General features: G+C 73.4%; 49 protein-coding genes and 2 riboswitches. Of the genes, 22 read left to right on the plus strand and 27 right to left on the minus strand.

Going from position 1 to position 56818, the window contains the following annotated elements:
• Together H288_RS32835 and H288_RS36305 are read left to right on the plus strand one after the other, a co-directional pair.
• Positions 1–1605 (plus strand): glycosyltransferase (locus H288_RS32835; RefSeq protein ID WP_020095493.1); only part of this gene is annotated, 1605 nt, incomplete at its 5' end.
• On the plus strand, positions 1602–2321 hold the full coding sequence (locus tag H288_RS36305; RefSeq protein WP_020095494.1) for a CatB-related O-acetyltransferase: 720 nt from the start codon (positions 1602–1604) through the stop codon (positions 2319–2321). The genes H288_RS32835 and H288_RS36305, both read left to right, overlap by 4 nt.
• A gap of 45 nt (positions 2322–2366) precedes the next feature.
• Here H288_RS36305 and H288_RS0125945 read toward each other — a convergent pair whose 3' ends face one another.
• The 7 genes from H288_RS0125945 to uvrA all read right to left on the minus strand — a co-directional run bounded on the left by H288_RS0125945 (position 2367) and on the right by uvrA (position 12084).
• Complete coding sequence (locus tag H288_RS0125945) at positions 2367–3569, minus strand: Zn-dependent hydrolase (RefSeq protein WP_020095495.1); 1203 nt, start codon at positions 3567–3569, stop codon at positions 2367–2369.
• Positions 3570–3670: 101 nt separating this feature from the next.
• The gene (gene trmFO / locus H288_RS0125950; protein WP_020095496.1) at positions 3671–5134 is read right to left on the minus strand and encodes a methylenetetrahydrofolate--tRNA-(uracil(54)-C(5))-methyltransferase (FADH(2)-oxidizing) TrmFO; all 1464 of its coding nucleotides are present in this window, start codon (positions 5132–5134) and stop codon (positions 3671–3673) included.
• 90 nt (positions 5135–5224) lie between these two features.
• Complete coding sequence (locus H288_RS34265; RefSeq protein WP_020095497.1) at positions 5225–5371, minus strand: DUF1127 domain-containing protein; 147 nt, start codon at positions 5369–5371, stop codon at positions 5225–5227.
• Positions 5372–5654: 283 nt separating this feature from the next.
• On the minus strand, positions 5655–5924 hold the full coding sequence (locus tag H288_RS0125960; protein WP_020095498.1) for a hypothetical protein: 270 nt from the start codon (positions 5922–5924) through the stop codon (positions 5655–5657).
• A gap of 166 nt (positions 5925–6090) precedes the next feature.
• Complete coding sequence (locus H288_RS0125965) at positions 6091–7065, minus strand: S1C family serine protease (RefSeq protein ID WP_020095499.1); 975 nt, start codon at positions 7063–7065, stop codon at positions 6091–6093.
• Between the two features lie 272 nt (positions 7066–7337).
• The gene (locus H288_RS0125970; protein ID WP_020095500.1) at positions 7338–8318 is read right to left on the minus strand and encodes a transporter; all 981 of its coding nucleotides are present in this window, start codon (positions 8316–8318) and stop codon (positions 7338–7340) included.
• A gap of 637 nt (positions 8319–8955) precedes the next feature.
• On the minus strand, positions 8956–12084 hold the full coding sequence (gene uvrA, locus H288_RS0125975) for an excinuclease ABC subunit UvrA (protein ID WP_020095501.1): 3129 nt from the start codon (positions 12082–12084) through the stop codon (positions 8956–8958).
• A gap of 383 nt (positions 12085–12467) precedes the next feature.
• Between uvrA and H288_RS0125980 the strand changes: the two genes are divergently transcribed.
• The gene (locus H288_RS0125980) at positions 12468–13646 is read left to right on the plus strand and encodes an MFS transporter (RefSeq protein WP_020095502.1); all 1179 of its coding nucleotides are present in this window, start codon (positions 12468–12470) and stop codon (positions 13644–13646) included.
• A 4-nt stretch (positions 13647–13650) separates the two neighbouring features.
• Here the strand turns inward: H288_RS0125980 and H288_RS0125985 are convergent, their stop codons facing one another.
• Positions 13651–14076 carry a cupin domain-containing protein gene (locus tag H288_RS0125985; RefSeq protein WP_020095503.1) on the minus strand — a complete coding sequence of 142 codons (426 nt, stop codon included), beginning with the start codon at positions 14074–14076 and terminating at the stop codon, positions 13651–13653.
• 10 nt (positions 14077–14086) lie between these two features.
• A complete protein-coding gene (locus H288_RS0125990) occupies positions 14087–15106 on the minus strand; it encodes a zinc-binding alcohol dehydrogenase family protein (RefSeq protein WP_020095504.1) in 1020 nt (339 codons plus the stop codon).
• Positions 15107–15215: 109 nt separating this feature from the next.
• Here H288_RS0125990 and H288_RS0125995 point away from each other — a divergent pair, with 109 nt between their 5' ends.
• On the plus strand, positions 15216–15575 hold the full coding sequence (locus tag H288_RS0125995; RefSeq protein ID WP_020095505.1) for a helix-turn-helix domain-containing protein: 360 nt from the start codon (positions 15216–15218) through the stop codon (positions 15573–15575).
• A 102-nt stretch (positions 15576–15677) separates the two neighbouring features.
• Positions 15678–17726 (plus strand): nitrate- and nitrite sensing domain-containing protein, encoded by a 2049-nt coding sequence (locus H288_RS0126000; RefSeq protein ID WP_020095506.1) that lies wholly within the window; start codon positions 15678–15680, stop codon positions 17724–17726.
• A gap of 286 nt (positions 17727–18012) precedes the next feature.
• Here H288_RS0126000 and H288_RS0126005 read toward each other — a convergent pair whose 3' ends face one another.
• A complete protein-coding gene (locus H288_RS0126005; RefSeq protein WP_026605300.1) occupies positions 18013–18267 on the minus strand; it encodes a hypothetical protein in 255 nt (84 codons plus the stop codon).
• 198 nt (positions 18268–18465) lie between these two features.
• A complete protein-coding gene (locus tag H288_RS0126010; protein WP_026605301.1) occupies positions 18466–19311 on the minus strand; it encodes an RNA methyltransferase in 846 nt (281 codons plus the stop codon).
• An 890-nt stretch (positions 19312–20201) separates the two neighbouring features.
• Here H288_RS0126010 and H288_RS0126015 point away from each other — a divergent pair.
• From H288_RS0126015 to H288_RS0126025, 3 genes are all read left to right on the plus strand, one after another.
• On the plus strand, positions 20202–21296 hold the full coding sequence (locus H288_RS0126015) for a replication protein RepA (RefSeq protein ID WP_020095509.1): 1095 nt from the start codon (positions 20202–20204) through the stop codon (positions 21294–21296).
• 122 nt (positions 21297–21418) lie between these two features.
• Positions 21419–22078 (plus strand): hypothetical protein, encoded by a 660-nt coding sequence (locus H288_RS0126020; RefSeq protein ID WP_020095510.1) that lies wholly within the window; start codon positions 21419–21421, stop codon positions 22076–22078.
• 165 nt (positions 22079–22243) lie between these two features.
• Complete coding sequence (locus tag H288_RS0126025; RefSeq protein ID WP_020095511.1) at positions 22244–22459, plus strand: hypothetical protein; 216 nt, start codon at positions 22244–22246, stop codon at positions 22457–22459.
• A 41-nt stretch (positions 22460–22500) separates the two neighbouring features.
• On the opposite strand, the gene H288_RS0126030 is transcribed toward H288_RS0126025, so the two are convergent.
• The 7 genes from H288_RS0126030 to H288_RS0126060 all read right to left on the minus strand — a co-directional run bounded on the left by H288_RS0126030 (position 22501) and on the right by H288_RS0126060 (position 29774).
• On the minus strand, positions 22501–22875 hold the full coding sequence (locus H288_RS0126030; RefSeq protein WP_026605302.1) for a hypothetical protein: 375 nt from the start codon (positions 22873–22875) through the stop codon (positions 22501–22503).
• Positions 22876–23241: 366 nt separating this feature from the next.
• Positions 23242–24822 (minus strand): SulP family inorganic anion transporter, encoded by a 1581-nt coding sequence (locus H288_RS0126035; RefSeq protein WP_020095512.1) that lies wholly within the window; start codon positions 24820–24822, stop codon positions 23242–23244.
• Between the two features lie 2 nt (positions 24823–24824).
• The gene (locus H288_RS0126040; protein WP_020095513.1) at positions 24825–25502 is read right to left on the minus strand and encodes a carbonic anhydrase; all 678 of its coding nucleotides are present in this window, start codon (positions 25500–25502) and stop codon (positions 24825–24827) included.
• 168 nt (positions 25503–25670) lie between these two features.
• Positions 25671–26024 carry a hypothetical protein gene (locus H288_RS0126045; RefSeq protein WP_020095514.1) on the minus strand — a complete coding sequence of 118 codons (354 nt, stop codon included), beginning with the start codon at positions 26022–26024 and terminating at the stop codon, positions 25671–25673.
• Positions 26025–26374: 350 nt separating this feature from the next.
• The gene (locus H288_RS0126050; RefSeq protein ID WP_020095515.1) at positions 26375–28300 is read right to left on the minus strand and encodes a sensor histidine kinase; all 1926 of its coding nucleotides are present in this window, start codon (positions 28298–28300) and stop codon (positions 26375–26377) included.
• A gap of 189 nt (positions 28301–28489) precedes the next feature.
• Entirely contained in the window at positions 28490–29356 is an 867-nt protein-coding gene (locus H288_RS0126055; protein ID WP_020095516.1) for an alpha/beta hydrolase, read from the minus strand.
• A gap of 67 nt (positions 29357–29423) precedes the next feature.
• Positions 29424–29774 carry a hypothetical protein gene (locus H288_RS0126060; protein ID WP_020095517.1) on the minus strand — a complete coding sequence of 117 codons (351 nt, stop codon included), beginning with the start codon at positions 29772–29774 and terminating at the stop codon, positions 29424–29426.
• Between the two features lie 261 nt (positions 29775–30035).
• Between H288_RS0126060 and argE the strand changes: the two genes are divergently transcribed.
• Entirely contained in the window at positions 30036–31268 is a 1233-nt protein-coding gene (gene argE, locus H288_RS0126065) for an acetylornithine deacetylase (RefSeq protein ID WP_020095518.1), read from the plus strand.
• A 77-nt stretch (positions 31269–31345) separates the two neighbouring features.
• Here the strand turns inward: argE and H288_RS0126070 are convergent, their stop codons facing one another.
• Positions 31346–32218, minus strand: coding sequence for a glycosyltransferase family 2 protein (locus tag H288_RS0126070; protein ID WP_020095519.1), 873 nt, complete (start codon positions 32216–32218; stop codon positions 31346–31348).
• A gap of 394 nt (positions 32219–32612) precedes the next feature.
• Between H288_RS0126070 and H288_RS0126080 the strand changes: the two genes are divergently transcribed.
• Positions 32613–33086 (plus strand): DoxX family membrane protein, encoded by a 474-nt coding sequence (locus H288_RS0126080; protein ID WP_020095520.1) that lies wholly within the window; start codon positions 32613–32615, stop codon positions 33084–33086.
• A 51-nt stretch (positions 33087–33137) separates the two neighbouring features.
• Here H288_RS0126080 and H288_RS0126085 read toward each other — a convergent pair whose 3' ends face one another.
• From H288_RS0126085 to H288_RS0126095, 3 genes are all read right to left on the minus strand, one after another.
• Entirely contained in the window at positions 33138–33743 is a 606-nt protein-coding gene (locus H288_RS0126085; protein WP_020095521.1) for a glutathione S-transferase, read from the minus strand.
• 97 nt (positions 33744–33840) lie between these two features.
• A complete protein-coding gene (locus H288_RS0126090; RefSeq protein ID WP_026605306.1) occupies positions 33841–34098 on the minus strand; it encodes a hypothetical protein in 258 nt (85 codons plus the stop codon).
• A 188-nt stretch (positions 34099–34286) separates the two neighbouring features.
• A complete protein-coding gene (locus H288_RS0126095) occupies positions 34287–34622 on the minus strand; it encodes an ethyl tert-butyl ether degradation EthD (protein ID WP_020095523.1) in 336 nt (111 codons plus the stop codon).
• A 196-nt stretch (positions 34623–34818) separates the two neighbouring features.
• Positions 34819–34921: riboswitch (glycine riboswitch) on the plus strand.
• Positions 34922–34924: 3 nt separating this feature from the next.
• Positions 34925–35034: riboswitch (glycine riboswitch) on the plus strand.
• A 65-nt stretch (positions 35035–35099) separates the two neighbouring features.
• Here H288_RS0126095 and H288_RS0126100 point away from each other — a divergent pair.
• From H288_RS0126100 to H288_RS0126125, 6 genes are all read left to right on the plus strand, one after another.
• Positions 35100–36362 (plus strand): D-amino acid dehydrogenase, encoded by a 1263-nt coding sequence (locus H288_RS0126100; protein WP_020095524.1) that lies wholly within the window; start codon positions 35100–35102, stop codon positions 36360–36362.
• A gap of 154 nt (positions 36363–36516) precedes the next feature.
• Positions 36517–37656 (plus strand): pyridoxal-phosphate dependent enzyme, encoded by a 1140-nt coding sequence (locus H288_RS0126105; RefSeq protein ID WP_020095525.1) that lies wholly within the window; start codon positions 36517–36519, stop codon positions 37654–37656.
• Positions 37657–37704: 48 nt separating this feature from the next.
• Positions 37705–38826 carry a DSD1 family PLP-dependent enzyme gene (locus H288_RS0126110; protein ID WP_020095526.1) on the plus strand — a complete coding sequence of 374 codons (1122 nt, stop codon included), beginning with the start codon at positions 37705–37707 and terminating at the stop codon, positions 38824–38826.
• A 125-nt stretch (positions 38827–38951) separates the two neighbouring features.
• Complete coding sequence (locus H288_RS0126115; protein ID WP_020095527.1) at positions 38952–39890, plus strand: ornithine cyclodeaminase family protein; 939 nt, start codon at positions 38952–38954, stop codon at positions 39888–39890.
• Between the two features lie 44 nt (positions 39891–39934).
• Positions 39935–40723, plus strand: a complete 789-nt coding sequence (cobF, locus tag H288_RS0126120) for a precorrin-6A synthase (deacetylating) (protein ID WP_020095528.1) — start codon at positions 39935–39937, stop codon at positions 40721–40723.
• A 9-nt stretch (positions 40724–40732) separates the two neighbouring features.
• Entirely contained in the window at positions 40733–42457 is a 1725-nt protein-coding gene (locus H288_RS0126125; RefSeq protein WP_020095529.1) for a DEAD/DEAH box helicase, read from the plus strand.
• 788 nt (positions 42458–43245) lie between these two features.
• Here the strand turns inward: H288_RS0126125 and H288_RS0126130 are convergent.
• The 3 genes from H288_RS0126130 to H288_RS0126140 form a co-directional block, all read right to left on the minus strand.
• Positions 43246–44190 (minus strand): alpha/beta hydrolase, encoded by a 945-nt coding sequence (locus tag H288_RS0126130; protein WP_020095530.1) that lies wholly within the window; start codon positions 44188–44190, stop codon positions 43246–43248.
• A gap of 89 nt (positions 44191–44279) precedes the next feature.
• Positions 44280–45413 carry a hypothetical protein gene (locus H288_RS0126135; protein ID WP_020095531.1) on the minus strand — a complete coding sequence of 378 codons (1134 nt, stop codon included), beginning with the start codon at positions 45411–45413 and terminating at the stop codon, positions 44280–44282.
• A gap of 97 nt (positions 45414–45510) precedes the next feature.
• Complete coding sequence (locus tag H288_RS0126140) at positions 45511–46767, minus strand: histidine kinase dimerization/phosphoacceptor domain -containing protein (protein ID WP_026605307.1); 1257 nt, start codon at positions 46765–46767, stop codon at positions 45511–45513.
• A gap of 219 nt (positions 46768–46986) precedes the next feature.
• Between H288_RS0126140 and H288_RS0126145 the strand changes: the two genes are divergently transcribed.
• The 6 genes from H288_RS0126145 to H288_RS0126170 all read left to right on the plus strand — a co-directional run bounded on the left by H288_RS0126145 (position 46987) and on the right by H288_RS0126170 (position 52723).
• Positions 46987–47250 (plus strand): hypothetical protein, encoded by a 264-nt coding sequence (locus tag H288_RS0126145; protein ID WP_020095533.1) that lies wholly within the window; start codon positions 46987–46989, stop codon positions 47248–47250.
• A gap of 103 nt (positions 47251–47353) precedes the next feature.
• Positions 47354–47584 (plus strand): DUF2945 domain-containing protein, encoded by a 231-nt coding sequence (locus H288_RS0126150; RefSeq protein WP_020095534.1) that lies wholly within the window; start codon positions 47354–47356, stop codon positions 47582–47584.
• A gap of 116 nt (positions 47585–47700) precedes the next feature.
• Positions 47701–48195: a (2Fe-2S)-binding protein gene (locus H288_RS0126155; RefSeq protein ID WP_020095535.1), complete on the plus strand. Its 495-nt coding sequence runs from the start codon at positions 47701–47703 to the stop codon at positions 48193–48195.
• Positions 48192–49235 (plus strand): xanthine dehydrogenase family protein subunit M, encoded by a 1044-nt coding sequence (locus H288_RS0126160; protein ID WP_020095536.1) that lies wholly within the window; start codon positions 48192–48194, stop codon positions 49233–49235. Before H288_RS0126155 ends, H288_RS0126160 begins: the two co-directional genes overlap by 4 nt.
• Positions 49236–49407: 172 nt before the next feature.
• The gene (locus H288_RS0126165; protein WP_020095537.1) at positions 49408–51672 is read left to right on the plus strand and encodes a xanthine dehydrogenase family protein molybdopterin-binding subunit; all 2265 of its coding nucleotides are present in this window, start codon (positions 49408–49410) and stop codon (positions 51670–51672) included.
• A gap of 115 nt (positions 51673–51787) precedes the next feature.
• Positions 51788–52723: a dihydrodipicolinate synthase family protein gene (locus tag H288_RS0126170; protein ID WP_020095538.1), complete on the plus strand. Its 936-nt coding sequence runs from the start codon at positions 51788–51790 to the stop codon at positions 52721–52723.
• Between the two features lie 90 nt (positions 52724–52813).
• On the opposite strand, the gene H288_RS0126175 is transcribed toward H288_RS0126170, so the two are convergent.
• Together H288_RS0126175 and H288_RS0126180 are read right to left on the minus strand one after the other, a co-directional pair.
• Entirely contained in the window at positions 52814–55243 is a 2430-nt protein-coding gene (locus tag H288_RS0126175) for a membrane-bound PQQ-dependent dehydrogenase, glucose/quinate/shikimate family (protein WP_020095539.1), read from the minus strand.
• Positions 55244–55390: 147 nt separating this feature from the next.
• Complete coding sequence (locus H288_RS0126180) at positions 55391–56659, minus strand: efflux RND transporter periplasmic adaptor subunit (RefSeq protein ID WP_020095540.1); 1269 nt, start codon at positions 56657–56659, stop codon at positions 55391–55393.
• Positions 56660–56818 lie beyond the last annotated feature (159 nt).

Here is a 56818-nt window from a genome sequence, read left to right on the forward strand (position 1 = left end):
CTCGACCGCGTGGCCGCGCAGGTCAATCGCGGCCGCGCCGTGCCCGTGCCCACCGGCGTCGGCTTCTGCATGTACATGACCGCCGCCGCCCTCGACGCCGTCGGCGACCTCGACGCCGAGGCCTTCGGCAAGGGCTACGGCGAGGAGAACGACTGGTGCCTGCGCGCCATCAAGGCCGGCTTCGTCAACCTGCTCGCCGAGGACGTGTTCGTCCACCACGCCGGCCAGATCTCGTTCGGGCTCGACGAGGGCGGCGAGTACGACCAGGGCCAGGCGGCGCTGCTCGCCAAGCACCCCGACTACCCGGCCCGGGTCGGCCAGTTCGTCCAGGCCGATCCCGGCCGGCGCGGGCGGGCGCGGCTCGACCGGGCGCGGCTGGCCCGGCACTTCGCCGGCCGGGCGCTGCTCTACGTGACGCACAGCTGGGGCGGGGGCATCCAGCGGCACATCGACGACATGGTCGCGCTGGCCCGGGCCGAGGGCCTGAGCGTGGTGCTGCTGCAGATCGACCGGACCCGCAACCTCGAGGTCCACGTCTCGTATCGCGGCCCCGAGTTCCTGTACCTGCCCAACCTCGACAGCCTGTACCTGCCGCGCGACGCGGCGGAGCTCGCCGACTTCGTCGGGCAGCTGGCGCCGGTCCTGATCCACGTGCACTCGCTGGCGGGGCTGCGATGGGGCGCGGCGCGGGCGCTGATGGCGGTGGTGGCGGGGTCGGGGCGTCCCTACGCGTGGACGCTGCACGACTACTCGCCGGTGTGCCACCGCAACCACCTGGTGCAGCCGGACGGGCGCTACTGCGGCCTGGCGCCGGTGGCGGAGTGCCGGTCGTGCCTGGCGGTGGACGCGGACGGGTTCGAGGAGCCGGACCCGGGCGAGCGGCGGGCGGTGTTCGGGGCGTTCCTGGCGGGCGCCGCGCGGGTGTTCGCGCCGTCCTCCGACACGGCGGGCCGGATCCGGACGGTGTACCCGGACCTCGCGGTCACGGTGCGGCCGCATGTCGAGCCGGAGCGGTCGGTGCGTGACACCAGCCTCCAGCGGCCCGGCCGAATCCGCCGCGTCGCCGTGCTCGGCGCGATCAGCGCCACGAAGGGCGGCCTGTTCCTGCAGGCGCTCGCCACCGACGCGCGGGACCGCGACCTGCCGCTGCACTTCGCGATCGTGGGCTACTCGGACCCGGCCCTGGCGATCGGCCTGGAGCGCGTCGGGGTCGCCCAGACCGGGCGCTATTCCGGGGACCACGAGGCCCTGGACCTGGTCTGGCGGCTCTCGGCCGACCTCGTGCTGCTGCCGGCGATCTGGCCCGAGACCTACTCGTACGCGCTGACCCTGGCGCTGCGCACCGGCCTGCCGGTGGCGGCCTTCGACCTCGGCGCGCCGGCCGAGCGGCTGCGCGCCTACCCGAACGGGCACCTGCTCCCCGGCGCGCTGGCCACCGATCCGGCCGCCTTCAACGACCGCCTGCTCGCCATCGACGTCTCGGCCGCGGGCCGGCTCACCGTGCCGATCCGGGCCGCCACCTACGGCGACCTGATGGGCGACTATTACGGCCTGGACCCGGCGCCGGCCGGGACCGGGCACCCCAGCGACGAGGACGCCGCATGATCTCCGTCAACGAGGACATGAAGCAGGAGATGCTGCGCCGCGGCATCTCGGTGCTGCACCCGGCCCCGTTCGGCCTGCCGGAGGATTGCGTCTTCGAGCCGCCGTGCAGCATCAAGTGGATGGGCGTCGATTACTGCCTCACCATGGGGGCGTTCTCGTACGCGGTCAGCGGCTACTATTTCGGCGCCGACATCGCCCGCTACTGCTCGATCGGCGAGAGCGTCCAGGTCGGGCGCGGCAGCCACCCGGTCCAGTGCGGCTCGACCTCGCCGCTGTTCTACACGCACCACTCGGCCGTGTTCGACCGCATCGACCCGCGGGCGGAGGATTACGAGATCTCCGGCCCGTATCTCTGGCCCAAGCGCGTGCGTATCGGCAACGACGTCTATATCGGCCACGGCGCCTTCCTGATGCCCGACATCACGATCGGCGACGGGGCGGTGATCGGCGCCATGGCGGTGGTGACCAAGGACGTGCCGCCCTACGCGATCGTGGCCGGCAGCCCCGCCCGGATCGTGAAGATGCGCTTCCCGGACGCGCTGATCGAGCGCTACCTGAAGGTGCAATGGTGGCGCTACGCCTTCTGGGACCTGCGCCAGTGCTCGATCACCGACCCGGAGCGGTTCATCGACGCCGTCGAGGAGCGGATCGCCGGCGGCATGCAGGAATACCGGCCGGAGTTGATCCCGATCCAGTCGCTGGTGCCGGGCGCCTGAGGCCCGGCGCCCGCCGGAACGCGCCGGGCGCCCGGGGCGGCACGCTCAGCCCGCCAGCACCCGCGCCGCCGCGTCGCCGAGAGCCCGCACGCCGAGGGCGAGGTCGGCGTCGCTGGTATCCTCCGCCCAGTGGTGGCTGATGCCGCCGATCGAGGGCACGAACAGCATCGCGGCCGGCAGGATCCGGGCGACGTTCTGGGCGTCGTGCCCGGCCCCCGACGGCATCACCTGCCACCCGCCGGGGCAGACGCTCTCGGCCGCCTCCGAGAGGGCGCGCATCAGGGCCGGGTCGCAGGGGGCGGGGATCGCCTTGGCCAGGGCCGTCAGCGTGGCCGGGCAGCGCTCGCGCCGGTTCGAGTCCCGCACCAGCGCCTCCAGGCAGGCCTCCATCCGCTCCAGCACGGGCATCGCCACGTCGCGGAACTGGAAATACACCTCGGCCCGCCCCGGGATGATGCTGAAGCCGCCGGGATCCAGGGTGATCCGTCCCGTGGTCCAGGTGCTGCGCGGCCCGCAGACCTTCGGGAATTCCCGGTCGATCGCCGCGAGCAGCCGCACCGCCGAGAGACCCGCGTCCCGGCGCTCCGCCATGGTGGTGCCGCCCGCGTGGTCCTGGTTGCCGGCGAAGTCGATCCGGAACTGCCAGATCGCCACGATGCCGCTCACCACGCCGAGATGCAGGCCGGCGGATTCGAGCTGCGTGCCCTGCTCGATGTGCATCTCGAGGAAGCCGCGGTAGCGGTCCGGGTCGAGCCGCGTCCGGGGCAGGCCGGCGAGGCCGGCGCTCGCGAGCGCCGCGCGGAGCGGCGTGCCGTCGGTGCGGTTGCGGGCCTCGTCGATCTCGGCCTCGGTCAGGTCGCCGATCGCCGAGCGGCTGCCCAGGAAGCCCCCCGAGAAGTGCCCCTCCTCGTCCGCGAAGGCGACGACGTCGACGGGCAGCCCGGCGCGGGCCAGCGCGACCCCGGCCACGACGCCCAGCGCCCCGTCGAGCCAGCCGGCCTCGTTCTGCGTCTCGATGTGGCTGCCGACCAGCAGGTGCGGGCCCGGCCCGCGGTGGCGCCCGAGCACGTTGCCGATCCCGTCGATGGAGGCCTCCAGGCCGCAGGTCTCGAGCCGGGCCATCAGCCAGCGCCGGGATTCCATGTCGTCGGCCGAGAAGGTCGGCCGGTGGACGCCGGTGCGGAACCGGCCGATCTCGCGCAGTTCGTACAGGTCGGCCAGGAAGGCCCGGGTGTCGATCGCGGTCATGGTGAGCCCAGGCGATGAGGCCAAGTTTGAGGCCAAGTGTTGAGGCCGAGTGAGGCGGCCACGCGGAGAGGCCTCCGGCGGTGCAAGCCCCGTGCGGCCCGCTATTCCGCCGCCGCAGGTCTCGAGGCCGCGCCCTGCGCGCCACCCCGCGCATCGCCCCGCGCACCGCCCCCCGCGCCCTCCAGCCAGGCGGCGAGATCGGCCCGGGCCCGGTCGGTGAGCGCGCGCTTCTTCAGCGCCGCCTTCTCGGGCCCGCGCAGGCGCCGGCCGGTCTCGTTGCGGGGGGCCCGCTCGAGCGGCGGGAACAGGCCGAAATTCACGTTCATCGGCTGGAACGAGCGCGGGGCGTTGGCCTCCCCGTCCGCCATCAGGTGGCCGCCGGTGATGTGGGCGATGAGCGCGCCGAGGGCCGTGCTCTGGGGCAGGGGGGCGAGGGGGGCGCCGGCCGCCTCCGCGACGGCGAAGCGGCCGGCCATCAGCCCGACCGCGGCGCTCTCGACGTATCCCTCGCAGCCGGTGATCTGCCCGGCGAAGCGCAAGGTCGGACGGGCCCGCAGCCGGAGGGTGGCGTCGAGGAGGCGCGGGCTGTCGAGGTAGGTGTTGCGGTGCAGGCCGCCGAGGCGGGCGAACTCGGCCCGCTCCAGGCCGGGGATCATGCGGAAGACCCGCACCTGCTCGGCGTAGGTCAGCTTCGTCTGGAAGCCGACCATGTTGTACAGGGTGCCCAGCGCGTTGTCCTGGCGCAGCTGCACGATCGCGCAGGGCTTGACCAGCGGGTCGCGGGGATTGGTGAGCCCCACGGGCTTCATCGGCCCGTGGCGCAGCGTCTCGGGGCCGCGCTCGGCCATGACCTCGACAGGCAGGCAGCCGTCGAAATAGGGCGTGCCCTCCCACTGCTTGAACCCGATCTTCTCGCCCGCTACGAGGGCGGCCACGAAGGCGTCGTACTGCTCCCGGGTCATCGGGCAGTTGAGGTAGTCCGCGCCCGTGCCGCCGGGTCCCGGCTTGTCGTAGCGGGACTGGAACCACGCCACGTCCATGTCGATCGAGTCGCGGTGGACGATCGGCGCGATCGCGTCGAAGAAGGCCAGCGACTCGGCGCCGGTGAGCCCGCGGATGCCCTCGGCCAGCGCCGGCGCGGTGAGCGGGCCGGTGGCGACGATGCAGGGCCCCCATTCCTCCGGCGGCAGGCCCTCGACCTCCCCGCGGACGAGGGTGACGTTGGGGTGCTGCTCCAGGGCCCGGGTCACCGCGGCGGAGAAGCCCTCGCGGTCGACCGCCAGCGCCCCGCCCGCCGGCACCTGGTTGGCGTCGGCCGCCCGCATGATCAGCGAGCTCAAGGAGCGCATCTCCTGGTGCAGCAGCCCGACGGCGTTGCCCTCCGGGTCGTCCGACCGGAACGAGTTGGAGCAGACGAGCTCGGCCAGCCCGTCGGTCCGGTGCGCCTCGGTGCCGCGCACCGGGCGCATCTCGTGGATCACGGCGCGATGCCCGGCTTCGGCCACCTGCCAGGCGGCCTCGGATCCGGCGAGGCCGCCGCCGACGATGTGGATGGTCTGTGTCATGTCCGAGAATAGCGAAGGACCGCCGTCCGGATCAACGGGCGGCGGTCCTTCGAGGCATTCGTCTCGGGCGCTGTGACGCGGACGCGGGGATCAGACGCGGGCGACGCCGCGGATCTCGCTGCGGTTGATGCCGAGATCGGCAAGATCGCGGTCCGACAGGCGGGACAGCTGGGTGACGGTGTCGCGGTACCGGAGATAGGCGCGGACGCGGCTCAGGACGCTACGGGCGGCGGACATGGTGTGCTGTGACCTCTGCTCGGGCAGACGATGGCGCCCCATTGCGCATCGCTGCCTCTTGTTGGTGCAACGCACATATAATCGCGCCGCAGCGCAGCAGGAGTCGCAAGGTCAAGCACCAGACCTGCGAAAATCGCATAACCGGCTTAAGAAACCGGCAAGGTTTCCGGATGGTCATTCTTTGTGCGCATGCAGGGCGAAGAAGGTCCTTCCGCACGCGCGAAGGGCGCCCCGCCGGTCGGCGGGACGCCCTGCATGCCGTCTGACGGGCTCGGACGGGGGCTCAGTAGAACGGGCGCGGCCCGTAGAAGCCGTAGGGCCGGTAGAAGGGCCGCGGCCGGTAGTAACCGCCGTACCCGCCGTAATAGACCGGGCGCCGCCAGTAGCCGTAGGGCCGGGGGCCCCAGTTCGGCCGGCAGATGCCCCACGGATTGGGATGGAAGCCGGGGCCGCAGCCCCCGGCCGCCTCGGCAGACCCCGCGAGCCCGAGGCCGCCGGCGATCGCGGCGGCCATCACGAGCGCCTTCGCGCGCGGTGCGCTCAGAATCGTCATGACTGGATCTCCTCAACGTTTCCGGCGGATCGGGAGCCGGTCGTTCGAGATTCGGTCCCGCCACCTGAACCGTCGCTGAGCCGTAGGTTGTGTCCGGTACAGGCCCGCGACGGCGCCGCGGCAACGCCGCTCGGAGCGCGAAGGTTGCACGCTCCGGGTCGCGGGCTCAGTGCAGCGAGGGCGTGCGCAGGAACCGCTCCCGATCCCCGGAGACGAGGGCGAGCTTCACGCCGCGCCCCTCCCGGCGGATCGTGAGGGGGACCCGCACCCCGGCCTCGCCCAGGGCCCAGACGCTCCGGAACAGGGCGGCGAGGTCGGCCACCGGCTCGCCGGCCACCGCCTCGATCACGTCGCCGGCCTGGAGGCCGCCGGTCTCGGCCGGGCCGTTATCGGCGAGGCCCATCACGACGATGCCCTCCTCGCTCTCGGTGGCGTAGAGGCCGAGCCAGGGGCGGGGCGGCCGGTCGGCCCGCCCGCGCGTGGCGAGGTCCTCGAGGATCGGCGTCAGCAGATCGATGGGCACGACCATGTTGATCGGCCGCGCCGCGCCGCCGCCGCCCTGCTGCAGCTGCAGCGAGCCGATGCCCAGCAGGTCGCCCTGGGGGCCGATCAGCGCGGTCCCGCCCCAGTGCGGGTGCGCGGGGGCGGTGAACAGGGCCTCGTCGAGGACGTACTCCCAGTAGCCGGCGAATTCCTGCCGGGCCACGACCTCGACGGCGACGCAGCGCTGGCGCCCGCCCGCCCCGGCCAGCACGGCCCGGTCGCCGGTCTTCAGCCCGGCCGAGTGGCCGAGCGGGAGGGCCGGCACGCCGAGATCGCCGAGCGCCTGGACCAGGCCGAAGCCCGTGGCGGCGTCGAAGCCGAGGACGTGGCCGGGCACCGAGCGGCCGTCCCGGGTGGTGAGCCAGACGCTCTCGGCCTCGGTGACGAGGTAGCCGATGGTGAGCACCAGCCCGTCCTCGCGGATCACCACGCCGTTGCCGGCGCGCTCGGTGCCGAGCGTCTCGGCCGTGAACGCGCTGTCCGGGATCCGCGCCGACAGGGCCAGGACCGCGGAGAGCGCCCGGTCGAGGTCGTAGCCGTAATCCGCGGGCCTGGGCTGGGCCTGCGCGGGGATCTTCCACTCGCCCTGCGTCGCCATGACAATCCTTCGGCTCGTCCGCCTGCGCTCCGGTCGGCCCCGGAGCCGCGCCACCGGCACACCATAGGATGTCCGCGCCGCCCGCGTCACCCGCGGCCGGCTGCGACCCGTGGCACGGGCCCGCCCGGGGCGGCCGGGTGCGGCCCGCGGCGGCACCGGCACAAAGAAAAACCGCCCGGCGGAGCCGGGCGGCGCGCCGTCCCGGAGGACGGCCTGTCGGAGATCCGGGAGCCCCCGCCGCGCGGCGGGGAGCCCGGTGTCTCGGAAGGATCTCAGTACTTGCGGACCAGCGGCGCCGGGACCGGCGCGGCGGCCGGGGTCGGCGAGTAGAGCGGCACGATGAACCGGATCCAGCCGTCGGTGGAGTAGTTGTCGCGGGTGCGGCCGAACGCGTTGGTGTACTGCGCGCCGGTCACGACGTCGCGGGCAACGTAGGCCTGGACGGTGAAGATCTTGAAGTCGTAGCCGATGAGGCCGCCGAGGGCGAACCGGCCACGGTTCCCGGCCGCGGCGCTGGCCTGGCTGATGTCGAAGTTGTAGGTGCCGTAGGCGATCGGGCCGATCTCGAAGTTGCCGAACTTCTTGGTCGCCGTGAGGTCGAAGTTCAGGGCGTCCGACAGGCGGATCGGGCCGATGGCGGCGCCGACCTGGCCGGGGAAGCGGCCGGGCGAGTCGTAGATGTTGGCGGTCAGGTTGGCGGTGATGTTCCAGCCGTCACCCGTGTAGCTGCCGGCGATGCCGAAGCGGTAGGTGTTGGAGGAGAGCTGCGGCAGGACCGGGGTGGCCGTCGTGCCGTTCGCGGTGATGATCGAGCCGCGGTCGCCGTTCAGGTCGTTCAGGTAGGCGCCGCCGAGCAAGCTGACGCCGAAGTTGTTGCCGAGGTCGAAGGCCCAGATGCCGCCGACGAAGGTGCCGACGTTGATCGAGATGTCCTTGTTGCGCACGCCCGCCGGGTTGCGGGTGAAGGCGAACACGGTCGGGGGCGCCACGAGCAGCTCGACGCGGCCGCCGAACGGCACGAACGGGGTCGACCAGACCAGGACCGGGATGTTGACGGCCGTGTCGGGCGAGTTCGGCGCGTCGGTGCGGCGATAGGTGAACGTGTTGATCGCGTAGAGGCCTTCCGGCAGCGGCGCGCCGACGGCGAGGCCGACCTGCTCACCGGGAACCGTCGTGGTCTGCGCCTGCGCGATCGTCGAGGTCATGCCGACCGTGAGCGCGACCGTGCCGGCCGCGAGCCAGTTCTTCATCATTTTCTCATTCCTTCCCAAGGTCATACGGCGTCCGTCCCGCATTCGGCACTTCCCTGCCGGTCTGCTCGCCTATCGCGGCTGCCGGCTTCGGACCTGCCGAGCGCCCCCACGGAGCCTGCCCGTCTCAACGTCTGCGACTATTCTACAGAGACCTGCGGAAAGACAGTGGAATGCTCGCCGAAACGCCACAACCGGCCGAACCGTTGCGCAAAAGCCGCATTTTTGCGGCGATGCAACACTGTCCACAGACCCTGCTCGAACCGCGGTTTCGGCAAAATATCGTTGAACGGTCAAGCTGTTGCCGGCCCGGGCCGCGGGAGAATCCGGCAAAGGCGGGAAGGTGATCGGGCAGGCCGCCGGTCCGGGCGCGCGGGCCGGGATCCGGCTCCGAGCCGGTCGGCGGCGGGTCCGGAGCCGGATCCGGCCGCTCGAATCACCGTCCGCGGGCGCGGGGTCCGGCCGAGACCCGGCAGAAACTGCCGCGCCGGCCCGGGAGCGGGTGATCCGTCGCGTCGGACCCGCGCCCGCACTGCAGGGGCGGTGGCGGTGGCGGTGGCGGTGGCGGTGGCGCGTCCGGCACGGTCGCCGGTGCGTGCGATGCCCGCCCCCGGAAGGTCCGCCCCCCTCCGCCGCCGCGCTACTCCGCGGCGCGACCGCGGCTCGCGGGTGAGGCGGGCCGCCGCTCCAGCACCTCGCGCAGGAACCGGCCGGTATGGCTGGCCTTGGCGCGGGCGATCTCTTCCGGCGTGCCCTGCGCCACCACCCGGCCGCCGCCGTCGCCGCCCTCAGGACCCATGTCGATCACCCAGTCGGCGGTCTTGATCACTTCGAGGTTGTGCTCGATCACCACCACGGTGTTGCCCTGGTCGACCAGCTCGTGGAGCACCTCCATGAGCTTGGCGACGTCGTGGAAGTGCAGGCCGGTGGTCGGCTCGTCGAGGATGTAGAGGGTGCGGCCGGTGGCGCGCTTCGACAGCTCCTTGGAGAGCTTCACGCGCTGCGCCTCGCCCCCCGACAGGGTGGTGGCCTGCTGGCCGACATGGACGTAGTGCAGGCCGACCCGCTTCAGGGTCTCGAGCTTGTCGCGGATCGCCGGCACCGCCTTGAACAGCTCGGCCGCCTCCTCGACGGTGGAGTCGAGCACGTCGGCGATGGACTTGCCCCGGTACTTCACCTCCAGGGTCTCGCGGTCGTAGCGCTTGCCCTTGCAGACGTCGCAGGTGACGTAGACATCCGGCAGGAAGTGCATCTCGATCTTGATGACGCCGTCGCCCGAGCAGGCCTCGCAGCGCCCGCCCTTGACGTTGAACGAGAAGCGCCCGGGCTGGTAGCCCCGCGCCTTGGCCTCCGGCAGGCCCGCGAACCAGTCGCGGATCGGCGTGAAGGCGCCGATATAGGTGGCGGGGTTCGAGCGCGGCGTGCGCCCGATCGGCGACTGGTCGATGTCGATGACCTTGTCGAGGTGCTCCAGCCCCTCCAGCCGCCCGTAGGGGGCCGGGTGCTCCAGGGCGCCGTTCAGCTTCTTGGCGACGGCCTTGTAGAGGGTGTCGATCACCAGGGTGGACTTGCCGCCCCCCGAGACGCCGGTGATGCACGTGAAGGTGCCGAGCGGGATCTCGACGTCCACGTCCTTGAGATTGTTGCCCCGCGCGCCGAACAGGCCGAGCTTGCCCTTCCGGCCCTTGCGGCGGGCGGTCGGGGTGCGCACCGCCATCGCGCCGGTGAGATACTTGGCGGTGAGCGAGGCGGGGTTCGCCAGCACCTCCGCGGGGGTGCCCTGCGCGATGATCTCGCCGCCGTGGATGCCGGCGCCCGGGCCGACATCGACCACGTAATCGGCCTGCAGGATCGCGTCCTCGTCGTGCTCGACCACGATCACCGAGTTGCCGAGGTCGCGCAGGCGCTTGAGCGTGCCGAGCAGCCGCTCGTTGTCGCGCTGGTGCAGGCCGATCGAGGGCTCGTCCAGCACGTAGAGCACGCCGGTCAGGCCGGAGCCGATCTGCGAGGCGAGGCGGATGCGCTGGCTCTCGCCGCCCGAGAGCGAGCCGGAGCCGCGGGCGAGCGTCAGGTATTCCAGGCCGACATCCACCAGGAAGCTCAGCCGGTCGCGGATCTCTTTCAGGATCCGGACCGCGATCTCGTTCTGCTTCGCGGTCAGCTTCCCGGGCAGGTCCGAGAACCAGCGGTGCGCCTCGGAGACCGAGAGGGCGGTCACGTCGGCGATGTCCGCCATGGCGACCTTCACGGCCAGAGCCTCGGGCTTCAGCCGCTTGCCGCCGCAGGCGGCGCAGGGCGTCTCGCTCATGAAGCGCCCGATCTCCTCGCGCACGGCGTCCGAGTCGCTCTCCTTGTAGCGGCGCTCCAGGTTCGGGATCACGCCCTCGAAGGGCTTGTTGACCGTGTACTTGCGCAAGCCGTCGTCGTAGGCGAAGCGCACCGCCTGCTTGCCCGAGCCGTAGAGCACGATGGCGCGGGCCGTCTCCGACAGGCTCTGCCAGGGGACGCCCGTCTTGAAGCCGAAATGCTCGGCGAGCGCCTCGAGCGTCTGGCCGTAATAGGGCGAGGTCGACTTCGCCCAGGGGCCGACCGCGCCGCGCTTCAGGCTTAAGCCAGGGTCGGAGATCACCAGCTCGGGATCGATCCGCATCTCGTGGCCGATGCCGCTGCAGGTCGGGCAGGCGCCGAACGGGTTGTTGAACGAGAACAGCCGCGGCTCGATCTCCGCGATGGTGAAGCCCGAGACCGGGCAGGCGAAGCGCGACGAGAAGGTGACGGTCCGCGGCGCCTCGCCCTCGGGGGCGTCGGCGAACACGATCTCGGCGACGCCGTCGGCGAGTTCCAGCGCGGTCTCGAAGGACTCGGCCAGCCGCGAGCCGATATCGGCCCGGACCACGATCCGGTCCACCACCACGTCGATGTCGTGCTTGAACTTCTTGTCGAGCTTGGGCACATCGTCGATGGCGTAGTATTCGCCGTTCACGCGCAGCCGCTGGAAGCCTTTCTTCTGATATTCGGCGATCTCCTTGCGGTACTCGCCCTTCCGCCCGCGGACCACGGGCGCCAGCAGGTAGAGCCGGGTCTTCTCCGGCAGCTCCAGCACCCGGTCGACCATCTGCTGGACGGTCTGGCTCTCGATCGGCAGGCCGGTGGCCGGCGAGTAGGGGATGCCGACCCGCGCCCAGAGCAGGCGCATGTAGTCGTAGATCTCGGTCACCGTCCCCACGGTCGAGCGGGGGTTCTTCGAGGTGGTCTTCTGCTCGATCGAGATCGCCGGCGACAGCCCGTCGATCTGGTCGACGTCGGGCTTGGACATCATCTCCAGGAACTGGCGGGCATAGGCCGAGAGCGACTCGACGTAGCGGCGCTGCCCCTCCGCGTAGATCGTGTCGAAGGCGAGCGACGACTTGCCCGAGCCCGAGAGCCCGGTGAAGACCACGAGCTTGTCCCGCGGGATGGTCAGGTCGACGTTCTTGAGATTGTGCTCCCGGGCGCCGCGGATCGCGATGACCCGCCGGTCCTCGACGGGGGCCGGCGCGGCGTCGAACAGGGCCTCCAGCTTGGCGTCGATGGCGGCTTCGTTCCGCGCGCCGGGGGAGCTGGATTTCGCGCGAACCGGCTTGGACTCGGGCGCCTTGGACTGGGGCGCCTTGGCCGTCGCCGGGGCTTTCGGAGCCGTCTTGGAAGGCGCTTTGGCGGCAGCTTTCGGTGCGGCTTGGGCAGCACCGACGCGGCTTGCGGCACGACTTCCAGCTTGGGCTTTGGCCATGAGGGCGGCGGTCTTTCGAGGCGTCGACCGAGGCATCGACGAAATCGGACGGATTCGCGCGCGGGCCAGCCGCCGCTCCGGCTCATGTCGAGCCCGAGGGGGCCCGCGGCAAGATGCGGCCGGCGGGACGCAGGCCCGTCATGCGCCGCCCTTGCTAGAACGAAACGCGTACGTCGGCAACCGCTCGGTGAACGCGCGACCGTCTTCGCGAGCGCAGCGAAGCGATGACGCGGTGGAGCCAGCGGCCGCGATCGGAGTCCGGTGGCCCCAGCTTCGCCGTAGCTCGATTCGCCAAACCTTGGCCCACCTTCGGTGTTGCACCGCGGGCGCCGAGATCCACGTCGCCGTATCCCGCCCTCAGATCCACATCCCGACAGGTATCGATGCCAGCATGCGACGCGACCGATCCGGCCGCCCTCCGCGGTTCCGACGACCGCACGGCCACCCAGCAGCGCCTGTCCACGCGGCTGCTGTTCCTGATCGTGGGCATCGCCAACGCCACCTGGGCGCCCCTGGTGCCGCTGGTGAAGGACCGCGCCGGCCTCGACGCGGCGGGGCTCGGCCTGCTGCTCCTCACCTTCGGCGTCGGCTCGATCCTGGCGATGCCGAGCGCCGGGGCCGCGGCCGCGCGGCTCGGCTTCCGGCCGGTCCTGCTCGCCGGCACGCTCGCGATCGGCCTCGCCCTGCCGGTGCTGGCCGTGGGCTCCGGGCTCGTGCCGCTCACCGGGGCGCTGCTGCTGTTCGGGGCCGGGATGGGGGCGGTGGACTGCGTCATGAACCTGCAGGCCGTCGCGGTGGAGCGCGCCGCCGGGCGCCCGATGATGTCGGGCTTCCACGGCCTCTACAGCCTCGGCTGCATCCTGGGGGCGCTGCTGGCCAGCGTCCTGATGGGCACCGGCCTGGGCGCCGGCTGGAGCGTGCTGATCCTGGTCGCCGGCATCGTGGCCCTGTTCGCGGCCGCCTGGCCGGGCATCCTTCCGGCCGGCGGGACAGGGGGAAGCGGCGGGCCCGCCTTCGCGCTGCCCCGCGGCCCGGTGCTGGTACTGGGCCTGCTCTGCTTCGTGGTGTTCCTGACCGAGGGCTCGGCCCTCGACTGGAGCGCGGTGTTCCTGATCCAGCAGCGCGGGCTCGATCCGGCCTGGGCGGCGCTCGGCTACGCCTCCTTCTCGGTCACCATGACGGCCGGCCGGCTCGGCGGGGATGCGATCGTGGCCCGCCTCGGCCGGCGGCCCGTGGTGATCCTCGGCGGCCTGCTGGCGGCGGCCGGCCTCGCGCTCTCGGTCGTCATCCTGGCCTGGGAGGCGGCGCTCGCCGGCTACGCCCTGGTCGGGGCGGGCTGCGCCAACATCGTCCCGGTCCTGTTCACGGCGGCGGGGCGCCAGACCGCGATGCCCGCGCGCGTGGCGGTGCCGGCGGTGACGACGCTGGGCTATGCCGGGGTGCTGGCGGGGCCCGCGCTGATCGGCTTCGCCGCGCAGGCGCTCGGCCTGCCCGCGTCCCTGCTGATCGTGGCGGCGCTGCTCCTCGGCGTGGCGGCGGCCGGCCGGTCCCTGCGGGTGTGACCCCTCACGCCTCGGCGTTGCGCGCCATGAAGGTGGCGGGCGTCCCGTCCTCCGGGTTCACGAAGACGATGTCGGTCGGCGCCCGCCGGGGCGTGTCGATCGACAGGAACACCACCGGGTCCCCGGGCTCGAGCACCGGCATCGCGTGGACCGTGCCCTTCTCGAAGAACAGGAGCTGGCCCGGGCCGAACGCCGTCTCGGCGGCCGGATCGCCCAGCCAGACCCGGCCCCGGCCCGAGAGGCAGTAGAGGTACTCGTCGCAGGTGGCGTGATAGTGCGGCGGGGTCGGCCGGTAGATCCGGAACACCCGGGCGCTCGCCGCCTCCCGGTCGGTCAGGTAGGTGTCGACCAGGAGGGTCTCGGCGCTGTCGGGCAGACCCGCCGCCAGCGCCGTCACGTCGAAGAGGCCGGTCCCCGCCGCGTCCGCCATCACGTCCTCCTCAATCGGAAAACCCTTCGAGCACGATCTTCCCCCTGGCGCGCCCGCTCTCGACCAGCGCGTGGGCGCGCCGCAGGTTCGCGGCGTCGATCCGCCCGTAATGCTCCCCCAGGGTGGTGCGCAGGCGCCTGGAATCAACGAGGCGGGATATCTCGTCGAGGAGCGCCCCCTGGGCGGCGATGTCGGCGGTGGCGAACATCGAGCGGGTGAACATGAACTCCCAGTGCAGCGACAGGCTCTTGCGCTTGAGGAGCCCGACGTCGAGGCGCTCCGGATCGTCGATCAGGGCGAGGCGGCCCTGCGGGGCGATCAGCTCCACGATCGCGGCGAGGTGGGCGTCGGTGTTGGTCGTGGAGAAGACGAGACCCGGCGCGCCGATCCCCAGGGCCGCCACCTCCGCCGCCAGGGATCTGGAATGGTCGACCACGTGGTGGGCGCCGAGGTCGCGGCACCAGGCCGCCGTCTCAGGCCGCGACGCGGTGGCGATCACGGTGAGGTCGGTGAGTTCCCGGGCGAGCTGGATCGCCACCGAGCCGACGCCCCCCGCGCCGCCGACGATCAGGATCGCCGGGGCCGCGCCCGGCACCGGCTTGTCCACGTCGAGCCGGTCGAACAGGGTCTCCCAGGCGGTGATCGCGGTGAGCGGCAGGGCGGCGGCCTGCGCCCAGTCGAGGCTCTCCGGCTTGTGCCCGACGATGCGGGCATCGACGCAATGGTATTCGGCGTTCGTCCCCGGCCGGGTGAGGTCGCCCGCGTAGAACACCGCGTCGCCCGCGGCGAAACCCTGGACCTCCGCGCCGGCGGCGACGACGGTGCCGGCCGCGTCCCAGCCGAGCACCTTGGTGCCGCCTTCCTCCGGCTCGGCCCGCCGCCGGACCTTGGTGTCGACCGGGTTCACCGAGACCGCCTCGACCTTCACCAGCAGGTCGCGCGGGCCGGGCTCGGGCTGGGGCAGGTCGAGGTCGACCAGGGCCTCGGGATCGGTGATCGGCAGGGACTTGCGGTAGCCGACGGCGCGCATGGTGATCTCCTCGGAGTGTCGCCGCAGGAGATGCCGCCCGCCTTCACGGGCCGCAAGTACGCACATAAAACGCCACTAGTGCCGGAAATGATACCGTCGGAGACAGCCCATGCCCCGCACCCGCCGCCACACGGGCGCCTGCAGCCCCGGCTGCGCCGTCGAGGCGACGCTCCGGCTCATCGACGGCAAGTGGAAGGGCGTGATCCTCTACCACCTGCTGGAGGGGACCCTGCGCTTCAACGAGATCCGGCGGCGCCTCGCCAGCGTGACCCAGCGCATGCTCACCAACCAGCTGCGCGAAATGGAAGCCGACGGCCTGATCACCCGGACGGTCTACGCCGAGGTTCCTCCGAAGGTGGAATACAGCCTGACCGAGCGGGGGCGGTCCCTCGATCCGGTCATCCGCGCGCTGAAGACCTGGGGTGATCTGCACGCGGAATTGGCAGATACGACTCAAAACGCCGCCTGATTGGGCAAACCGGTGCCGAATATGGGCGCGACCACATAACCGGATCTTTATGACTTGGCCGGAAGGTGGCGCATCTCCCGCCGGACGGTTCCAGAACTTCCGATGCCGATCCTCGCCTCGCTCCGCGCCCGCATCCTGGCGGTGGCGCTCGCCCCGTGCCTCGCCTTCGCGGGGGCGGCGGGCCTCGCCGTGTCGGACCAGTGGGCGCGCCGCGCCGAGATGGGCCGGGTGGAGGGCCTGGTCGGCCTCGCCTCCCGGATCAGCGCCTTCGTGCACGAGGCCCAGCGGGAGCGCGGCGCCTCGAGCCTGTTCCTGGGCGCGAAGGGCGCGCAGTTCGGCCCGGAACTGGCGGCCCAGCGCGTGCGCACCGACGCGGCCCTCGCCGGGCTTCCCGAGGCCATGAAGGCCGCGACGGGCTTCGGGCCGGTCTTCCAGGCGCGCGGTGAGGGCTTCGCGCGGGCGCTGACCGGGCTGGCCGCGCAGCGCCGGGCGGTCGACGCCCTGACGGCGGCCCCGCCGCAGGCCGTGGCCTACTACACGGGCCTGATCGGGGAGGGGCTCGGCCTGGTGCGGGCCATGGGCGGCGCGATCGACGAGGCCGGCCTCGCCGCCCGGGCGAACGCCTACGCGGCCTTCCTGGCGCTGAAGGAGGCCGCCGGCCAGGAGCGGGCCGCCGCCTCGGCGGTCTTCGCCTCCGGCACCCTCGACCTCGCGGCCGCCCGCCGCCTCGCGACCCTCGCGGCCGACCAGGCGGCCTATGCCGGCCTGTTCCGGGCCGGCGCCGAAGCGGGGCAGGCGAGCCTGCTCGACGCCGCGGAGGCGACCGAGCCGTCCCGCGCGGTCGCCCGCCTGCGCGCGGGCGTGCAGGAGACGATGCCGGGGACGCCCCCGGCCTTCCGCGACGCGCCGGGGTGGTTCCGCCTCGCCTCGCAGCGGATCGACGCCCTCAAGGGCGTGGAGGATCGGCTCACCGCCGACCTGGTGGCGGCCGCGGGGGCGGCGCACGCCCGCGCCGAGCGGATGCTGGCCCTCTGGGCCGCCGGCGGGCTCGCCCTGTTCGCCCTCTCGGCCGGCCTCGCGGTCTGGCTCGGCACGGCCATCGCCCGGCCGCTCTCCCGGATGGCCGGGGTGCTGACCGCGATCGGCCGGGACGCGGGCACGGCCGACCTGACCATCCCGACCGGCGGGCCGCGCGAGGTCCGGGCGATCGCCGCGGCCGCCCTGGCGTTCCGCGACAGCGTCGCCGAGCGCCGGGCGGCCCGGGCCGCGCAGGAGCGGCTCGCCGCCGAGACCGCGGCGGCCCAGCGCGCGGCCGCCCTCGGCCTCGCCGACAGCTTCGAGCGCCAGGTCGGCGGGATCGTCGAGGCCGTCTCGGCGGCGGCGGCCCAGCTGGAGGCCTCCGCGCACGGGATGGCGCGGGCCGCCCAGGACACGACCGATCTGAGTCGGGCGGTGGCGGTGTCGGCCGATTCGGCCGCCCGCTCGGCCGACACGGTGGCGGCGGCCACCGAGGAGCTCACCGCCTCGGTCCGGGAGATCGGCGTGCAGGTCGGGTCCTCGGCGGACCTCGCGGCGAACGCCACGCGGAGCGCCGACGGCATGGCCGGAGAAGTCCACCGCCTCGCCCAGGCGGCCGGCAGCATCGGGGAGATCGTCGCGATCATCTCGCAGATCGCCGGCCAGACCAACCTGCTGGCGCTCAACGCCACCATCGAGGCGGCCCGCGCCGGGGAGGCCGGCCGCGGCTTCGCGGTGGTGGCCGCCGAGGTCAAGACGCTCGCGGAGCAGACCGCCAGGGCCACCGAGGAGATCGCCGGCAAGGTCGCGGAGATCACCGGATCGACCGAGGCCTCGGTCCGGTCGATCGGCGGCATCACGGCGGTGATCCGCGACCTCGCGCGGATCGGCGCCGAGATCGCCGCCATGGTCGAGCAGCAGGGCGCGGCCACCGCGGAGATCGCCCGGACCACCGCGCAGACCTCGCAGGACACACGCGGCGTCTCGGGCCACATGGCGGGTGTCGGCGCGGCGGCCGGCACGGCGAGCCAGGGCTCCGCCCAGGTGCTGCGGGCGGCGGCCGACCTGTCCCGGCAGGCGGGCGACCTGCGCGGCGCCGTCGAAGGCTTCCTGGCCCGGGTCCGCGCGGCCTGAAGAGAGGCTTCCGGCGGGTCGAGCCCCCTGGCGGTGTCGGGAACCGTCTCGGCGCCAGGCGGCCCGGGGAACCGATGACGGGCTTGCGGCCGCCACGACACGCCGCGCTCCCTGGGCGGCACGGCGATCCAGGGCTTCGAGGCCGAACGAGCCCACCGCCACGAAGGCCCCGCGCCGGCCGCGAGAGGGCACGGGGACGGTGCACGCCCGAAACCCCGGGGCTTCAGCGCGGGATCCGGGCCGGATCGCCTCCGGGTTTCCGGCCCCGTCGGGAATCAGTCGAGAATCAGTCGGGAATCGCGAAGCCGATCGACAGACACAGGGCCGCGACGGCCGTCAGGGCCATGGCGGCCTGACGGACCTGACGCCAGCGCGCGCTGCGCGCGCGCTCCTCCGGGCTGGCGCCGAGCTGGAGCTCGTCGTCGAAGCCCGTCACGAAGGATTCGAAGCTCGGGAAGGCGCGCCGCGCGAGCCAGATCCACACGCCGACGGCGATCAGGCCGAGGACCCAGCCGCCGTAGGTAAACGCATCGTCCAACATCCGGCGCAGCCCTCGAGACGACGCCCCCCTCGCGACTTATTCTACGGGAAGTTGCGAAGATTGCCTAGGCGGAAGAAGGGCTTCCGGTGGCGGTTCCGTGTTTCCGAACGTGTCTCGCCGGGACCGATCGGGTGCCGGTCCGGCCGCGTCCCCGTCGCGCGTCCGTCACGGCCCCGGCGGGTTCCTGTCGCTCCCCTGTCAGTCTCTCGCGCGGCCGAGGGCGTAGAGGGTGATAGCGGCGGCGTTCGAGACGTTGAGGCTGCGGATCGCGCCCGAGAAGGGGATCCGGGCCAGGACGTCGCAGCAGCCCCGGGTCCGCTCGCGCAGGCCCTTGCCCTCGGCACCCAGCACGATCACCAGCGGCCGCGCGATCGTCAGCACGTCGAGGCTCTCGGGCGCGTCCGAATCGAGGCCGACCCGGGTGAAGCCGCGCTCGCCCAGGGCGATCAGGGCCTCGGCGAGGTTCCGGACGGTCACGAAGGGCACGTGCTCCAGGCCGCCGGAGGCGGATTTCGCCAGGACTCCAGTGGCGCCCGGCGCGTGGCGCGCCGTGGTGACGATCCCGGCGACCCCGAAGGCCGCGGCGGTGCGCACGATCGCCCCGACATTGTGCGGGTCCGTGATCTGGTCGAGCGCCAGCAGCAGCGCGTCGGCGGGCAGGTCGTCGAGGCCGGGCGCGGGCAGGGGCTCGGCCTCCAGGTACAGGCCCTGGTGGACGGCGTCCGGGCCGAGCAGGCGGCCGATGTCGCTCGGCCGCACCAGTTCCGGGGTGATCCGCACGGCGCCGCCGAACTCGGCCTCCAGGCGCGCGGCCGCGTTCTCGGTGGCGAGCAGCCGGTGCAGGCCGCGCTGGGCGTTGCCCAGGGCCTGCACCACGGGATGCCACCCGTAGAGCACGGTCGGCCCGTCGCCGCCCTCCTCCCACGGGCGGGACGCCCCGCCCGGGCGACCTCCGGACCGGGGGGCGGGGCGCCGGGGCCCGTGCGGGCGGGGCCGGGCGGGGCGTCCGCCGGGCGGCCGGGCGTCGTCGCGGCGATCCGTCATCGGGCCGCGATCGGCGAAGGGGCCCTGGGTCGGGCGAGGCTGGGTCGGGCGAGGCTGGGCCAGACGAATTCGGGCAAGGGGGGCATCGGCGCGCTCTTCTCTGAGGGCCCTGTCGGAAGGAGCCGAGAAACCGGGCGGCATCGCGCGCGTCAAGCCGGCATCACACCGGGAACTGCCGGCAGCCCTCGGGGATCCAGGGCCAGGACGATCGACGGAGCGCGCCGGCACGGCACCGGATTCCGTCGCCGACCCGTCAAGTCGGGACGGTCGCCCCGCGTAGGAATGTGGAAAACGAACTCATATTCCCTTTGTGACCTGTGCATGTGCGGGCGCGACACGGTCGTTCGTCAGAACGAACGGGCTGGTTCGCAGTAGGAAGATTATCTGGACGAATCTCTCAGAGAGTCAGTTCAGCAAGTTATATGGGGTGTCGAATTCCGCATCTGTGCCAAGGCCTTGGCCTGCATTCGCGCATTCGACTCTGCGCCGGCCCGCATCGGACTCTGCGTCGCGGCGTATCCGATTCTGCGCCCGGACGGCCGGTCGGCGTATCGGAATCTGCGCGGCGGCGTATCCGATTCGGCGCGAATCCGGGCCCGGAGCGGTGAATAACGGGGACGGACATCGAGCGGTCCCGCGTATCGGACTCTGCGTGGGATCGCCGGGAGAGGGGGTCCCGTATCGAACTCTGCGCGTGCCGGCCCGGGAGCCGGCCGTGAAGGGAGCAGTGTCGGCCCGCTTTCGGGCGTATCCCCGCGACCGGGGAAGCGTGGATAGCCGGGACAAGGCCGATCGGACGGGGGCCGCGGCGGGCGAATCGTGGCATGGCAGGATCGGGCCGTCCGTCCGCCTGGCGGATCGACGGCCCGTGTACCGCGGGCCGAGGGGCGATGAGCATCGAGGAGAAGATCGCCGGGATCCACGACTCGGACCTGCGGGCCGAGATCGAGGCGGCGCGCGGCGGCTTCCTGTTCGCGCAGATCGTCGAGCACGTCCTGCACCGTCAGCGCGAGCGCGACGCACAGGCCGCCCTCCTGGGGGAGGAGGAGAGCCGCCGGGCCGGGCTGTCCCGCGACCAGCGCCGCCGCGACGCGGTGCGCCTCGTGATCGAGAACGAGCCGGCCGTCCCGTCGAGCCTCCAGCACATCCACTCGGTCCTGGCGCTGTGCGGCCTGCCCTACCGGGACCCCGGGCCGGTGCGGGAATTCTCCCGCAGCTACGGCCGCAACTCGCTCAACCTGATCGCCGGCCGGATCAAGGACCCGGAGACCGGCGCCTTCGAGCCCCAGGGGCTGCCCTACGGCCCGAAGGCCCGGCTGGTCCTGCTGCACCTCTGCACCGAGGCCGTGCGCCAGCGCAGCCCCACCGTGAAGGTGGCCGAGACCCTGTCGGGCTTCATGCGGGAGATGGGCTTCGCGGTCACGGGGGGCGAGCGGGGCACCATCCGCCAGTTCAAGGAGCAGCTGAACCGGCTGGCCGCCTGCTCCATGCAGATCGGCCTCTGGGACGGGCGCGACAGCGCGACCACCCTCAACGTCCCGCCGTTCCGCAGCCTCGAACTGTGGCGCCCCCGCGCCGGGGAGGGGGACGACGAGGCCGGCCGCACGGTGCGCTTCGATCCCGAATTCTACGAGACCCTGATCCGGCACGCCCTGCCGGTGGACCTGCGGGCGGCCCGGGCCTTCTCGGGCTCGGCGCGCAAGCTCGACCTGCTGTTCTGGACCGGCTACCGCCTGCGGTCCCTGCAGCGGCCGCTCCGCCTGACCTGGGCCAACCTCCACGCGCAGTTCGGGGCCGAGAACGCCTCGATCCGCAGCTTCCGCCAGGCGTTCAAGGCCGATCTCGCGCATCTGCGCGAGGTGTTTCCGCGGCTGCCGCTGGTGCTCGACGACGGCGGGCTGACCCTGCACCCGGCCGATCCCAGCACGCTGCTCGTGCCGCCTCGCCCTGCGGCTAAGGGAATACGGAAACGCCTCAAGGAATAGAACAGGGATCGCTGCCTCTCATTCCCTCAGGGAATGGCTGCCTGACGGAATATGTGACGGTGGCTATTCCCTGAATGGCGCGGAATGAGATATGTGTTCCGTCCGCCTGGAAGGAACATCACGTGGCCCTGTCGGATTCCGAGATCGCGGCGCGGCTCGCCGCGCTGCGACGCCAGCGCGAGGCGCTCGATCGGGAGATCGCCGATCTCGTCCTCTACCAGGAGCTCGGCCGCCGGTTGGCGGCCGGTGGAGCGGACGCGCGGCCGGACCCGGCCCCGAAGCCCGAACCGCCGGCAGGGCCACGCCGAGACCCGGCCGACGAGCCGCCGCGGGGGCGGGACGTACGGGACGTCCTAGAGGCCCGGTCCGGATCGCTTGCCGACGCGGCGGGCGCGGCCCCCGGGCACTGGGGCGCGCGGGCCGGTCCGGCGGCGCGGTCCGCGGGGGCGCCCGGTCCCGTCGGCGCCGCCGGACCGATCCCGCCGGCGATCGCCTTCACGGAGGACGCAGCCGGCGCCCGCCGCTACGGCCGGGCCGTGGTGCAGGCGGCCTGCGCGGCGATCGCGCGGGCGGGCCGGCCGCTGCACGCGGCCGAGATCCTGGAGGTGCTCGCCGGGCAGGGCTTCACCCTTCCCGGCCGGGATCCGGTGGCGGCCCTGAACACGCGCCTGTGGAAGCGGTCCGGGCCGGGCGGCCCCCTGAACCGGGTCGCCGAGGCCACCTACGCCCTGGCATCCATCCCGGGATCCGCCCCGGCATGGCCGGGGCCGGAGCCCGCCTGAGGGGCGCCGGTCACGAAGACGTGAGGCCGGACCCCGCCGGCTCCCCCATATTGGGGGGGCGCCGCGACGGGCGATCTGCTTGGCTGCGCGCCGGCAGACGGCGTCCCGGCCGGGGAGGACGTGCATGGACAGGATCGGCCGTGATCGGATGATCGGGCGGGCGCGATGACCGCGGCGCTCGCCGCGCCGGCCACGCAGGTCTGCGCCTTCATGCTCGGCTGCGCGCTGATCCACGTCGCCCGCGCCCACGCCGATCTGATCACGCGGCTCCTCGCCGTCACGGCGGTCGGCGCGGCCGTGCTGGTGCTTCTCGTCGCGTCCCTCGACTACGCGCCGGAAGGCGGAATCTTCGACGAGGTCACCGTCTACGCGGCCTCCTGATCCGGCCGCCCGATCCGGCCGCTTGGCCCATCAGGGGCCGCTCAGTTGACCAGGCAGAAGCCCTGACCGGTGCCGATCCGGCGCTCCTGCGCGCACCAGGGCTTGGACGCGCCGGGGCCGGTCGCCGGGACCTTCAGGCTGGCGGTCGTCTGCGCGGGGTCGGCGGCGGTGCCGCGGAGGGTGAGGCCGCCGAGGGGCACCCGGCCGGGCGCGGGCCGGAGCGCGACCGGATCGGGGCCGGCCTCCGCTCGCGATCCCGGCGCGACCGCGCCGTCCGGTGCCGGGAGCGCGGGGCTCGCCGCCACCGGCTGCACCGGGTCAGGCGGGCTCAGGGTCGCGAGGCCGGGCATGTCCTGCGCCGCCGCGGCGCCGCACAGGACCAGGCAGGCGGCCGAGGCCGCGAGGAACCTGATCATCGACGAAGCTCCTGACGAGAACCATTCCGCCGGCCGGTCCCGCGGGCCGGACCTGCCGTGAGGCTGAGTCTGGCCTCCCGCTCGTTAAAGGGGCGCGAAGATTCAGGATTAACCGGTTTTGAAGATCGCCGTCTCCCCGGAGGCGGACAGCCTTGACGGCCCGCGCGGCGGGCCGCCGTCGTCCGGGAATGGAGGCCCGGCGACCGGGTGCGGACGCGGCGCGGAGCCGCTCCCGATCGCGCCGGGAACGGCTCCGCGCCGTCGTTTCGGGCCGTCGGTTCGGGCCGTGTCGCCGCGAACCGCCCCGGGTGGGCGGCGCGCCCTCCGCCCGACGGGTCTCGCCGCCGGCGGAGGGCGCCAGGGTCCTCAGTGCGCCGGGGCCGCCACCGCGGCGGCGAGCCGGTCGTGCGGGACACCCGACCCGCCCACCACCGCGATCCGGCTGCCGCCGGCGCTGCGCCGGCTCGCCCAGTCGCCGATCATCTCCAGGCAGGTGTGGTCGATGGCCGCGAGGTTGTCGGTGGCGAGGCGGACCTCGCCGCCCGCGGGGGTCCGCTCCAGGGCCGCCGTGAGGCTCGGCAGCTGCAGGAAGGTCGCCGCTCCCGACAGGCGCAGCTCCGGCACGCCGGGCACTTCGGGGGCCGCCGCGTGCTCGATCCGGAGCCGTCCCTTGCGCAGGCTCGGCAGGGCCTGGATCAGGCTCAGGGCGAGGCCGGTGAGCACCCCGGTGAGCAGGTCCACCGCCACCACGGTGGCCATCGTGGCGAGCCAGATCGCCGCGGTCAGCCAGCCGTAGCGGGCCTGCAGGTGCAGGGCGTGGGCCGGGCTCGCCAGCCGCCAGCCGGTGACCACCAGGATGCCGGCGAGGCTCGCGGTCGGCACCAGGGCCAGCAGCCAGGGCAGCACCAGCAGGAACGCCAGGATCCAGGTCCCGTGCATCACCGTGGCGGCGCGGCTGACGGCGCCCGCCTGCACGTTGGCCGAGGAGCGCACGATCACCCCGGTCATCGGCAGCGCGCCGGCGAGCCCGCAGATCAGGTTGCCGATGCCCTGCGCGCCGAGTTCCCGGTTGAACTGGGTGCGGGGACCGTCGTGCATCCGGTCGACGGCGGCCGCCGAGAGCAGGCTCTCGGCGCTGGCGATCACCGCGATCACCAGGGCCATGACCAGGATCTCGGCCTCGGCGAGGCGCGCCCAGGATTCGGCCGCCGGCAGGGCGAGGCCGGAGAACAGGGCCTCCGGCACCGCCACGCGCTTGACGGCGAGATCCCCGAATCCCGCCACGAGGCTGCCCGCCAGCACGCCGACGAGCGCCCCGGGCAGGAGCCGGAGCCGCGCCGGGCGCAGCCGCTCCCAGGCGATCATCGCCGCGATGGTGATCCCGCCGACGATCACGGCCCCGGTGCGGTCGCCCGTGCCGCTGACGAAGTTGAAGAACGCGGCCGGGATCGCCACGAGGTTGTCGAGGCCGCTCGCCCGGGGGAGGGCGTCGGTCAGGACGTGGATCTGGGCCAGCACGATCAGGATCCCGATGCCGGCCAGCATGCCGTGCACCACGGCCGGCGAGATCGCCCGGAACCAGCCGCCGACCCGCAGGGCGCCGGCGACGAGCTGGACGAGGCCCGCCACCACCAGGACGGGACCCAGGGCGTCGAGACCGTGCGCCTGCACGAACCCGTAGACGATCACGGCGAGCCCGGCGGCGGGCCCGCTGACCTGGAGCGGCGAGCCGGCGAGGAGGCCGACCACGATGCCGCCGACGATGCCGGTGATGAGGCCGCGCTCCGGCGGCACGCCGGACGCGATGGCGATGCCCATGCACAGGGGCAGCGCCACCAGGAAGACCACCACGGAGGCGGGCAGGTCCCGGGCGAGGCTCGCCCGGACGGCGCCGTCCGGGGCGAGGGCGCTCTGCAGGCTCGTGGTCAGGCGGCCGGGGGCGCGCATGGTCAGGCCGCCTGCAGGCGGCTGCTGGCGGAGGAATCCTGCGCCACGGGCATGTCGGCCCCGGCGATCGGCCGGAATTGCCCGCTCGCGCCGTCGTAGGCCAGGAGGGCACCGGTCTCGATCTCGAAGAACCAGCCGTGCAGCCGCAGGGATCCCTTGGCCAGGGCGGCGGCGACGCTCGGATGGGTGCGCAGATTGGCGAGCTGGACCACCACGTTCTCCAGGGCCAGGGCGTGGTGGCGGGCCTGGGCGTCCATCCCCTCGGGATAGGCCTCGCAGACGATCCGCTCGGCGGCCTCGGCGTGGCGCAACCAGGCCGCGACGCTGGGCATCCGCTTGAGCAGGTCCCGGTTCATCAGCCCCTTCATGGCGCCGCAATCCGAGTGGCCGCAGACCACGATGTCGCGCACGCCGAGGGCCACCACGGCGTACTCGATTGCCGAGGAGACGCCGCCGACCACGTCGGAGGCCGGGGGCACGATGTTGCCGGCGTTGCGGCAGACGAACAGGTCTCCGGGTCCCGCCTGGGTGATGTGCTCGGGCGAGACCCGGGAATCCGCGCAGGCGATGATCAGCGCGCTCGGGTGCTGACCGTCGCGCACCAGCTGCTGGTACATCTGCCGCTGGCCGGGGAAGACGCTGCCCTGGAAGCTGGCGATGCCCTGGATGAGGTTGTTCATGAAGGGTCCCTGAGGCCGGGAGAACCGGAAGGCGAGAGCGGGGAAGGGCGATGCGCCGGAGCGCGCAGCGGTGTTCGGTCGGCTCCGCCCGGCCGGAGGGGCCGGGCGGCGGGTCTCGGTGTCGGGTGACGTGTCGGGTGTCGCGTCGGAGGCCCGGCCTCCGACGTCTCAGCGACGGACCCGGCGGCGCTCCGCGGTTCCGGAGGCCCAGTGCGGGTCGACGACCTGGCCGCGCGCCACGGTGGCCCCAGCCCTGTCGTGAACCATCGGCGCCCCGAGGAGCTGCCCGGACCCGGAGCGCTGCGAGTGCAGCGAGCGCGGGTCGTGGTGCGGGTCGTTGATGTAGGAGCTCATGTGGCCGCCGCCGGCAGCCTGCCGGCTCCCGCCGCCGCCTTCGCCCGCCTGCGCCGCCAGGGGCGCTCCGAGGATTCCGACCACGAGGCCGAGGGCGAGGCCGAAGGCGGGACCGGCCGCGTGGCCGCGAACCGGGAGATGTCGGGACTGGGTGCGGGACTGGATCATGACGTTTCCTCGCTGTTCGACTTGTGGCGAGGGACACCGCATCCCTGCCGATAAGTCGACCCTAGTCTACATTTTCGGAATAGCGTGTGCGCATCGGCACATTGTATCGACGAAAGCTTTAATCCGTGGCGTAAGTACTATCGTGTGCGTCCGCGCACGTCTTTGTCCATCTTGAGAGAGCGGCCGGGATTAAGGACAGATCTGGCGCCGACGGCGCGGAGCGTGTCCTTCCGGCGCGTGTCCTTCCGGCGCGTGTCCGCGGCGCGCAGGGCCGCGCGGCCGCCCTCGCACCGCGGACGCGCGCGCTGTCGGGTGCGGTCGGGACGACGGTCGCCCGGGCCGGAGCGGGGTCAGGCCCGTCCGGTGTGGAGACGCGCCGCGGGCAGGGGATTGGCCGCCACGTAGACGAGGCCGCCGGCCTCGTAGGTGAGGCTGGCGGTCCTGCCTCCGGCGAGGCCCCGCTCGAGCAGGCGGGTGCCGAACCCCTTCCGCGACGGCGAGACGACCGGCGGGCCGCCGCACTCGCGCCAGGTCAGCCGCAGGGTCTCGGTGTCGGGACCCGCCTCCACCGTCCAGGCCAGCGCGGCCCGCCCGCCCGGAACCGACAGGGCGCCGTGCTTGACCGCGTTGGTGCACAATTCGTGCAGGATCATCGTGAGCGCGAGGGCGCCCTCGGGCGGCAGCCGCAGGTCGGGGCCGTCCAGGGTGATGCGCGGGGTGTTCGCACCCGGAGCGTCCCGGTCCGCAGGGTCACGATCCGAAGTCTCCCGACCGGAGGAATCCCGGTTCGACGGATCGCCGCCCACGGGGTCCGGACCCAGGAAGGGCCGCACCGCCTGGGCGGCGATGCCGCGCAGATCCGCGCTCGCCCAGCTCTCGCGGGTCAGGATGTCGTGGGCGCGCGACAGGGCGAGGAGCCGCGCCTCGAAGGCGTCGCGCCCGGCCGCCGCGCCGGCGCCCAGATTCTTCAGGCTCTGCGCCGCCATCGCCTGCACGGTGGCGAGGGTATTCTTCACCCGGTGATTGAGTTCGTCGATCAGCAGCCGGTGGGTCTCGGCGCGCCGGGCCCGCTCGTCCGCCGCCGCCGCGAGGGCGTCGGCGATCATCGCGCCCTCGCGCACGAGGGAGCGGGGCAGCGTCGGCAGGGGCTGGTCGCGGCCCAGGGTCTCGGCCGCGACCGCCAGATCCAGCAGGGGGCGGGCGATCAGGCCGGCGAGCAGCCACGCGAGCAGCGCCGCCGCGAGGGCCACCGCGCTGCCCGCCGCCAGGATGCCCCCGCGCAGGGCCGCCACCGAGATGAGGGCCCGGTCGGCCGTCTGCCGCACCACAACCTGCCAGCCGAGGCCCGGATAGTCGCGGTGGCCGGCCGTGGACGCGCGGGCGCTGAGATACGCGGCGCCGTCCGGCCAGGGGCCGACCCGGCTCGTGCCCTCCGGATCGAGGGGCCGGCCGCCCGCCAGGACCGAGCGGGGCAGGGGGGCGCCCTGCAGGGCGGGCGGCCCGAGGAGCACGGTGCCGTCGCGGGACAGGATCAGGATCTCGGCGCCCTGGCGGTGGCCCCGGAGGCCAGCCTCGAGGATGCGGGCCATGTCGCGCGCCCAGGTCCAGTCGAGATGGGCGGCCAGCACCCCGAGGACGCGGCCGTCCGTCGCCCGCACCGGCGCTGCGACGTCGAGGAGCCGCAGGGGCTCGCGCGCCGCCGCGCGCGCGGCGGCCTCGTCCGGGGGCATCAGCGCCTCGAGGAGCTTGGCCGGGTGCACGTCGCCCACGTAGGGGCCCGCGCGGCCGCCGCGGAAATAGTCGCGGCCGGAGACGTCGGCGCCCTCCAGGGCGCCGGTGCTGGTGACGGAGAAGCGCCCGTCGGCGTCGATCAGCCCGATGATCGAGTAGGCCGGGTAGGTCGCCTGGAGCCGCTCCATCACGGCGCGCTTGGCGGCCGTTCCGGTCCCGGGATCGCGCAGACTGTCCGAGGCGGCGGCGATCTGGATGTCGCGCCAGCGCTCGAACATCCCGATATCGAGGCCCCGGGCCATCTGACCGGCGATCTCGGCGAGCTGGCCGCCGACCTCCGCCTCGAGCCGTCGGGTCGCCTCGCGGCTCACCAGGGCGGCGAGCGTCAGGGTCGTCAGGAAGCCGAGCGTGCCGAAACCCAGGGCCAGCACGACGCGCAGCCGCGGCGCGCGCCACCGGTCACGCCATCCGCCGCGGCGGCCGGTCCGGTCCGCGGGGCCGGCGCAGGGCGCCGCAAGGGATTCCGATCGCGCGACCGCTTGCATCCGATCTCCCTGGGATCGGCCGGCTCCCGGTGGAGGGAGATCGTGCCCGCGATCCCGTCTCAGCACGCGGGGCAGGCCTCAGCAAGGCGGAAACGGGCCTCGGCGATGCAGAATTTCTATCGGGAGTTGCAAATCTGCACCCCGTCGTCCCCCGGCGTCTGGGTGCGGTCCGGGCTGCCGGCCGGGGCCTCAGTCCTCGAGAAGGGCGTGGGCCGCCCGGACCAGGAGCCCGCCCGGCCGGCGCAGGGCGTCGAGCACCGAGAAGTGCTCGGCCCCGGGGACCGGCAGCAGGGAGCCGGGGGCGTGGGCCGCCGCCCGCAGGGCGTGCAGGTTGCGGGCGTCGTGGATCAGCGCCGGCAGTTCGCGGGAGCCGTAGGCGATGCAGAGCGGCTTCGCGATCACCGGGAGCCGCAGGGGCGACAGGGTCTCGATCTCGCCGTCGGTGAGGCTCAGCTTGGCGTCCAGGGAGGTCTGGCGGATCGGCGCGAGGTCGTAGACGCCGGAGATCGCCAGACCCGCCGCCACCGCCGGATGGCCGAGCTGCATCGCGGTGAGCAGCCCGCCCGCCGACCAGCCCGACAGGATCAGGGGACCGCGGATCCCGCGCGCGGCCCCGTGGGCGGCCAGCCAGTCGAGGGCCGCGCCGATCTCCGCCACGATCCGGGAAAGGCTCGCCTCCGGCGCCAGGGTGTAGCCGACCATCGCCACCGACCAGCCGGCGGCGTTCGGGCCCTCCGCGAAGCAGGCGAACAGCTCCCGGGCGCCTCGCTGCCAGTAGCCCCCGTGGATGAAGACCAGGCAGGGCGCCGCCGCGTCCCGCGCCGGGTAGAGGTCGAGGGCGTTGCGGGCGCCGGGGCCGTAGGGCACGTCGAGGCCGGCCGGATGCGCCGCCCGATAGGCGGCCGAGGCCGCGTCCCGGGCGGCCACCTGGGCGGCGCTGTCGGCCACCGCGCGGGTGTTGTCGTAGCAGGCGTCCCGCGCCTCCTGCGCGAGGGTGTCCCAGCGGCGGCGCGGATCCGCGGGGGTCGGATCGTCCAGGCGGAACTCCAGCACCATCGTGTCCGTCTCGGGCCGCTGCGGTCGCCCGCACCATGGCAGGCGGCCGGGCCCGGGTCGAGGCGGTTCAGAAGCCGGGCGCGGCACCCGGGACGGTGCCGCCGTAGCCCCAGCCCGTGAGCGGCGGCGCCGCGACCCGCTCGCGCGTCGCCGGCGCGACCGTGCGGGCGAGGGGCCGGGGCCGCTGCCAGACCCGCCAGAGCGGCCGGTCGCGCGCCGCCATGCGGGCGAGGGTCAGGTCCATGTCGGAGGCCGCGCGGTGATGCGGTCGCCCGGCGTGGGGACCGGCCTGCCGGCGGGCCTCGGCCGGGGCGGCCAGCAGCGGGGCCGTCGGCAGGAGGAGCGTCGGCAAGAGGAGCGTCGACAAGAGGAGCGTCGACAGGAGGACGGCGAGGATCGGGGCGGGACCGGGACGCATGGTCGGGGCTCCGGGACGAGCGGGCCGAAGGGGCCCTACCCGGCGGCTACGCCCGAACGTCGTCCCGGTTCCGGAGCGGCGCCGGCCGGGCCGGGCATTGCCCTGGATCCCCGGAAGGCCGAGAACTCCGGCGGACTCCGCGCCCCTCCGAAACCGATTCGGGAGGGTCGGTGTGCCGGCCGCGGCCCGGCCAAGACCTGGCCAAGACCTAGCCAAGACCCAGCCAAGACCTCCCCACGGCCTCCCCACGACATGGGATCCATGACAGAGTCCGCACAGACCGCCACGCCGCGCCCCGGCACGCCCGATCCGGCGGCGCTGCTCGCCGCGCTCGTCGCCTTCGACACGGTGAGCGCCCGCTCGAACCTGCCTCTGATCGACTGGGCGGAGGCCTATTGCCGCGACCTCGGCGCCGCGGTGGAGCGGGTGCCGGATCCGACGGGCCGGAAGGCGGCGCTGCTGGTCAGCGTCGGACCGTACGAGACGCGCCCCGGCTACGTGCTCTCCGGCCACAGCGACGTGGTGCCGACCGACGGCCAGCCCTGGTCGTCGGACCCGTTCGTCCTGCGGGAGGAGGGCGGGCGGCTCTACGGGCGCGGCACCTCCGACATGAAGGGGTTCCTCGCGGTCTGCCTCGCGCTCCTGCCCGAGATGGTCGCGGCGGAACTCGCCACCCCGATCCACATCGCGATCTCGTACGACGAGGAGATCGGGTGCCTCGGCGTGCGCCCGCTGATCGCCCGGATGCTCGAGCGCGTGCCGCGGCCGCTCGGCTGCTTCGTGGGCGAGCCGACCGGAATGGACGTGGTGGTCGGCCACAAGGGCAAATCGGCCGCCCGCCTCACCTTCCGCGGCAAGGCCAGCCACTCGGCCCTGGCGCCCCAGGGGGTCAACGCGGTCGAGTACGCCGCCCGCTTCATCGAGCATGTCCGCCTGTCGGCGGAGGCCATCGCCCGGGACGGCGCCCGCGACGCGCTCTACGACGTGCCCCACACCACCGGCCTGTCGAGCGTGGTCCGGGGCGGATCGGCGCTCAACATCGTGCCCGACAGCTGCAGCGTCGAGTTCGAGTACCGGGCGATCGGCGCGGACGATGCCGCCGCGCTGGCGGCGTCCGCGATCGCCTACGCCACCGGGACGTTGGCGCCGCTGATGCGGGCCGGCGATCCGGCCTGCGGCGTCGCGGTCGAGCCGCTGATCGATTATCCGGGCCTCGACACCGATCCGGAGGCGGCGATCGTGACCCTGGCCAAGCGCCTCGCGGGCCGCAACGGCCACGCCAAGGTCTCGTACGGCACGGAGGGCGGGCTGTTCGAGCGGCTCGGCGGCGTGCCGGCCGTGGTGATCGGGCCGGGCTCGATCGCGCGCGCCCACCGGGCGGACGAGTACGTCACCCGGGACGAACTCGCGGCCTGCGCGGGCTTCGTGCGGCAGCTGATCGGCGCCTGCGTGACCGGCTCCGCGGCGGCGTCCCAGGGTGCGCTCCCGGGCTGAACCGGCCTCCGCGCCGGTCGGGCGCGCCGCCGGTCCGCGGAGCCTCCGCCGCGCGGCGCGATCTCACCAGGGCGATCTCACCAGGGGATGCGACCGAAGCGGTCGACCAGCCGCCGGTACTCGGCCTCGCTCTCGGCCCTCGACGTCCCGCCCTGGCCGACATCCGAGCTTCCGGAGCCCGGATGCACGAGGCGGCACACCAGCGGCAGGACGAAGCCGTGGCGCGCGAGCTGCACGTTGGGGCCGCCGAGCTGGAGGACGTTGGCGAGCCACGGGCGGACCAGGGAAGCATGCTGCAGCGTGACGGGCGCCGTCGCCTCGACGAGGTGGGCGCGGCGCAGGCCGGTCTCGGCGAGGCGGCCGAGCCACTCGTTGTCGTAGTGCCACTTCGCGGCCGGGCTGATCGCGCCGACCTGCGCGAAGGTCGTCCGCCGCATCAACCAGCCCGACGGCGTCGCGAAGTCGTTGATCCGCACCACCTCGCCGGCCTCGTCGGTCTCGAGCTGCGTCGAGGAGACGAAATCGAAGCGGTCCAGGGCGCGGACGGCGACGCCCAGATAGGGCGGCAGCCAGCGATCGTCGTCCTCGAGGAAGCCGACGAGGTCCCAGCTGTCGTCGACGGCGGCGATGGCGGCGTTCAGCGCGGGGATCTGGCCCTTGCGCGCGCCGCGCGCGAAGGTGACCTGCGGGTGCGCGGCGAGCCGTGCCGGGATCTCGGTCCCGGGATCGGTCCCGACGAAGAAGTGGATCGTCGCCGGCCGGTCGAGCTCCTGGGCGTTGGCGCTCGCGATCGCGTGCTCCAGGAAGTACGGGCCGGCCTCTCCGGCCAGGGTCGAGGGTTTGAGCCGCGACGGCGTGATGACGCGATTCGCATGGTCAAGGCTCGCCGGTTCTGCGGATACGGTTTGCGGTCCGGTTCCCCCGATCTGCGCGCCGTCACGCGTGATCACCGCGCGTCGACCGAGAGAGACTTGCAGAACTGGAGCCGAGACGGGACCGTGCCTGTCAAGTCTCGGACGATCGGTTCGGGTTGAGTTCAATAATGATCGAAAAAGTTTCGAGCTACTGTATACATCGAGATCGATCGATCGGCCGAAAATCGATCCGAAATTCCGGAAATTTCCGGTGTTCCATTATTTTCGCGAAACGGCTTGAATCATTGTTGCCGCGATGCCACCCTCGCTCGAAGAAGCGCGGCATGCCGGGCGGCAGAGCCCCTCCCGGCCGGCACCGGCCCGCCGCGGAGGAAACCTTCGCGCCGCTCGCGGCTTGGATCAGCGCCTTGGATCACCGCCTTGGATCAGCGGTCCGCACCGGGCCGGGTTGAGGGAGACCCTTCAGAGCATGGCCAGCCTCAGCGTCGCGATCACGTTCGGCGTCCGCCTGCTCCTCGTGCTGCTGTTCCTGCCGTTCAGCGCCCTCGACAAGATCCTGAACTTCAGGGGCGCGGTCGGGCAGGCGCGGCAGGCCGTGCACGCCACCGCGCCCGCGGCGGCGCTGATCCTGATCGGGCTCTGCGTCGAGATCGGGATGTCGCTGTGCATCCTGACCGGGACCGCCGACCGGGCCGCCGCCTTCGTGCTCGCCGGCTATTGCGGGGTGACGGCGCTGCTGTGGAAGCAGTTCTGGGTGCCGGGGGATTTCTGGGCCGGGGGCAGGGGCCGCGAGCTGTTCTGGGACTTCCTGAAGAACTTCGCGCTGGCGGGCGGCTTCCTGCTCATCACCTTCGGCACCGGCGCCGGGACGGTCCAGGACTTCCTCGCCGATCCGCTCGGATCGACCCATCCCTACGCGATCGCCGACCGGGCCCGGCCGTAGCGGGGCGCGGTCTGCGGGGCTCGATCTGCGGGGCTCGGCGCGGCGAGGCCCTCAGCCCTTCGGCACGGTGGCTTCCATGGACGGGCGGCCCTCGAACTCCGCGTACCAGGCGGCGACCGCCGGGCGGCCCTCCCGCCACGCGAGATCGGGGAAGCGCAGGTCCAGGTAGCCGAGCGCGCAGCCCAGCGCGACCGTGCCGATATCCAGCGCCGGCATCCCGCCGACCAGGCTCTCGAACCGGTCCAGCGCCGCGCGGACCTTGCCGACCTGACCGGCCTCCCAGGCGTCCCAGCGGTGGGGCTCGGGACGCAGCACCCGCTCGTAGCGGGTGAGCAGCGCCGCATCGAGCAGGCCGTCGGCGAGCGCCTGCCGGGTCAGCGCGTCCCAGCGGGCGGCGCCCTCGGGGAACAGGCGCGGGCCGGCGGAGAGGTTGTCGAGATACTCGCAGATCACCCGGCTGTCGTAGAGGGCTGTGCCGTCCTCCAGCACCAGGGCGGGGATCTTGCCCAGCGGATTGTGGGCGGCGACCTCCGCGGAGGGGCCGGTCGGCGAGGCCCCCGCGACGGTGACGGCGATCCGGTCGATCAGTCCCGTCTCGTGGGCGAGGACCAGCACCTTGCGGGCGTAGGGAGAGGCGGGGGAGTAGAGGAGCTTCATCGGACCGTCCCGGTTTGGTCTCAGGCGCCGTGATCGCGGCGCCGGGACCTTGCACCGATACCGCGGGGAATCCAGTCCCCGGCGCCCCGCCGGAGGCTCAGACCTTCCGGGTCACCCTGGAGCCGGCATGGACCACCCGGCTGCGGCTCCGGCCCGAACTCGGGCGTCGCACCCGCACCCGCTGGCGCCAGACGAGGATGGCGCTCGCCACCCGATCGAGGACGAGCATGCACAGGCTGCCGACGATGGCGAGCACGCAGGCGGCCCCGATCAGGACGCCCCAGATCCCGGGGGCCGGGATGATCATCAGGCACAGGAGACCGAAGACGGCCGCGCCAGGTATCCACTTCGCCATCGCGCCGTCCGCCTGAACCAAGGGTGTCGCTCGGGCACAAGCTGCACCGAGACCCTTAAGAGGGTTGGTTCGACTGGTGTGTAGGCGAATAGTTTCGTCTCTAGAAGATATGAATCTGTCAGTCTCGGTTTATGTACGGTAAATACGGCGGTGAATATGGTCGGTCATCGGCGTCCCGGGACCTGATCTCAATCCACCAGCGACAAGGTCCGTCCGGCGCTGACCAGATGGTAGAAGCGGCCGTCGAACATCTGCATCACCGCCTCGGTGGCGGCGTGCGATTCCGGGCGGATCGACGAGGCGAGGCAGGCGTCCAGGGCCGCCTGGTCGGGGAAGTCCATCTCCAGGATCATGGCGATCGGCCGCGCGTCGTCGTCCTTGGAGACGAGGCGCTGGACCCGCACGGCGGTGACGCCCGGGAACCGCTGCCAGAACGGCTCCAGCTCGTCCCGGACCCGGCGGAAGAACTCCTCCTCCCGCCCGTCGCGCACCGTGCCCTCGTAGATCGCGGTCCTGGTCAGCATCGGCCGTCCCCCGGAAGTCCCCGTCAAACCCCCGGGTCAACCGCCGGCGGCGGGGATTGCTCCCCGCGATGATCCGGCAGCGCTCCGGCAGCGCTCCGGCGGTGACAACGCGCACCGGCTGTCGGCGGAATCGGCCGCCGGCGGGACGGACGGGCTTCTCCCCCGCGGCCGGTCGGCGTATTCAGGGACAGCCCATCGTGACGATGCGGGAGAGACCGGGATCTTCCCAGCAGAGGGGACCCGGCGCCGACGGAGCAACCGCCCCGGAAACTCTCAGGCACCGGAACCGTGTCGTCAGGGCGATCTGGAGAGTGGTGCAGCGGGCTGAAACCGTGGGCACCCGCCGAAGGGGACGTCCGTGCCTCGCCTCGCCAGGGCGGGTCGGATCAAGCTCTCAGGCACCGGGACAGATGGGGCGCGCAACCGGCCGACCGCTCGAGGGCGGCCTCCACGCGTCCAGTCCCGGAGTCCAAGCTCATGACCCACATCGCCGTGATCGGCGCCGGCATCACCGGCGTGACGACCGCCTACGCGCTCGCCCAGCGCGGCTACCGCGTCACCGTCCTCGATCGGCAGCGCTACGCCGCCATGGAGACCTCCTTCGCCAATGGCGGCCAGCTCTCGGCCTGCAACGCCGAGGTCTGGAACAAGCTCTCCACGGTGATGCAGGGCCTGCGCTGGATGCTGCGCCGGGACGCGCCGCTGCTGATGAATCCCAAGCCCTCCTGGCACAAGCTGTCGTGGATGGCCGAGTTCGTCCGCGAGATCGCCCATTACCGGGAGAACACCGTGGAGACGGTGCGGCTGGCGCTGAAGGCCCGGGAGGCCCTGTTCGCCATGGCCGAGGCCGAGGGGATCGACTTCGACCTGAAGACCCGCGGCATCCTGCACTTCTACCGGGACCGGGCGAGCTTCGAAAAGGCCACCGCCGTCAACGCCCTGCTGCGGGAGGGCGGCCTGGAGCGCTACGCCGTGACCCCCGAGGAGATCCAGGCGATCGAGCCGACGCTGGCCGGGCGCTACCACGGCGGCTTCTTCACGCCCTCGGACGCCACCGGCGACATCCACAAATTCACCCGCGGCCTCGCGGCCGCCTGCGCGCGCAAGGGCGTCCGCTTCGTCCAGGACGCCAGCGTCGAGACGATCGCGCCCGGGGAGGGGGGCTACGCCGTCGGCTGGCGCGAAGCGGGCCGGCCGGCCGGCGACGCGCGGTTCCTGCGGGCCGACGCGGTGGTGGTCTGCGCGGGCTGCGCCAGCCGGCACTTCGCGGCGATGCTGGGCGACCGGGTCAACGTCTACCCGGTGAAGGGCTACTCGATCACCGTGAACCTGCTGACCCCGGAGGCGCAGGCGGCGGCCCCGGAGGTGAGCATCCTCGACGAGGCGGCCAAGATCGTCACCAGCCGCCTCGGCGACGAGCGCCTGCGGGTCGCCGGCACCGCCGAGTTCAACGGCTTCAACCGCGACATCCGCCACGACCGGATCGAGCCGCTGGTCGACTGGACCCGCGAGCAGTTCCCGCGCGTCGACACCGACCGGGTGGTGGCCTGGAGCGGGCTGCGACCGATGCTGCCGACCATGCTGCCCAAGGTCGGCCGCGGCCGACTGCCCGGAATCTTCTACAACACCGGGCACGGCCATCTCGGATGGACCCTCTCGGGCGCCACCGCCGAGCTCGTCGCCGGGGCGGTCGCCGCCGAGCACGCCCCGGAGCCGACGATCCTGCCGCTCGCGGCCTGACCCGGGTCTCCGAAGGGCCCGAGGCCCTTCGGCAGGTTGTCAGGGCGGAGCCCTGACGCGCAGCGCGGCGCGCCGTCCCATCCTCGAACAGGGGGCGCGCCGTCGAAGATTATTTTGTATTCTCTTTCCGAACCACCCCGGAACCCGAGCCGCGATGCCCTCGTCTCCCGCCTATCTCGACCCCGCGACCGGGGCGACCTACCCGATCGAGACGCCGCGCTGGCGCTCCGAGACGGGCGGTCCGCTGATGATCACCGACCTGCCGGGAATCGGGCGGGCGGAGATCGACACGGGCCGGCGCTCCCTCTGGCGCTACGCCGCCGCCCTGCCGGTGGCGGTGGCCGACCCGGTCACGCTGGGCGAGGGCTGCACCCCGCTGGTGCGCCGGCCCTGGCGGGGCGGCCACGCCCATTTCAAGCTCGAGTGGTTCGCGCCCTCCGGCAGCTTCAAGGACCGGGGCGCCGCCGTGATGCTGTCGATCCTGCGCCAGCAGGGGATCGACGCGGTGCTGGAGGATTCCTCCGGGAACGGCGGCGCCGCGGTGGCGACCTACGCGGCGGCCGCCGGGATGCGGGCCAAGATCCTGGTCCCGGCCTCGACCTCGCCGGCCAAGACCGTGCAGATGCGCGCCGTCGGCGCCGAGGTCGAGCTGATCCCCGGCTCCCGCCAGGACACCGCCGACGCGGCCGTCCGGCAGGCAGACTCGATCTTCTACGCCAGCCACAACTGGCAGGCGCATTTCCTCCAGGGCACCAAGACCCTCGCCTACGAGCTGTGGGAGGATCTGGGGTTCCGCGCGCCCGACAATGTCATCATCCCCTGCGGCGCGGGCAGCAACATCCTCGGCTGCGATATCGGCTTCTCGGAGCTGCTGCGCCGGGGGGAGATCGCCCGCCTGCCGCGGCTCTACGCGGTGCAGCCGGCCCACTGCGCGCCCCTGCACGCGGGGTTCGAGGCCGGCGCGGAGGATTTCGTGCCGGTGACGCCCCGCCCGACCCTCGCGGAGGGCGCCTCGATCGCCCAGCCGGTCCGCGGCCGGGAGGTGCTGGCGGCGCTCCGCCGCTCCGGCGGCGGCACCGTGGCGGTCTCCGAGGACGCCATCGAGGCGGCCCTGATGGAGCTCGCCCGGTCGGGCCTCTACGTCGAGCCGACCTGCGCCATGGCGGCGGCGGCGCTCACCGACCTCACCGCGCGCGGCGCGATCCGGCCCGAGGAGACCACCGTGGTGGTGCTCACCGGCACCGGCATCAAGGCGACGCCGCGCATCGCCGAGCTTCTGGGCCTCGCCCCGTAACCCGGCTCCCCCCGCCACGAGATCCGCACGCGTTCAGGAGGACACACCATGCGCAACAACATCCCCGCCACCGTCGGGATGCCGGTCGAGGAGGTGGACACCCCCTGCCTGCTGGTCGACCTCGATGCCCTCGAGCGCAACGTCGACACGCTCGGACGCTTCATGAAGGCGCACGGCCTGCGCCACCGGGCGCATGCCAAGACCCACAAGTCGTCCGACATCACGGTCCTGCAGATCGAGCGGGGCGGCGCCTGCGGCGTCTGCTGCCAGAAGGTCAGCGAGGCCGAGGCGCTGGTGAGCGCCGGCATCCGCGACGTGCTGGTCTCCAACCAGGTGGTGGCGCCGAAGAAGATCGAGCGCCTCGCGGCGCTCGCCACCCGGGCGCGGGTGCTGGTCTGCGTCGACGACCTCGGCAATGTCGACGACCTCTCGGCGGCGGCGGTCCGGTACGGCGTCACCCTCGAGTGCCTCGTGGAGATCGACGTCGGCGCCGGCCGCTGCGGCGTCGCGCCGGGCGAGCCCGCTCTGGCGATCGCGAAGAAGATCGCGGGGGCGCCGGGCCTGCGCTTCGCGGGCCTGCAGGCCTACCAGGGCAAGGCCCAGCACGTGCGCGATTTCGGCGAGCGGAAGGCCCTGATCCAGACGGCGATCGACGAGACGAAGCGCACCGTCGACCTGCTCAAGGCCGAGGGGCTCGACTGCGCCATCGTGGCGGGGGCCGGCACCGGCAGCTTCGCCATGGAGGGCGGCAGCGGCGTCTACAACGAGCTGCAATGCGGCTCCTACGTCTTCATGGACGCGGACTACCAGCGGGTGAAGGACGCGGACGGGCGGCCGATCGCGGAGTTCGAGAACAGCCTGTTCATCTACACGGCGATCATGAGCAAGGCGAAGGCGGACGTCGCGATCTGCGATGCCGGCCTGAAGGCGCAGAGCATCGACAGCGGCCTGCCGGTGGTCTTCGGCCGGGACGACGTCGAGTACGTCAAGTGCTCGGACGAGCACGGGGTGATCAGCGATCCCGGCAACGTGCTGAAGCTCAACGAGCGCCTGAAACTGATCCCCGGCCATTGCGACCCGACGGTCAACGTCTACGACTGGTACGTGGGCGTGCGGAACGGCCGCGTCGAGGCGATCTGGCCGGTCACCGCCCGCGGCATGACGTTGTAACGGGATTCCGAAGGGCCGAGGCCCTTCGGCGGGGCGTCGGGGCGGCGCCTCGACATCGGGCTCCGCCCGATACCCGCGAAAGGTCTCGACCTTTCGAAACCATGACTCGGGAGGTCCCTGAATCCATGCGCTTCATCTCCGAGGAGGACTCCGCCGCCCTGGTCGATCACGCCATGGCGTTCGACGCGGCCCGCGCGGCGCTGATCGCCGCGGTGGCGCCGGGGACCACCCTGTTCCCGGCGGTGCTCGGCCACGGCTCGGAGCCGACCAACCGGTTCTCGATCAAGTCGGGCTCCACGGCGGACTATGCCGGCCTGAAGGTCGGCTCGTTCTGGCCCGGCAATCCCGATCGGGGCCTGCCGCGGCACAATTCGGTGATCCTGCTGTTCGACCAAGCCGTCGGCCGGGTCGACACGGTGATCGAGGCCGGGCGGGTGAACGCCTACCGGACCGCCGCCGCCGACGCGGTGGCGGCGAGCGTCCTGGCGCGGCCGGACTCGGCGGTGCTGGCGGTGTTCGGGGCCGGCAACCAGGCCGAGTTCGAGTGCGCGGCGCTCGCCCGGGTCCTGCCGATCCGGACGGTGCTGGTCGTCGCCCGGGACGCCGCCAAGGTCGCGGGCTTTGCCGAGCGCCTGGCGGGGCAGGGGGCGTCCGGGCTCGACGTGCGGGCGGCCGCGCCCCGGGAGGCCTGCGCGGCGGCCGACGTGATCGTCACGGCGACGCCGGCCCGCGCGCCGCTGTTCGAGGCCGACTGGGTCCGCCCCGGCACGCACGTCGCCGCCATGGGGGCGGACGCGAAGGGCAAGCAGGAGCTGCCCCCCGCCCTGCTGGAGCGGGCGGCCCTGTTCTGCGACCTGCCGGAGCAGTCGCGCACCATCGGCGAGTTCCAGCACGCCTCCGCGGACGCCCAGGCCGGAATGCGGGCGCTCGGCGACGTGCTCCGGAGCGGGGAGGGGGGCCGGACGGATCCGGAGGCGATCACCGTGTTCGATTCCTCCGGCATCGCCCTGCAGGACCTGACCATCGCCCGGGCGATCCTCGCCAAAGCCGACGCGCGCCTGTAGGGGGAGGGCCGGCGCCGGCCCTCCCCGCCCCGGCGGAGGACGGCATGCAGGACAGGCAGATCCGGGTCATCGGCATCGGCACGGGCGATCCCGAGCACTTGACCCTCCAGGCGGTGCGGGCGCTCGCCGACGTCGACGCGGTGTTCCTCCTTGACAAGCGCGCCGAGACCGCCGACCTCGTCGAGATCCGCCGCCGGATCTGCGCGGCCCATATCGCCAAGCCACACCGGTTCGTCACCGTCGAGGACCCGCCCCGGGAGCGCCGCCCGGCCGATTACGGGCGCACGGTCGAGGCCTGGCACGCGGCCCGGGCCGAGCGGCTGGAGGCGGCCTTCGCGGCCCATCTCGGGGCCGGGGAGGTGGGGGCGATCCTGGCCTGGGGGGACCCGGCCCTCTACGACAGCGTCCTGCGCATCCTCGACCACATCCTGGCCCGCGGGCGCGTGCCGTTCCGGCGCCTCGTCGTGCCCGGGCTGTCCAGCGTGCAGGTCCTCGCCGCCCGCCACGGCGTCCCGCTGAACGGCATCGGCGGGTCGGTGCTGATCACCACCGGCCGGCGCCTCGCCGCGGGGTGGCCGGCGGAGGCGGAGAGCGTCGTGGTGATGCTCGACGGCGACCCGGCCTTCGCGCATCTCGACCCGGACCTGACGATCCACTGGGGCGCCTATCTCGGCAGCCCGGACGAGATCCTGGTCTCGGGCCGGCTGGGCGACGCGGGCGACGAGATCCGCCGGGTCCGCGCCGAGGCCCGGGCCCGGCACGGCTGGATCATGGACATCTACCTGCTGCGCCGTGACCGCGCCGCCACGGACAGGGCCGGCGCGGCCGGCTAGACCGCCGCCATGCTGCGCCTGCGGGACTACCAGCGCGCCAGCCTCGACGCGCTCTCGGCCGCCTGGGCGCGGGGAGGGGCGGACGACGCGGCGCCCGGCCACCTGATCGTGCTGCCCACCGGGGCGGGCAAGGCGCTCGTGATCGCGGCGCTGGCCCGGGAAACCCTTGAGGAGAACCCCCTCGCCCGGGTGGCGATCGTCACCCACAGCCGCGAGCTGGTCGCCCAGAATTTCTCCGAGCTGACCCGGTCCTGGCCGGGGGCGCCGGCCGGGATCTTCTCGGCCGGGCTCCGGCGGCGGGAGGCCGAGGCGCAGGTGCTGGTCTGCGGCATCCAGTCGGTGGCCGACCGGCTCGACACGGTGGGCCCGCGCGACCTCGTGATCGTCGACGAGGCCCACCTGATCCCCCGCGCCGCCGATACCCGCTACGGCCGCTTCCTGGCTGGCCTGCGCGCGCGGACCCCCGGGCTGCGGGTGGCGGGCTTCACGGCCACGCCCTACCGGCTCGATTCGGGCCGGCTCGACGAAGGCGAGCACCGGCTGTTCTCCGGCATCGCCTACGAGGCCGACACGTTCACGCTGATCCGGCGCGGCTTCCTGGCGCCCCTCGTCTCCAAGGCGACCCTCACCCAGCTCGACGTCTCGGGCGTCGGCCGGCGCGGGGGCGACTACATCCCGGGCGAGCTGGAGGCGGCGGTCAACCGCGACTGGATCACCCGGGCGGCGGTCGCGGAGCTCGCGGAGTACGGGCGTGCCCGCCGGGCCTGGCTCGCCTTCTGCGCCGGCCTCGCCCACGCGGAGGCCGTGCGCGACGCGGTGCGGGCGGAAGGGTATTCCTGCGAGAGCGTCTCGGGCGAGACACCCCGCCGGGAGCGCGACCGGATCGTGGCGGCGTTCCGGGCGGGAAAAATCCGCTGCCTGACCTCGGTGGGCGTGCTCGGGACCGGTTTCAACGTGCCCGAGGTCGATCTCGTGGCGCTGCTGCGCCCGACCCGCAGCACCGGCCTCTACGTGCAGCAGGTCGGCCGGGCGCTGCGCTGCGCGCCCGGCAAGGCCGACGCGCTGATCCTCGATTACGCCGGTCTGGTGCGGATGCACGGGCCCGTGGACGCCGTGACGGTCCGGAGCGCCACCCAGGGACTGGGCGGGGCAGGGGCCCCGCGCGCCAAGCCCTGCCCCGGCTGCGGCGCCCTGATCGCGCTGAACGCCTCCACCTGCGAGGCGTGCTGGACCGAGCCGGAGGCGGACCCGGACGCCGAGGCCCCGCACGAGGCCGCCGCCGACGACGAGCTGGCGATCCTCTCGGCGGATCCCGGGCTGCCCGGTCCCGAGCCGGCGGGCCCTGCCCCGGTGGCGGAGGCCGGCGGGCAGGAGGCTGCTCGGCAGGAGGCCGCCTGGCATCCGGTCACGGCCCTGAAGCTCGAGGCCGCACCCGACGGGCTCGACCTCGTCCTCGGCTGGCGGGACGGCCCCGCCGAGGCTGCGTGGCGCGTCCGCCTGCGGCCCGAGCGCAGCGGCTACGAGCGGGAGAAGGCGGTGTCCTGGTGGCGCGGCCTCGGCGGCGGCCGGGACGCGCCAATGAGCGCCGCGGAATTCCTGGAGCGCGCCGCGCTCCTGGCCCGGCCGGCCTCGATCCGGATCCGGCCGGGCCGGCTGTCGGAGCATATCGACTGTCGGACCCGGGATGGCCGGATCCTCGGCGACGTGCGCCGCCTGGGCGGGCGCGCCGCGTGAGGCGGCGCGAGTCGCGGCGGGGAGGGGGCTCGGACCGCCCTCGCCCGATCCGGATGCCGCCGAGCCGAGCGGGCCTCGACGCCGGGCCGCACCGCCCGGATCCGGAGGCGGCCGGAGACGAGCTCCCATCCGGGCTCGCAGCCGGCCACTCACAGCGGCTCAGCCGGCGGACCACCCCTCACCCAGCCCGATTTTCTCCCTGCATTCCATAATATATCTTATGCGAACAAGGCAGCAGCTGTGGGGGCTGGGTTGTCGGGTGCTGGGCGCCTCGACCTGGAGGCCGCGCGGTTGGATCAGGGCTGCTGATCGGACGTCAGGTCGAGGCCGCAGGGTTGAAAGGCCGTGCGCCGCCGCCGGGCATGTTCGGCTCCGACCCGGGCCGCGACGTGCCCGTCGTCGCGCGCGACGCGGCGTGATCGCCACGGCGGGCGCGGGGACGAAGGGGCCGACGGGCGCCGAAGTCCGACGCTCCCGGGCAGGGCGGTCGGGTCAGGGGCCGGAGGCCCCTCCCCGCGGCGGACGGACTGGAACGACGCACGGCCGAGCGCTGCCGCGGCGCTCCGGCTAGCTCAGCGTCGCGCGCGGTGGCTGCCCGGCTCTTCGGGCCTGGCCGCCCGCGAACCCGGCGGCGATCTCCGACGCGCCCGGCGCGGTCCTGTCCGCGCGGGCGAGGGCACCTGCGCGTCCGGCCGGGCTCACCGGTCCCCTGCCCTACCGGTCTGACGGCTCCCGAGCCGGATGGCCAACCCGGCGGGGCCATCCAGGCCGGCGGTGCGCGCACCGCGTCAGCGCATCACCGACACGCTGGTCAGCCAGAGCCGGCAGAGCCGCGGCCAGAGGGCGACCGGCGCCTCCGACCGGCCGATCCCGAAACCGTGGCCGCCGACCGCGAAGCGGTGGTACTCGACCGGTACGCCCGCTTCGCGGCAGGCCGCGTCCAGGATGCGGCTGTGCTCCGGGCTGATGACCGCGTCGTCGTCCGCCTGCACGAGGAACAGTGTCGGGCAACCGGACCGGATATGGGTCTGGAGCGACCAGTCCCGGCTCGCCGCCGGGCTCGGGGTCTCGCCGACGAGGGACCGCCGGGTGGTCGTGCGGTCGTAGGGCGGCTCCAGGCTCACCACGGGGTAGATCAGCGTCGCGAAGTCGGGCCGCGCCGACAGGTCGTCGGCCGCGTCGACGGGGTCGTAGGCCCGGAACGCGGAGCGCGCGGCGATGAGGCCGCCGAGGTGCCCGCCGGCGGAGAAGCCGAGCACGCCGACGCGGGCCGGGTCGATCCGGAAGCGCGCGGCCGCGGCGCGGATCAGGCGCAGGGCCCGCTGCCCGTCCTGGAGCGGCGCCAGGGGGCCCGCCGCCCAGCCCTCGCCCGGTAGGCGGTAGGTGAGCACGAAGGCCGTGATACCCTGCGCGGCGAGCCAGAGCGCGGCGGGGAGCGCCTCCTTGACCATCCCGATCCGGGCGTAGCCGCCACCGCCGGCGACGAGGACCGCCACGCCGGTCGGCGTCTCCGGGGCGTACACCTCCAGGACCGGCACGGCGACGTTCTTCACGGCGCCGCTGTCGTCGCGGACCGGCGGACCCTGAGGACCGCCGCCGCCCGGCGGCTCCCCCGGCCAGAGCGGGATCCGCTCCGGTGCCCCGACGGCGTCGGCCCCCCGCGCGGACAGGACGGCCGAACCCGCGGCCAGGGTGAGGAGCAGAGAGCGGCGGTCGGGCACGAAACCGGGCATGGGCCCCCTCGCGACGGGCGCGGTCCCGTGCGGCCCGGTAGGCAAGACCGCCGTGCCGGATCGGTTCCCGGTGGGGCGCCGGTCCGGGTCTACAGGACCCGCGGCAGCAGCCGGCCGAGGAGATCCCGCCCCGGGAACCGGACCGGCGGCATCCGCAGGTCCGGCGCCGGCTCATCGCCGGGGATCGGCCCCTCGGCGAAGCGGGCCCCGGCGGACCAGAACCCGTCCCGCCGCGTGCCGATCATGCCGAGCCCGACGGGTTCCCGCGCCGCGTCGGGGCGCAGCCGTCCCGCCGCCCAGACGCGCTGCCAGCACCGGCGCCGCGACAGGTCGGCGTCCCGCCAGCCCAGCCGCGCGTAGCCGGCCGCCGCGAAGACCCGGTCCCCGGCGAAGTCCTCCGGAATCCAAACCCAGCTCGAGAACACGTGGACCGTGTCGGCGCGGAAGCCGGCCGGGTTCACCGCCCGCGTGTAGGCGCTCAGAGCCTTCGCCCGGTGCCGGCCGACATGCCGGCGCAGGCGCCCCGGGAGCGCCAGCGCCTCCGGGAAGGCGGCGGCGTCGAGGCGGGTCGGTGCCGCGCCGCGCTCCAGCGCGTAGACGCTGTCCACGAGGTGCATCCAGGGTTCGAGATCGACCTCCCAGGCCTGCTCCACCGGCGCGAACCGGCGGACCCGTCCCGCGATCAGCCGGTCGGCGACGCGCCGGGCGGGCTCGGGAACCCAGTCCGGCCCGGCCTCGGTCACGCGGAGCAGCGTCGCGGGCCCGTGCGCACGGACCGCCTCGGCCAGGCGGGCGAAATCGGCCTCGGGCTCGTCGCGGCCGACCTTGCGCACCAGGATCTTCGACCCGTCGGCGAGCTCGTCCAGCAGCTTGCGCTTGAGATGGGCCAGCCGGCCGTACTCCCGCTCCAGCAGCACCTCCGGCTCGATCGAGCCGGCCGGGTGCCCAGTATTCGCCCAGATGTTGTAGGCGACGCTGTGGCAGTAATAGGTGCCGCCGGAACTCACGGAGAGCCGCAGGTCGCCCGGCACGCCGAAATCCGCGAAGCCGCAGCGCAGGCCGCGGATCAGGTCCTCCATCGGCGTGTAGGAGAAGCGCAGCAGGCCGGAAGGCTCGACCCCGCCGTAGCGCTGCACGAACCCGAACTCGCAATTGTCGCCGAGGCTCCGAAAGGCGTGGAGCCGTTCGGCGAGGAGCGCCGCCGTCGTCCTGTTCTCGGTCACTGCATCCGCTCTGTCTCGCCGCGCCCGTCGCACCTCGATCGCGGCGGGGTAGGGCCATTGTCCAGTCCCCGCCCCGTCGTCGGGGCGCGCCCCACGCTCAGCCGGCCGGGGGCGCCTCCGGGGTTACCTCCAGGGGCACTTCCAGGCGGAAGCAGGCGCCCTTCTCTCGGGCCGGGATCGTCAGGCTGCCGCCGAGCTGGCGCGTGAGGCTGCCGACCACCCGCATGCCCAGGCTCTTCGAGCTGCGCCCGATCTCGAACCCCGCCGGAAGGCCGATCCCGTCGTCGGCAACCTCGACCACGAGCCCCTCCGGCCGCCGCTCGGCGCGGACCCGGATCTCGCCGCCCGCCGGGTGCGTCTCGGTCGGGTAGGCGTATTTCAGCGCGTTGGTGACGAGTTCGTTGACCAGGAGGCCGATGGGAATCGCCCGGTCGGCCGAGATCCGCTGCGGGCAGGCCGTGCAGGTAAGCCGCTGACCCGGCACGCCGCTGGCGAGGTTGGCCACCAGCTTCTCCAGGAAGGGCGCGAGGTCGAGCTCGCCCGGCACCCCCTCCCCTTCACCCTCTACCTTGTCACCTTGCCGCCAGAGCTGGTCGTGCACGCCCGCGATCGCCTCGACGCGGCTGCGCGCGTCCGACAGAGCCGCCTGAACGGCGGGTTCCTCGGCGGCCCGGGCCTGCAGGGCCAGGAGGCTCGCCACGATGGCGAGGCTGTTCTTGACCCGGTGGCTCATCTCGCGGGCGAGCAGGTCCTGCCGGGCGAGGGCGGCCCGCAGCAGGCTCTCGGTGCGCTGGCGCTCGATGGCGCCGCCGAGCAGGTTGGCGAAGCCCTGCATGAAGGCGATGTCGGCCTCCGCGAACATGCCCTCGCGGGTGTCGTCCACCTCCAGCACCCCGAAGGCGCCGTCTCGGTTCTCGATCAGCACGTTGATCGCCCGGCGGATGCCGTGCTCGGCCATGAGCTGCGGCGTGCGGAACCGGGTCTCGTCGGCGAGGTGGTTGGAGATCACAGGCCGGCCGGTCTTGAGGGCGAATCCGGCCGGGGAGGCGAGATCGGCCCCGATCCGGGCCTTGCCGATCACGTCGGGCCCCCAGCCGACACCGGCCCGGACCAGCAGGGTGTCGGCGCCGCGCCGATATTCCAGGGCCTTGCAGAACTCGGCGCCCATGCCCTGCGCGCACAGTTCCGCGGCCCGCTGCAGCAGGTGGTCGACGTCGGTGCCGCGCAAGGCCTCGACACCGAACTCCGACAGGATCGCCTGCTGGCGCAGGCGATAGTCGAGATCGGGCGGCGCGGGCGCGCGGCGCGGCTCGGGGCTCGGTTCCACTTCGGTCTGGTCGGTCTGCGGAGTCATGGAGGGCGGCAGGGTAGCAGGAAGGTGGCCCCGGCGCGAAGCGTCGTCGCCCGGAGGAGCGCACGCGTCCTCGCACCCGTCGCCGCGAGTGTCGTCGTACGTGTCGTCGCACGTGTCGTCGCACCCCGGCGGCCGCCCGGACCCCCCGGCCCCGTACGGCGTTCGTCCGTCGAGCACGCTTCGACGAATGCGTGGAGAAACGCGCGGAGGAACGCACGCATGGCCGACGACCTGAACGGACTCTCCGACAAGGCCCTCTCGATCCTCGCCTTCGCGGCCTATCACCGGCTCGTCAGCGGCGAGACGGTCACCTCGGTGATCCGCCGTGACGGCGCCGGCCACGAGGCCGACCCGGAGGGCGTGAAGGAGCTGGAGGGGCGCGGCCTCGTCACCGCCGGCGAGAGCGCCATCGACCTCGGCGAGACCGCGCAGGCGGCGGTCGAGACGATGGTCACCGCCCTGCGCCGGGAGGTCGGCCGCTGAGTGCGGCATCCCGGCCGTGGAAACCCGGGAACGCGCCCGCCGCCGGGCGCCTTTCCCCGCATCCACGCCCTCATTCACGCTCATATCCACGATGGAGACGCGCATGACCGCCAAGTCGAAGGTGAAGACCGGGGACGACGTCACCTACAAATGGGGCAAGGGCACCGTCTCGGGTGAGGTGACCAAGGTCCACACGCGGGACGTGGAGAAGACCATCAAGGGCAACACGGTGAAGCGCGAAGCCTCAAAGGCCGAGCCCGCCCTCGAGATCAAGACCGCCAAGGGCAAGACCGTGCTGAAATCGGCCTCTGAGGTCCGGGTCAAGTCGGCGTAAGCGCGCAACCTTCGCGTGCCGTGATCTTGCGCACATCGCTTTCTGCTTAAGGTCTCGCCGGAAGCGGGGCGGCGGCTATCTGTAACGGTTCCAGCCTTGGAAGCCGGGACCCCCGCATGACCATTCCCCTCAGGCTCACCCTGAACGGGCAGCCGCGCGAGATCGCCCTCGACGATCCGCGCGTCACCCTCCTCGATCTCCTGCGCGAGCGCCTCGGTCTGACGGGCGCCAAGAAGGGCTGCGACCGCGGCCAGTGCGGCGCCTGCACGGTCCTGGTGGACGGGCGCCGGATCAACAGCTGCCTGACCCTCGCCGCGAGCCTCGACGGCGCCGAGGTGCTGACCATCGAGGGGCTCGCCGAGGGCGACCGGCTGCACCCGGTCCAGGCGGCCTTCATCGCCCATGACGGCTTCCAGTGCGGCTTCTGCACGCCGGGCCAGATCATGAGCGCGGTCGGCCTGATCCGCGAGGGCCAGGCCGGGACCGATCCGGAGCGCATCCGCGAGGGCATGAGCGGCAATCTCTGCCGCTGCGGCGCCTACGCGGGGATCCTGGACGCCGTGCAGGACGCGGCCGCCCGGACCTCGGAGCAGCGGGAGGACGCGGCGTGAGGACCTTCGACTACATCCGCCCCGCGAGCGTGCCCGAGGCCGTGGCGGCCGGCCAGCAGCCGGGCACCGCCTTCCTCGCCGCCGGCACCAACCTCGTCGACCTGATGAAGGGCGGTGTCGCCACCCCGGAGCGGGTCGTCGACATCACCCGCCTCCCCGGCCTCTCGGCCATCGAGCGGCTGCCGGACGGCACCGCCCGGGTCGGGGCCCTGGTCCGCAACAGCGACCTCGCCCACGACCCGGCCTTCGCCAAGGCCTACCCGATGGTGGCCGAGGCCCTGCTGGCCGGCGCCTCGGCGCAGCTGCGCAACGCCGCCACGGTCGGCGGCAACCTGATGCAGCGCACCCGCTGCCAGTACTTCACCGACGCGGTCTCGCCCTGCAACAAGCGCGCGCCCGGCTCCGGCTGCGCGGCCCTGGGGCACGCCACCCGCATCCACGCGGTCCAGGGCTGGAGCGAGCACTGCATCGCCACCCACCCGTCCGACTTCTGCGTGCCGCTCGCCGCCCTCGACGCGGTGGTCGAGATCGCCGGGCCGGACGGTGCCCGGGAGGTGCCGCTCACCGCGTTCCACCACCTTCCCGGCGACCACCCGGAGCGGGAGACCGAGCTGCGGGCCGGCGAGCTGATCACCGCCCTGCGCCTGCCCCCCGAGGCGGCCGCGTTCCGGGGCAATGCCCGCTACCTCAAGGTCCGCGATCGCACCTCCTACGCCTTCGCGGTGGTCTCGGCGGCGGCCGCCCTCACCCTGGAGGCCGGAGGCCGGATCGGCCAGGCCCGGCTCGCCCTGGGAGGGCTGGCGCTCAAGCCCTGGCGGGTGGCGGAGGCTGAAGCCGCGCTCGCCGGGCAGGCACCCTCCCCCGAGGCTTTCGCGAAGGCCGCCGAGGCCGCGCTCGCCGGCGCCAAGCCCACCGGTGAGGCCAACGCCTTCAAGGTCGAGCTCGCCCGCCGGGTGGCGATCCGCGCGCTGACCCAGGCCGCCGCGGGCACGCCCGCACGGATCCCGGCCCTCCCCGCCTCCCCGTTCGGCATCGTCTGACCCTGCCCCCGGTCGGCGGCTCCAGGGCCGTCTTTGCGAGCGGAGCGAAGCAACCCAGGCGGCGCCACGATGCCCGGTGTCGCGCTGCCCTGGGTCACTTCGCTGCGCTCGTGATGACGGAGCGGGTCACCGCAACCGAAGGCTTCAACCGGAACCCTTTGAGGAGACCCGCATGACCGCGACCTCCACGCCCGCCTCGAATCTCCCCGCCGGCGCGATCCGGCACGGCTCCAGCATCGGCCAGCCGCTGACCCGGCGCGACGGCCCGCTCAAGGTGACGGGCCAGGCCCGCTTCTCCGCCGACAACCTGCCGCCCGGAACCCTCCACGCGGCGCTCTGCGTCGCCCGGATCGCCCGCGGACGCGTCACCGGCCTCGACGTGGCCGCCGCGGAGGCGCATCCCGGCGTCGTCGCGGTGATGCGGCCGGGGCACGCCCCGACGCTCGCCAAGGACCCGGACGCCAAGGACGGGCCGTTCACGTTCCGCCTCGACCTCCTGCAGAACGACCGCGTCCGCTACGCCAACCAGCCCATCGCCGTGGTGATCGCCGAGACCCTGGAGGCGGCCACCGAGGGCGCCCGGCTGCTCGCCCCGACCTACGCGGCCGAGACGCCGCGGATCGGGCTCGATTCCGGCGAGGCCTTCACACCGGATTCGGTCGGCGTCGGCGCGCCGCCCGTCGAGACGGACGGCGACGTCGAGGCCGGACTCGCGGCCGCGTCCAAGACGATCGCCGCCACCTACGAGACGCCGGCCCAGTATCACAACGCCATGGAGCCCCACGCGGCGGTGGCGAGCTGGGACGGGGACCGGCTGACGCTGTTCATGCCGACCCAGGCGCTCGCCATGTCGCAGGCAAGGCTCGCCGGGCTGTTCGGCATCGGCCCCGACGACATCCACATCGAGAGCCCCTATCTCGGCGGCGGCTTCGGCTCGAAGGGCGTCCCCGCCGGGCCGCAGGTGCTCGCCTGCATGGCGGCGAAGCTCGTCGGCCGGCCGGTGAAACTCGTCCCGACCCGGACCCAGATGTACGGCCCGATGGGCCATCGCGGACCGACCCGGCAGACCCTCCGGCTCGGCGCCGACGCCTCCGGCAAGCTGACGGCCCTCGACCACCACATCCGCACCGCCTCGTCGAGCTTCGACGACTTCTTCGAGCCGGCGGGCCGGGCGACCAGCACCCTGTACGCGAGCCCGGCCATCGCCATCCGGCACGAGGCCGTGCGCCTCGACACCGGCACGCCGCTGTTCATGCGCGCGCCCGGCGAGGCGTCCGGCAGCGTCGCCCTGGAGAGCGCGCTGGACGAGATGGCCCACGAACTCGGCATGGACCCGCTGGAGTTCCGGCTCGCCAACTACGCCGAGGTCGAGCCGATCACCGGCAAGCCGTTCTCCTCGAAGGCCCTGCGGGACTGCTACCGGCGCGGCGCCGAGGCCTTCGGCTGGGTCGGTCGCCCGCTGCAGCCCCGCCAGACCCGCGACCGGGACGGGTTCCTGGTCGGCACCGGCATGGGCACCGCTACCTTCCCGGCGCTGATCTTCGAGGGGATGGCCCGGGCCGAGATCCGCGCCGACGGCACCGGCACGGTGGAGCTCGGGGCGATCGACATGGGCCAGGGCTCGTGGACGGCGCTCGCCCAGATCGCCGCCGACGGCCTCGGGATCGGGATGGACGCCCTCACCTTCCGGATGGGCTCGTCAGACCTGCCGAATGCCGGCATCGCGGGCGGCTCGGGCCACACCGCCACGGCGGGCGGCGCGGTCCACGCGGCGGCCGGCGACGTGATCCGGCAGCTCGCGGAGCTCGCCACCAACGACCCCGCCTCCCCGCTCTACGGCGCCGGCAATGCCGGCGTGACCGCCGCGGGCGGGCGTCTGACCCGGCGCGACGACCCGGGCCGGAGCGAGTCCTTCACCGACATCCTCCGGCGGGCCGGCCGGTCGCGCATCGAGGGCCAGGGCAAGGCCGGCGCCGACCCGGCCGCGCAGGCCTCCTACGCCATGCACGCCCACGGCGCGGTCTTCGCCGAGGTGAAGGTCGATCCCGATCTCGGCCAGATCCGCGTGAGCCGCCTCGTCGGCGCCTTCGCGGCGGGCCGGGTGATCAACCCGCGCCTCGTCCAGAGCCAGTATTACGGCGGGATGATCTGGGGCCTGTCCTTCGCCCTGCACGAGCGGGCCGAGATGGACCCGCGCACCGGCCGCTTCCTCAACGACAACCTCGCCGAGTACCACGTGCCGGTGAACGCCGACGTGCCCGCCATGGAGGCGATCCTGGTCCACGAGGACGACGCGGTGGTGAACAACCTGGGCGTGAAGGGGGTCGGCGAGATCGGCATCACCGGCACGGTGGGCGCCATCGCCAACGCGGTCTGGCACGCCACCGGCGTGCGGGTCCGCGAGATGCCGATCACCCTCGACAAGCTGCTGGGCTGATCCAGCGCTCCGGTCGCGTGGAACCGGTCCCGGGCGCGTCGCGCCGCCCGGGTTTTTTTAGTATGGGGCATGCCACCCGGCGGCCGGCGGCCGCCGCAGCAGCGCGGAGACCGGCATGCCCCTCACCAGCGACATCGGCGGCGTCGTCCCGATCGCGCCGACCCCGTTCCATCCGGACGGCCGGATCGACGAGGTCTCCCTCGACCGGATGACCGACTTCTTCGGGGCGGCCGGCGTCGACGGCCTGACGATCCTCGGCCAGCTCGGCGAGGCCGGCAAGCTCGACCACGCGGAGGGAATCGCCGTGGCGCGGCGCGTCCTCGGGCGCACACGGCTGCCGGTGATCGTCGGGGTCACGGCGCCGGGCTTCGCGGCCATGCGGTCGCTCGCCCGGGAGGTGATGGAGCTGGGCGCGGCCGGGGTGATGATCGCGCCGCCCAACACGCTCCGCACCGACGACCAAGTGGTCGGCTATTTTCGGAATGCCGCCGAGGCCGTGGGCCCGGACGTGCCCTTCGTGCTTCAGGACTATCCCCTCACCTTCTCGGTCCAGATGACCCCCGGCGTGATCCGCCGGATCGTGTCGGAGAACCCCTCCTGCGTGATGCTCAAGCACGAGGACTGGCCGGGACTAGAGAAGATCTCGACGCTGCGCGGCTTCGAGGCGGACGGCTCGATGCGCCACATCTCCATCCTGGTCGGCAACGGCGGCCTGTTCCTCGATTTCGAGACCGAGCGCGGCGCCGACGGGGCCAATACCGGCTACGCCTTCCCGGAGATGCTGGTCGACGTGGTCCGCCTCGGCCGGGCCGGCGAGCGTGATGCCGCCCACGACCTGTTCGACGCCCACCTCCCCTATCTCCGCTACGAGCAGCAGCAGGGCCCGCTGGGGCTCGCGGTCCGCAAATACGTGTTCATGCGCCGGGGGATCTTCTCGTCCGACGCGCAGCGCAAGCCGTCGCAGGCGCTGACCGCGCAGGCGAAGGCCGAGGTCGAGTACCTGCTGGCCCGCCTCGCCCGCACCGACGCGCGGGCCCGGCTCGCGGCCTAGACCGCCCCCGCCGCGCCCTGCCCCGGCCGGAAGGCCGGGGCCCTCGCTCAACCCGCCGCGGCTGCCGGGTTGCGTCCGGCGCGCGACGGCTCACTCGAGCCTGTAGGCGATGACCGAATCGCCCGGCGTGGTTCCGAGCGAGCCGTGCCCGCCCGCTGCGATCACCACGTACTGCCGGCCGTCCCGGCCGCGATAGGTCATCGGGGTGGCCTGGCCGCCGGCCGGCAATGTCGTGGTCCACAGGACCTCGCCGGTCTGCATGTCGTAGCCGCGGATGCGGTCGTCGAGCGTGGCGGCCGTGAACGCGACGCCGCCCGCCGTGGTCAGGGTGCCGCCGTGGGCCAGCATGCCCATCTCCAGGGGAAGCGGGACGGCCAGACCGCCGACCTTCTGCCCCGCGACCGTGCCGTTGCGGCGCTTCCAGGCGACGGTGCCGTCGGCGAGATTCACGCCGACGCGCACGCCCCAGGGCGGCGCGCTGCAGGGGATGCCGAGGGCGGAGCGCATGTGCGCGATCGAGATCGCGTAGCGGCCGCCGAGATTCTCGTTGACCGGGCTCGCCTCGGGATCGGCACCGAGGAGGCGCCTCTCCGGCTCGCCCGGGGGGCGCGGGAGCAGGCGGTAGATGTAGGGCAGGTATTGCGGCGTCGCGATCATCCAGTGATGGACCGGATCGACCGCCACCGACCCCCAGTTGAACACCCCGATATTGCCGGGCCAGACGATCGCGCCCTCCGACGCCTGGGGCGGCGTGAACGGGTTGCCGTCGTAGCGATTCGACCGGAAGGCGAGGCGGCACTGGATCTGGTCGAAGGGCGTGACGCCCCACATGCCGGCCTCCGTCAGCGGCGCCGGCGTGAAGCGGAGGGACGACATCGGCTGGACCGGGGACGGCGTCTCCCCCGGGATGTCGGTCCGGGTCGAGACCGGAACCTCGGAGACCGGTCGGACCGGGGCGCCGGTGCGGCGGTCGAGGACCCAGACGTTGCCGACCTTGGTGGGGATCAGGATCGCCGGCACCGTCCCCTCGCCCTGCGGCAGGGTGAGGAGGACCGGCTGGGACGGGTTATCGCGGTCCCACAGGTCGTGATACGCGGTCCGGAACGCCCAGCGCAGCGCGCCCGTCTCCAGATCCAGCGCCGCCAGGGCGTCGATGAGGGCCTCGTCCGCCTTCGACCGGGCCACGCCCACCTGATCGGGCGCCCGGTTGCCGAACGGCACGTAGACGAGCCCCAGCGCCTCGTCGGCCGAGAACTGCGTCCAGGCCACCGCCGAGTTGGGCTCGTACGACTCGCCGGGCCGCAGCGGCGCGGTCGCGTCGGGCTTGCCGGCGTCGAACTTCCAGACGATCGCGCCGGTGCGTACGTCGAAGGCGCGGATCACGCCCGAGGGGTTGTCCGCGTAGTAGTTGTCGGCGATCGCGCTGCCGAGGACGATGAGGTTCCGGGTCACCAGCGGCGCCGAGGTCTGCTGATAGGCGGCGCGCCGGAGGTTCGGCATCTGCGCCTTCAGGTCGACGAACCCGTCCGCCCCGAAGGTCCTGCACGGGGCGCCGGTCTCGGCGTTCAGCGCGTAGAGGCGGGCGTCGACCGAGGCCGCGATGATCCGGCGCGGGCACTCGGCGATCGCGGCCGCGACGGCGGCGGCCCGGTCGGCGTCGGTCTCGGCGGGTGGCGCGTAGCCGGCCGAGTCGTTGTAGGACACGCCGCGGCAGGTCTGGTGCTGGTACTGGCCGTCCCGCGCCATCTTCGGGTCGAAGGCCCAGACCAGCCGGCCGGTCTCGGGCTCCAGGGCCTGGACGATGTTGTGCGGCGTGCAGAGGTAGAGCAGCCCGTTCACCTTGATCGGCGTGGCCTCGAAGGTGAATTCCTTCGGATCCGCCCGGCTGTCGCCGCGCAGGTCGCCGGTATGGTGCTCCCAGGCCACGGCGAGGCCCCGGACATTGGCGGTGCCGATATCCGCCAGAGCCGAGTAGCGCTGGCCGAGATTGGTGCCGCCATAGGCGACCCAGTCGTCGGCCGGATAGGGAACGCCGCTCGGATCGACGGCGGCCGGCCCCGCCCCCGCGACCTTCGGCAGGCTGCCCCGCGTCTCGACCGGGTCGACGAACCAGGACGCGGCGCCCGAGGCCGCGATCAGCAGGACGACGACCCGGAGGGCGAGCGGACCGTTCCCGAGGCCGGGCGTCCAGGGCCGTTCGGGCGCGTCGCACAGGCGCCGCACCACGGAGGGCAGGCAGAGCACGAGCCCGACGAGGAGGAGCAGGCCCCCGCGCGGGATCCATTGCCACTTGTCGAATCCGACCTCGCCGAGCGTCCACACGAAGGCCGCCGCCAGCACCAGGGCGTAGATCCGGAGGCCGTTCTGGCGTCGCCGGACCAGCTCGACGCCGGAGACCAGCACGCCCAAGCCCAGGGCGACGTAGAACCAGGACCCGCCCGCGAGGGCCAGTGTCAGACCGAAGCTCGCGAGGGCGAGGCCAAGCAGCGCGATCGACAGCGCTATCGTTCCGAGTGCCACGGCGGTGGTATCCGCTTCCTGAGCCGGCCGGTCACGGCGGCGCCGGAAGCTGAGCCCCCACGGTGCCGCCGCATGCCCGACGGCTTATCGCCGCCGTAGCTGTCCCAAGGCTGGACAAGGCTGGACAAGGCTGCCGGGCGCCGCCGCTCACGCTCCGGCCCGGTCCTCCGGACGCAGGGTGACCCGGTCGCCGTCGCGCAGCGAGGCCGGCGGGCCCACGACGACGCGCTCGCCGCCGTTCAGACCGTCGCGCAGCTCCAGGAGCGTGCGGGTCTGGCGGAAGATCGTGACGGGGCGCATCCGCACCACGCCGCCCCCGTCCCCGGCCGCCTCGACCACGGCCACGCGGGTCCCGTGCTGGTCGAAGATCAGCGCGTCGTTCGGCACCGTCACGGCGGGCGAGACCCGCGGGATCTCCAGCGTGATCGTGATGTAGAGTCCCGGCCGCAGCGCCCCGTCGGGGTTGGGGATGTCGACCTGCGTGACCAGCGTGCGCGCGGCCGAGAGCAGCGTCGTCGACGAGCGCGAGACCGTGCCGGGGAAGATCCGGCCCGGGATCTGCGCCACCTCGACCGTGGCGGCCAGCCCGTCGCGGACGCCGTCGGCGGCGTAGAGCGGCACGTTCACCGCCATGCGCAGCACGTCGTCCCGGTTCAGCGTGAGGAGCGGCGCCCCCGTATTCGTGTCCGCCGTGACCGCGTCGCCGACGTCGTTGTTGCGGGCCGTCACCACCCCGTCGAAGGGCGCGCGGATCTCCTCGAAGCCGGTCAGGACCTTGAGCCGGGCGACCTGCGCCTCCTGGGCGGCGATGTTGGCCTCCGCGACCTTCACGGCGGCCCTGGCGGCGTCGACGTTGGCGGTCTGCGCCAGCACCCCGGCCTGGGAGGTGTCGGCGTTCTGCCGGGTCTCGACCCCGGTGCCGGCGAGCGTCGAGGTCCGCCGGTTGGTCACGTCGGCGAGGTGGCGGTTGGCCTCGGCCTGATCCACCATCGCCCGCGCCTGGATCAGTGCCGCCTGGAGCTGCAGCACCTGCGACTGGGCCTGGACCAGCTGCTGGTCGAGGTCGGGCGCGCTGATCCGGAACAGCAGGTCGCCCGCCTTCACGTGCGAGCCGATATCGACCTTGCGCTCGACGATGTAGCCGGTCGCCCGCGGGTAGAGGTTCGCGATGTCGAACGCCTGGGTGGTGCCCGTCTGGGTCAGGCTCAGGGTGTCGGAGGCCCGGGCCGCGGCGGCGACCCGCACGGTCGGCGGCTTCGCCTCGGCGGCGGGCGGACTCGCTGCGCGCGACGCGTCCGGCCACAGGCGGTATCCGAGGACGCCGAGGCCCGCCAGCGCCAGCAGGGCGAGCCACCGGCGGCCGCCGCGGGCGGGCGGGACGGTTCCGTCCGTGGCTGAACTGTCCCGGTCCGCCATCCTCGCCCTCGGGTCGCGCCGCGCCTGAACCGCCGCCTCGGCGCCCGGCCGGGACGCGTGCGGTGCCGTATTCAATGCGCCGTCTTCAATGCATAGACCGCGCGCGGGCTCCGGGCGAGATGCCGCAGCGCACAGCCCGGCCCGCCCGCGGATCCTCCG

Source organism: Methylobacterium sp. 285MFTsu5.1 (assembly GCF_000383455.1).
Lineage (GTDB): Bacteria > Pseudomonadota > Alphaproteobacteria > Rhizobiales > Beijerinckiaceae > Methylobacterium.

Coding starts and splice junctions, on each gene's coding strand:
- H288_RS0126000 (WP_020095506.1), top strand. CDS start 15,678: ATGCCGATCCTCGCCTCGCTCCGCGCCCGCATCCTGGCGGTGGCGCTC.
- H288_RS0126105 (WP_020095525.1), top strand. CDS start 36,517: ATGCCCTCGTCTCCCGCCTATCTCGACCCCGCGACCGGGGCGACCTAC.
- H288_RS0125960 (WP_020095498.1), bottom strand. CDS start 5,924: ATGACGATTCTGAGCGCACCGCGCGCGAAGGCGCTCGTGATGGCCGCC.
- H288_RS0126145 (WP_020095533.1), top strand. CDS start 46,987: ATGGCCGACGACCTGAACGGACTCTCCGACAAGGCCCTCTCGATCCTC.
- H288_RS0126170 (WP_020095538.1), top strand. CDS start 51,788: ATGCCCCTCACCAGCGACATCGGCGGCGTCGTCCCGATCGCGCCGACC.
- H288_RS36305 (WP_020095494.1), top strand. CDS start 1,602: ATGATCTCCGTCAACGAGGACATGAAGCAGGAGATGCTGCGCCGCGGC.
- H288_RS0125995 (WP_020095505.1), top strand. CDS start 15,216: ATGCCCCGCACCCGCCGCCACACGGGCGCCTGCAGCCCCGGCTGCGCC.
- H288_RS0126015 (WP_020095509.1), top strand. CDS start 20,202: ATGAGCATCGAGGAGAAGATCGCCGGGATCCACGACTCGGACCTGCGG.
- H288_RS0126155 (WP_020095535.1), top strand. CDS start 47,701: ATGACCATTCCCCTCAGGCTCACCCTGAACGGGCAGCCGCGCGAGATC.
- uvrA (WP_020095501.1), bottom strand. CDS start 12,084: ATGGCCAAAGCCCAAGCTGGAAGTCGTGCCGCAAGCCGCGTCGGTGCT.
- H288_RS0126005 (WP_026605300.1), bottom strand. CDS start 18,267: ATGTTGGACGATGCGTTTACCTACGGCGGCTGGGTCCTCGGCCTGATC.
- H288_RS0126095 (WP_020095523.1), bottom strand. CDS start 34,622: ATGCTGACCAGGACCGCGATCTACGAGGGCACGGTGCGCGACGGGCGG.
- H288_RS0126045 (WP_020095514.1), bottom strand. CDS start 26,024: ATGATCCAGTCCCGCACCCAGTCCCGACATCTCCCGGTTCGCGGCCAC.
- argE (WP_020095518.1), top strand. CDS start 30,036: ATGACAGAGTCCGCACAGACCGCCACGCCGCGCCCCGGCACGCCCGAT.
- H288_RS0125985 (WP_020095503.1), bottom strand. CDS start 14,076: ATGGCGGACGCGGCGGGGACCGGCCTCTTCGACGTGACGGCGCTGGCG.
- H288_RS0126110 (WP_020095526.1), top strand. CDS start 37,705: ATGCGCAACAACATCCCCGCCACCGTCGGGATGCCGGTCGAGGAGGTG.
- H288_RS0125980 (WP_020095502.1), top strand. CDS start 12,468: ATGCCAGCATGCGACGCGACCGATCCGGCCGCCCTCCGCGGTTCCGAC.
- H288_RS0126130 (WP_020095530.1), bottom strand. CDS start 44,190: ATGCCCGGTTTCGTGCCCGACCGCCGCTCTCTGCTCCTCACCCTGGCC.
- H288_RS0126060 (WP_020095517.1), bottom strand. CDS start 29,774: ATGCGTCCCGGTCCCGCCCCGATCCTCGCCGTCCTCCTGTCGACGCTC.
- H288_RS0126035 (WP_020095512.1), bottom strand. CDS start 24,822: ATGCGCGCCCCCGGCCGCCTGACCACGAGCCTGCAGAGCGCCCTCGCC.
- H288_RS34265 (WP_020095497.1), bottom strand. CDS start 5,371: ATGTCCGCCGCCCGTAGCGTCCTGAGCCGCGTCCGCGCCTATCTCCGG.
- H288_RS0126180 (WP_020095540.1), bottom strand. CDS start 56,659: ATGGCGGACCGGGACAGTTCAGCCACGGACGGAACCGTCCCGCCCGCC.
- H288_RS0126150 (WP_020095534.1), top strand. CDS start 47,354: ATGACCGCCAAGTCGAAGGTGAAGACCGGGGACGACGTCACCTACAAA.
- H288_RS0126080 (WP_020095520.1), top strand. CDS start 32,613: ATGGCCAGCCTCAGCGTCGCGATCACGTTCGGCGTCCGCCTGCTCCTC.
- H288_RS0126165 (WP_020095537.1), top strand. CDS start 49,408: ATGACCGCGACCTCCACGCCCGCCTCGAATCTCCCCGCCGGCGCGATC.
- H288_RS0126140 (WP_026605307.1), bottom strand. CDS start 46,767: ATGACTCCGCAGACCGACCAGACCGAAGTGGAACCGAGCCCCGAGCCG.
- H288_RS0126055 (WP_020095516.1), bottom strand. CDS start 29,356: ATGGTGCTGGAGTTCCGCCTGGACGATCCGACCCCCGCGGATCCGCGC.
- H288_RS0125990 (WP_020095504.1), bottom strand. CDS start 15,106: ATGCGCGCCGTCGGCTACCGCAAGTCCCTGCCGATCACCGATCCCGAG.
- H288_RS0126125 (WP_020095529.1), top strand. CDS start 40,733: ATGCTGCGCCTGCGGGACTACCAGCGCGCCAGCCTCGACGCGCTCTCG.
- trmFO (WP_020095496.1), bottom strand. CDS start 5,134: ATGACACAGACCATCCACATCGTCGGCGGCGGCCTCGCCGGATCCGAG.
- H288_RS0126115 (WP_020095527.1), top strand. CDS start 38,952: ATGCGCTTCATCTCCGAGGAGGACTCCGCCGCCCTGGTCGATCACGCC.
- H288_RS0125970 (WP_020095500.1), bottom strand. CDS start 8,318: ATGATGAAGAACTGGCTCGCGGCCGGCACGGTCGCGCTCACGGTCGGC.
- H288_RS0126030 (WP_026605302.1), bottom strand. CDS start 22,875: ATGATCAGGTTCCTCGCGGCCTCGGCCGCCTGCCTGGTCCTGTGCGGC.
- H288_RS0126090 (WP_026605306.1), bottom strand. CDS start 34,098: ATGGCGAAGTGGATACCTGGCGCGGCCGTCTTCGGTCTCCTGTGCCTG.
- H288_RS0125945 (WP_020095495.1), bottom strand. CDS start 3,569: ATGACCGCGATCGACACCCGGGCCTTCCTGGCCGACCTGTACGAACTG.
- H288_RS0126010 (WP_026605301.1), bottom strand. CDS start 19,311: ATGACGGATCGCCGCGACGACGCCCGGCCGCCCGGCGGACGCCCCGCC.
- H288_RS0125965 (WP_020095499.1), bottom strand. CDS start 7,065: ATGGCGACGCAGGGCGAGTGGAAGATCCCCGCGCAGGCCCAGCCCAGG.
- H288_RS0126025 (WP_020095511.1), top strand. CDS start 22,244: ATGACCGCGGCGCTCGCCGCGCCGGCCACGCAGGTCTGCGCCTTCATG.
- H288_RS0126040 (WP_020095513.1), bottom strand. CDS start 25,502: ATGAACAACCTCATCCAGGGCATCGCCAGCTTCCAGGGCAGCGTCTTC.
- cobF (WP_020095528.1), top strand. CDS start 39,935: ATGCAGGACAGGCAGATCCGGGTCATCGGCATCGGCACGGGCGATCCC.
- H288_RS0126085 (WP_020095521.1), bottom strand. CDS start 33,743: ATGAAGCTCCTCTACTCCCCCGCCTCTCCCTACGCCCGCAAGGTGCTG.
- H288_RS0126100 (WP_020095524.1), top strand. CDS start 35,100: ATGACCCACATCGCCGTGATCGGCGCCGGCATCACCGGCGTGACGACC.
- H288_RS0126050 (WP_020095515.1), bottom strand. CDS start 28,300: ATGCAAGCGGTCGCGCGATCGGAATCCCTTGCGGCGCCCTGCGCCGGC.